This window comes from Collinsella sp. (genome assembly GCF_052346665.1).
Taxonomy (GTDB): domain Bacteria; phylum Actinomycetota; class Coriobacteriia; order Coriobacteriales; family Coriobacteriaceae; genus Collinsella.
The window spans coordinates 1-57,671 of the sequence record NZ_DAWDUX010000008.1; the positions used below are offsets into that span (position 1 = coordinate 1).

A 57,671-nucleotide genomic window follows, 5' to 3' on the forward strand; every position below is an offset into this window, starting at 1 on the left:
GAGGGCGTGGACTTCGAAGAGCGCCTGGACCGCCTCGAGGACGTCAGCTACCCCAAGCCGCTCGAGGACATGCTCGAGGTCGCGTTCGCGAAGTACTGCGCGCAGGTGCCCTGGGCGAACGACTACGAGCTCAGCCCCAAGTCCGTGCTGCGCGACATGCTCGAAACGGGCTGCGACTTCAAGAGCTACATCGCCCAGTACAAGATCGCTCGCTGCGAGGGCATTCTTCTACGCTACCTCACCGAGGCCTACCGCTCGCTCGACCGCACCGTGCCGGTCGAGCGCGGGACGGAAGAGCTCGACGATATCGTCTCGTGGCTGGGCCTCGTCGTGCGTTCGGTCGACTCCAGCCTGGTGGACGAATGGGAGAACGCCGGAGCGGCGCCCGGAGCGGCACCGCTCAAGCGAACCGACGAGGTGGTAGCCGACCGCCGCGGCATGACGCTCATGGTCCGCAACGCTTTGTTCCAGCGCGTGCGCCTCGCCGCTCTCGATAAGGCCGCCGAACTCGGAGCCCTCGACGAGGACTGGGGCTTCGGCGAGTTCCGCTGGGGCCGCGTGCTCGATGCGTTCTACGGGGCCCACGAGGACCTGCTCACCGATGCCGATGCGCGATCGGCCGCGTTCCTCGAGATCGATGATTCTGACGAACTCAGCGAGCACGTCTGGCATGTGCACCAGATCTTCCACGACTCGGACGGCGACCACGACTTCGGCATCATGGCCGACGTCGATCTGGACGCCACGCAGGACGGCGATGGCATCGTTTTCAAGAATTACCGCGCAGGGTCCTTCGAAGACCTCGCCGACTGACCCGAGTAGGACGGCATACGATTGGCCGTGCACCGGACGGCACGCGTCAGCCCGGCGGCGACGGGACCCGAGCGCGGGGGGCACGGCTGCCTCCCGTCCCCGCCGGGAGGTTCACACTGTGTTAAGAAAGGTTTAACCCCTCCTTTAGCACTGTGACCGTTCCGTCACGGTAGCGTCATCATCGAGTTAGAAGTGCAGGTCACCATGGGTGTTGTACACATACCGACCATGGAGGACCGCCATGCACACCCAAAGACGCCAGCCCGCATACCGCCCCACGCGTGTCTTCGACGGACCCATCGACAGCGGGCGCTTCAGACGCGGGAACGGGCAGGGCCCGACGGCGGGCGCGGAACAGACGGCAGGCGCAAGGCGCAAGGCGAGCGGCGGGTGCTTCAGGCCCGATAGCGGATTTGATTCCGGTGACGGGCGACGCGAACGCAAGAGGCAACGAGGGCGCGGTCGGGGCAAGCTCATCCTCGTGGCAGCCCTTGCGCTCGCCGCCCTATTCGTCGCGCAGTCGCTCATCAGAGGACGCATAGAAACGCTCACGAGTCCCGTCGCCGGCAAGGGCGAACCGGCGAGCTCCACGCCCGTGGGGGGGTGGCGGCAGGGCGAAGTTCCATACCTGTACCAAACCGATCCTCAATGGTCCGAGGAGCCCTACGCCGGTGGAAACATGCGCGAAAATGGCTGCGGGCCCACGTGCCTGTCCATGGCATACGTCGCGCTAACGGGAAACACGAATCTCGATCCCACCGCGATGGCTCGCCTCAGTGAGGAACAGGGCCACACCGTTGACGGCATGACCGCATGGACCCTCATGAGCGACGGAGCGGCTTCAATCGGCCTGAACTCCCGGGAAATCTCAGCATCCGCCGATGCCGTCCGCGCCGAGTTAGAGGCGGGCCACCCCGTCATCTGCAGCGTACGGCCCGGCGACTTCACGACCACGGGGCATTTCATCGTACTCGCGGGCCTCGCCGAGAACGGACAGGTTACGGTGCGAGACCCCAACAGCGAGCAGAACAGCACGCACCCCTGGGACCTCGAGCGCATTCTCGCGCAATGCGCCAACCTGTGGGCTTTCAGCCTCTAGACAGACGAGGCGGGACGCATCTGCCCACGGCCGCAGAGCGGACGCACCGGCCCCGCCGCCGAACGCGCGACACTTTGGACACGGTGCGATTTCAGCTCCACAGCCACGTCGTTGTGAGTTTACGATCACTCAACCAGAACCATGATGAGCGCACCCCCAAAGAGGATGGCGACGATCACGATGAGGCCGTAGACGGTTTCGCGCAAAACGCCCCATCGCGCCAAGGCGGGACACCTCTCGCGGATCCTGCGGCGATCGAGCATCAGGTAGGACCCGATGATCAATATGGGATCGATGCAGACGATGTTCTGAACGAACAGGAGCCCCACAGACTTCCCCGCATCCTGCGGCAAAGGGTTGAAGATCGTGTCGACGCTCATCCACAGCATCGCGACGAGCATCAGCAGGACCCAGACGTTCCAGGCCCGCCCCATCCACGTGGGAACACGGACCGATTGCCTCCGGCTATTTGCAGACTCTCGCAAGACCCTCGTGGACTCTCGCAAGGCGGGAGCTGCGCCGGCCCCTCGCTTTGACACGCCGGCGGGCACACGCCCGGCCGCGGCGGTGACCGCTGCGCCGAAATCCGCAACCGAGCCATACCGGGCAGCGGGATCGAACGCGCACGCAGTTCCTATGGCCTGCGCCCATGCGCCTCCGATGCCCCTTTGGGTGCATTCCTCGGCCCCGCAGATATTCGGGGGCTGCTCACCCGTCAGACAGAAATAGAGGATCTTGCCGAGCGCGTAGACATCGGTGCGTTCGTCGGTCTGCCCGAACCCGAACTGCTCGGGCGGGGCGTAGCATCGCGTGAGGAAATGCGTGGTGTCGGTCGACGCATCGGGATTCCACGTGCGCGCACTCCCGAAGTCGATGATGACCGCCTCGCCGCCACGCATAATCACATTCGTCGGCTTGAGGTCTCGATGGATGATCGGGCGGTCGAACGCCGTGTGCAGTTCCGTCACCGACCGGCACAAAGCGGGCAGCACCGAGGTGGCGAGCACCTCGCCCGCGCCGAGAGCCCGCTCCAGCTCTTCGACCGTACAGCCGTCGACGTGCTCCATCACGACGGTCATCGTGCCGCCGTTGCGCGAGCACTCAATCAGCCTTGGGACGCAGGCAAGGCTCATTCCCTGCTCCTGGGCGCGCCACAGCTCCTCATACGCCCCGCCGACGCCTGAAGAGGCGTCGATGGTCTTGCGGATGTACCTGCCGGCCCTGCCAGCACCCGGGCACCCGCGGACCAACTCGGTCGTCTCAAAGTCGGACTGCTTGATCACCCGCTCGACATGCCACGTCGTGGCCTCGGACGCGCGGGACAGGAACACCTCGAGCTCGTGGCGGAACGCGCCGTCCCCCCGGTTCGAGGCATTGAATGTGGATATGTCTTCGGAATTCCCCATGACCTGCATCATACCAGCGCACGGAGACATTTAGCAGACGGTCTCCTCGCCCAGGCGATACAGTTCCTCGTTCACCTTCTGGAGGCTGCACCCCTGGCCGATGCAAAAGATGATGATTGCATCGCGGCGGCATTTGGGGTTGAGGGAGCTCGTCCCGGCGGCTCTGAGCGCCCGGTTCGTCTCGCGCAGGGTGAGTGCCATGGCGAAGGCAATCTGCAGGACCTTGTCGCGCGAGGGGTTGCGGGCGCCCGTGAAGATCTGGTAGCCGAACGTCTCGTTGAGGTCTGCCATGCGCACCACGCGCGAGCGCTTGAGGTGCTTTTTCTCGAGCATGCGCCCCAAGAATCCCACCAGCGTCTCAGCAGGGAATTCGCGCCCGTCGACGAACGCGTCGAGGCTCGGAGCATCCAACAGCTCCTGCAGCACTTCTTCAGTTAACCGCTCCGTCATGACCGGCCTCCACTTTCTCCATTCCCATTGTAATCACGTTCTACGCAAAGGGGCGCATGCCCGATGCGCCCCTTTGGCCCAAATCACCGCCACGTTCCGATCGATGCGATTATGCCGGGACTTTCGCCAAGCACCTCACATGTGCCGAGATTCCCCACGCCCGCGCGAAATCTCAGCGGCACCCCGTTCAAACCGCTTAGGCTATCGCCCAAGTCGCAGCGGGCTTGTCGGCAAATGGCGAAGAATAATACAGGATGCTCGAGACATCGCCCTCGAAGTACACATAGCCGCTCACCGTGCCTCCCGCCGACAGGTCACCAAAGGAAAGCTCTTCGGTCGCCTCGGAATAATACGTATTATCGCCCTGGACGCCGTTCGCGCTCTCCCCCTTCCAGTCGTACGAGTTGAACGATAGCTTTTCATCGCTGTTGTTCGTGTAGGTGACGCGCACACCGGTCATGGCGGTGCCATCGTAATTGGTGAGGCCCGGCGTGACCTCGTCCACCGAAACCGTCATGCCGTTGGACAGCTCGACCGAAGCTCCCACGGCGAGCTTCTCATCAGCAGACGACGTAGGCTCATCATCGCTGGAATCATCGTCCTCAGAGGCATCGTCCTTTGAAGACTGCACGGCCTTCGGGCCGTTCACGGCGTCGTCGATTGCAGCGCTATACATGCTCTGGCTACCCAAAACAGCTGCAACGGAAACGATGTTCACCACAATCGCGGCGATGGCGAGGCCCTTGCCCGCGCGCTTTCCACGCAGGCAAGACACAAGCCCGGCAATGGCGAGCACGGCGCCGACGAGCGCCATGAAGAACGACACGTTGTTGATGATCGGCAGCAAGGACGTGAGGAGCGCGATGATTCCGAGCACCAACCCGGCAATGGCGATCCCGGAACGCGGCTGTTTTACCTGATTATTTTCCACGTTTTCCCTCCCATGACAGCGACCTATCCCTCAAGTCGCCTCGACACCCCCCATTATTTACACCTCTGCCGGGGATTTCATTAGCTGCGAGCTAAGGCCTCGACATGCGGAGCGAGCGGAAACGCGTTACCATGGGTGTCGGTTTATCTTCACCGCGCGTCAATGGACACGCCCGGAAAGGCGGTTTTGCACATGAAGCTCGCAGTTCCCTCCATTGGCAAAGGCGGCTTTGACGCCCAGCGTTCCGCGCATTTTGGCCACGCCGACTGCTTCACCATCCTGAACATCGAGGACGGCAAGGTCTCCGTCGAGGGTACCATCGCCAATCCCCCTCACGAAGAGGGCGGCTGCATGCGGCCCGTGCGTATCCTCTCCGAGGCCGGTATCGACGCCATCGTGGCCGTAGGCATGGGCATGCGCCCCATGCAAGGCTTTGCCGCCGCGGGCATCACCGTCCTGCACGATGCTGAGTCCGCGACCGTGGGAGCCGCCGCCGAGCGCATCGCCACTGGGCAGCTCGACGCCATGGGTCCCGAGCACGCCTGTCACCACTAGAAGACCGAGGGTAATTCCGCCCACAGTCGTTCAGGTCTCGTGCCGTTCGCACAAACAGCGATTCAATCAGGGACGAGCGCAGCAATCTGCGATACCCGCCCCGATTCCTTTATCGATGGGAGTTTCCATGGCGAGCAACAAGCGCTCAGCGCGCGCCAAGCAACGAGCGGCATTCGAGGCCGACCTTGAGGACGGCTTGAGCGCTGGCGGCATGGACGACCTCTTTGCTCGCGAACATGCACGCGAAGAACGAATCGACGCTGAACATGACGCAGCCCTCCGCCACAAGGCTTGCGAGTCGAAGAACCGCTACGCAAGCCGCCCCGAGGCAGAAGCGGCCCTGATTTCCTGCGAGGAACACGGGAGACGTGGGCTCTCGATCTACCGCTGCCCATATTGCAACGGCTGGCACCTCACAAGCCACGCGCAAAAACGATAGGTCGCCTGCGTTCCACATGCTGGCATCACGATCCCGTGTTAGACTCTGACTCGCCCGCCCGATAGATTCGGGCCCATGCGAGGGCGTCACCGCGAAGAGACAAGGCGACCATGCGCTTTTAGACATCCCCATCAACCGACCCGTTGACCTCCGATAGAACAAGGAGGGGATGTCTTCATGCAGCTCGCACTCACGCGCGTGACCTACACGCACCCAGCGGCGCAAGACCCCATTCTAAATAACGTGACCATCGCCTTCCCGCAGGGCTGGACTGGCCTTTTGGGTGACAACGGCTGCGGCAAGTCAACGCTCGCCAAAATCGCCTGCGGCTTGATCGCGCCCGACTCCGGCACCGTATCGAACGGGCTGTTCGCCGTCTATTGTCCGCAAGAAGCTGATGAGGCACCCCATGCGCTCGCGGACTTCGCACTCGACTTCGGTCGCGAGGCACGCGGCCTTTGCACGCAGTTGAATCTCACCGACGACATGCCATGGCGCTGGGACGAGCTGAGCATCGGCGAGCGCAAAAAGCTGCAGATCGCCTGCTCCCTCTGGCAACGACCCGATGCGCTCGTTGTGGATGAACCGACCAATCACCTCGATCGCGAGGCCCGTGCCCAACTGACAGGACTGCTGGCCAGCTTCACCGGCGTCGGCATCCTCGTGAGTCACGACCGCGAGCTGCTGGATGCGCTCGTATCGCGCTGCGCGTCGTTCGAGGCAAGCGGGCCCCGTGGGGAGACTCACATCGTCATCCGCCCCGGCGGATACTCGCAAGCAAGCAGCCAGGCGGAACGAGAGCGAATGACCGCGATAGACGAACGAAAGAGGGCGAAGGATTATCTCGCGCGCCTTTCCGCCGAGCGCGAGCAGCGCGCTCAGGAGGCTGCACGGGCGGATGCCAGGCGCTCGAAACGAGGGCTCGACCCCAAGGACAAAAGCGCACGCGCCAAAATCGACCTCGCCATCTTTACGGGTCAGGACGGCGCCCGCGGCAAACTGCTGCGCCAAATGGATGGGCGCATGGCCGCGGCGCAAGACAGGGCTGCCGCGACGTTCGTGCCCAAGCGCTACGATGGCAGCCTGTTTCTGAACGCCGAGCCCAGCTCCCGCAAGACCGTGCTCCACATTCCCGCGGGCCGTATCCCGTGCGGCGAGAGCGAACTCGAGCTGCCGGAGCTCTTTGTGGGAAATACAGAACGCATCGGGATCGTTGGGCCAAATGGTGCCGGAAAGACCACCCTGCTCGACCATCTTCGCGCGCTCTTGCATCTGCAGGCAGAACACCGAGATGCGCACGCCCTCACAATCCTCGACATACCCCAAGAGCCGAGTCGGGAGCAACGGTCGCAGATACTCGAAGAGGTCCGCTCCCTCTCCCCTACCGACCGCGGACATGTATTCAGCTGCGTGGCGCAGCTGAACTCAGAACCCGACCGCATCATGGAAGGCGCTGCAACCAGCCCCGGTGAGCTGCGAAAACTGATGATTGCCCGCGGCCTGCTGGACGCCCCCGCTCTCATCATCATGGACGAGCCCACCAACCACCTCGACCTGCATTCGGTTGAGGCATTGGAGCAAGCGCTCACGCAATTCGGAGGAGCGCTGCTCCTCGTGAGCCACGACCATGCGTTCCTGCGCGCGTGTACAAGCATCACCTGGGAAATCGAAGCGGGCGCGCTGACGGTGACGCAGCACTAAGCGTTTTGTTGCAGTAAACGGGCGACAGATCGAGTACCAATAAGATTCTCAAGAAGAAAACCGCAGTTAGCAACTTCGTGAATCCCCGCGTCTACTTAGCAATCCCTTGGTCCACTGCAACAAAACAAGAAAGGCCGACCCATGTGGGCCGGCCTTTCCCCCGTCGACGCGCGTTACGCGCGAAATCCGACGAAGTGTCAGTTCAAACTACTCGAACTCGATGGTCCCGCAGGGCTTCGGGGTGAGGTCGTACAGGACGCGGCAGATGCCGTCGACCTCAGAGGCGATGCGGTCGCCGATCTTCTTGAGGAGCGCCCAGTCGAGCTCGGGCACCTCGGCGGTCATGGCATCGACGGTGTTGACGGCGCGGATGAACGCCGGCCACTCGTAGAGGCGCTTGCCCTCCTTCACGCCGGTGACGCGGAAGTCGGGCACGGAGACGAAGTACTGCCAGACCTTGCCCTCAAGGCCTGCCGCGGCGAACTCCTCACGCAGGATGGCGTCGGCCTCGCGCAGGGCCTCCAGGCGATCACGGGTGATGGCGCCGAGGCAGCGCACGCCCAGGCCAGGGCCCGGGAAGGGCTGACGCTCAACCATGTTCTCGGGCAGGCCGAGCTCGCGACCGACTACGCGGACCTCGTCCTTGTACAGCAGGCGGACGGGCTCGCAGAGCTCGAACTGCAGGTCGTCGGGCAGGCCGCCCACGTTGTGGTGGGCCTTCACGCCGTCGGACTCGAGGATGTCGGGGTAGATGGTGCCCTGGGCGAGGAAGGAAACCTCGTCGCCCACCTTGCGGGCCTCCTCTTCGAACACGCGGATGAACTCGGCGCCGATGATCTTGCGCTTGGCCTCGGGCTCGGCCACGCCGTCGAGCAGGGACAGGAAGCGATCCGTGGCGTCAACGTAAACGAGGTTGGCGTCGAGCTGGTTGCGGAACACATCGATGACCTGCTCGGACTCGCCCTTGCGCATGAGGCCGTGGTTCACGTGCACGCAGATGAGCTGCTTGCCGATGGCCTTGATGAGCAGCGCGGCGACCACGGAGGAATCGACGCCGCCGGACAGGGCCAGGAGGGCCTTCTTATCGCCGATCTGCTCGCGGCAGGCGGCGACCTGCTCCTCGATGAAAGCCTGAGCGAGCTCAGGGGTGGTGATGCGGACCATGTCGTCGGGGCGCTTGTTCAGATCCATGGGTCTCCTTTCAAGGGCGCGCGCGATGGGCGCGATGGGACGTCTTGTAGGCGGGACGTCATATATCACACAGCATTATGCCTTTTCCGCGTGATAGATGCGGGAGAATCGTGCGGTGATGATACGATTTCCACCGTAGGAACCTGTCTAAGGAGGACCGATGGTCACCCTGTCCGACGCCCGCATCGACGAGCTCATCGCCGAGGACGTGCCTTATATCGACCTGACCAGCCATATTCTGGGCGTCGACACCCAACCGGGGGAAATGGAGTACTTCACCCGCGAGGCGTGCGTGCTCGCCGGAAGCGAGGTGGCCTCCCGCATCGCAACCAAGCTTGGGTGCACCGTTGCATGCATCCTGCCCGACGGCACGGAGCTCGAGGCGGGCCAGGCCTTCATGACCCTCGGCGGGACGGCCGCCCAGCTCCATCAGGCCTGGAAGGTCTGCCTCAACGTGTTCGACCATCTCTCCGCCGTTGCGACCAAGACCCGCGCGATGGTCGACGCCGCGCACGCCGCCAACCCGTCCTGCGAGATCCTCACCACGCGCAAGAGCATGCCGGGCGTGAAGGACCTCCTCGTGGAGGCTACCATCGCCGGCGGCGCGTTCCCCCACCGCCTGGGCCTGTCCGAGACCGTCCTCGTGTTCGACCATCACCTCTCGTTCATGGGAGGGATCGACGCGTTCATTGAGCAACTGCCCCAGATCCGTTCACGCTGCATCGAGAAGAAGCTGTTCGTCGAGGTGAACGCCGAACAGGCGCTCGCGCTCGCATGGCACAACGCCACCTGCACGCGTGCCTGCGCCGCCTCGCGCGGGGCCGTTGCCTGGGCCGGCGTCGACGGCGTCCAGCTCGACAAGGTCGCGGTCGACGAGCTCGCCGAGCTGGTGGGCAACCTGCGCGCGCTCGACCCGCGCCTCACCATCATCGCCGCCGGAGGCGTCGACCCCGAAAACGCGGGGGAATACGCCGCCACCGGCGTGGACGGACTCGCCACCACCGCGCCCTTCACCGCCAAGCCCATCGACATGAGCGTCCGCATGCGACGCCTAGGATAGGAAACCATGACATCTTCCTCCAAGTCCGCCACCGAAGGCGGCGCTACCAACGCCGATGCCGCCCCGGTGAAGCGCTACTCGCTGTTCACCGCGATCTGTCTGATTGTGGGTATCTGCATCGGCTCCGGTATCTTCTTCAAGTCCGACAACATCCTCATCGCCACCGGCGGCAACGTCGCGCTCGGCGTCGCCATGATGCTGCTCGCCGCCACGACCATCGTCTTCGGCGGCCTCACCCTGACCCGCTTTGCCGCGCGCACCACCGGCCACGGGGGCCTGATCGCCTACGCGGAGGAATTCCTGGGCCCGCGCCGTGCCGCGTTCATCGGCTGGAACTTCACCTTTCTGTACATGCCCGTCGTCTGCTCCGTGCTCAGCTGGGTTGTGGGCGTGTACGCGTGCATGACCTTCAACCTGCCCGGGACGTTTGCCTGGCAGATGAGCATCGGCCTGGTCTTCCTGTTGGCTTGCACTGCGTGGAACATCCTGTGGCCCACCTTGAGCGGCTACTTCCAAAACCTCACCACGCTGGCCAAGGCCCTGCCGCTGGTGCTCGTAGGCGTGATCGGCCTCATGGTGAACGACCCGGTCGCTCAGCTGAGTTCCGGCATCGCCGCCGCCCCTGCAGCCGGCACCGCCTGGATCGCCGCCGCCGCGCCCATCGCCTTTGCCTTCGACGGATGGAGCTCCGCGGTGAGCATCGCCCCCGAGCTCAAGGACGCACGGCGCAACCTGCCCCGCGCCCTCGTCGCCGCGCCCATCATCATCCTCGTGCTCTATCTGGGGTACTTCGTGGGCATCTCGTGCTTCCTCGGCCCGCAGACCGTCATCGAGGCGGGCGACACCAGCCTCTCGCTCATGTTCGTCAAGCTCTTTGGCGAGCAAGCCGGTGCGCTGCCCAACGTCATCGCCTTCATCGCCGTACTCGGAGGTGCCAACGGCATGGTGCTCGCAACCTTGCGCATGCCCCAGTCCCTGGCGCTTCACCACATGATGCCGTTCGAGCACATCGTGAGCCGCATGAACCCGACCCTGCGCTTCCCGGTGGTGAGCGCCATGATCGCGCTCGTCACCACGTTGTTCTGGGTAGGGGTGCACACGGTGGTGAGCACTCTTGGGCTGCTTCCCAACGGCGACATCTCCGAGGTCATGGTGGCAATGACTATGCTGATCCTGCCGCTGTACTACATCGAGGCCCTCTGTGGGGCGCTGCGCGAGGATGCCCCCGCGCTCACGCGCGCCCGCCGTGCCGCAGCGCCGGCCATCGCACTCGCCAGCTCGCTCGCCATCGGCCTGTCGAGCATCTCAGATTCCACACGCTGGCCGTTCGTCGTCGCCTTCACGGCGTTGCTCCTCGTGATGACCTTTGCGCTCACGCCCAAGCGGGACGTGTAGACGTCCGAGGGCGCACACTCCTCTCGTGCCTCGGCAAACGCGGCCTTCATGGTGGGGTTATTCCGCGTGAGCTTGCGGATGCTGAGCCCCGGGCTTTGTCGTTCGCCAGACGCAGGTTGTTCTCGCTCGAGATCAGATAGCTTCTTCTATCGCGATGAGCGGATGCGCCGTCGCTCGCGCTGCGACTCAATCATATGGCGTATCGCCATCACGGGATGATGGAAGAGCATGCGCGGACCCGCGTACCGCATCACCGTGCGGATGCGCTCGAGCATCTCGGGTCGGTAGCAGTGCACCGTGCAATTCGAGCAGAACGTCTTTTCTTCCATGAACGGGCAGTGCTCGCTGCGCGCGTGGGCATACGCCTCGAGCTCGGCGCATTCGGGACAGAGGTCCCGCCGCTCCCCGGAGTCCTGCTCCCGAAGGGCCGCCCCCTCCCGCATCTGCTGCATCTCGCCGCCCCGCTCTCGCAGCGGCGCCGAACGATGCGCGGAATGATTGCCCTTGCAATACAAGGCGATCATCTGGCTTACGATTTCCTGCTCGCGTTCGCGCTTGCGCTTCAGCGCATCGGCCGTCAGGCGCGCCTCGCTCTTCACCATCGTCCGCTACACCTCGTAACTATCCGTAAAATCGGGATCGACGCCCGGCGCCTCCTCGACGGCGACGCCCTCGCGGGCAGCGCGCTCCGCCTCCTCGCGGGCCTCGTCGAACTTCGCCTTCATGGTTTTGTTACCCCAGGTAAGCTTGCGGATGCTGAGCCCCTGGGCTTTGTCGTTCGCCAGACGCAGGTTGTTCTCGCTCGAGATCAGATTGTCCTTGACCTTCTGCAGGTGCTTGATGGTGGCGTCGATCTCATCGATGGCCGTCTGGAACTTGCGGCTCGCCAGGTCGTAGTTGCGGTTGAAGCCCTCCTGGAATCCCAGCAGCTTTTCCTCGAACTCTGTGACGTCGATGTTCTGTTGGCGTACGAGCTCGAGCTCCTGCTTGTAGGCGAGCGCGTTCATGGCGGCGTTACGCAGCAGCGTGATCATGGGGATGAAGAACTGCGGGCGGATCACGTACATCTTCTCGTAGCGGTAGCTCACGTCCACGATGCCCGTGTTGTACAGCTCGCTCTCCGGCTCGAGCAGAGTGACCAGCACCGCGTACTCGCAGCCCTTCTTCTTGCGGTCCGAATCGAGCTTCTTGAAGAAGTCCTCGTTCTTGTGCTTGGTGGCCGTGGTGTCATTCTCGTTCTTCATCTCGAACATGATCGAGACGATCTCGTTACCGGCCTCATCGCACTCGCGGAAGATGAAGTCACCCTTGGTGCCGTCGGAGGCGTCGTTGTCCTTCTCGAAGTAGGCACGAGGGAACGCCGTGGCGCGCAGCTGATTGAACTGGGTCTCGCAGTGCTGCTCGAGGGTCTCGCCCACCATCTTGGTGGAGAGGCGCGCCTTCATATCGCGCAGGCGCTCGATCTCCTCGTCCTTGTAGCGGATAAGGTCCTGAGCGCTCTTGCGGGCCTGCTCGATCTCGAGCGCGTGGGCGGTCTCGATCTGCCGCTTCTCCGCCTCGCGCGTCTCGTGGTCGGCGGCGCGGCCGTCCTTTTCGCGCGCGAGGTCAAAGCGAGCCGCATCCAGGTCGTGAGCGAGCTTGGCGCGCTCCTCCTCGAAGGCGGTGCGCGCCTCATTCACAGCTTGCGTCACCGCGAGATCTCGCTGGGTGGCGCCGGCGTCCAGCTGCGCCTTGAGCGAGGCGATCTGCGCATCGCGCGCGGCGACCATCTGGCGCAGCTCCTCTTTTTTGTCGGCGGCGTCCTGCTGCACGACCATGCGCTCGCGCTGGGCGGCGACCTTCACCGCAGACTCGCGCTCCTCAACGGCGGACTCGAGCTTGGCGGAGAGCTCGGCGATGCGGGCATCCGCCTCGGCACGGACACGCATGAGCTCGGCGGCGCGCTCAGCCTGCTCGCTCGCCAGCTTTGCGGAGCTCGCCGCGTTCGCCTCCTGCAGGGCCGCGGCGCCCTGCGCTCGCGCCTCCTGCAGCTCGGCGGCACTGCGGGCCTTGGCCTCCTGTAGCTCTGCCGCGCCGCGTGCGAGCGCCTCCTGCAGCTCGGCCTTCTGGGCCGCCATCGTGCGGTCGAGCTCTGCCTTGGCCTGAGAGCGGGCGAGCTCGAGCGCCTGCTCGTGCTCGCGACGCAGCGAGGCGGCGCGCTCCTCCACCTCATGGGCGAACTGATCGTCACGCACCTGGCGAACGATACCCTCGTAATCGCTCTCATCGAGATTGATGACCGTCCCGCACTTGGGGCACGTGATCTGGTTCATATGCCTGCTCCTCGTCTGGCCGCCACCCGAAGGCTCATCCGAGCCCATTCCATATGCTTCGAACTATACCCGCCCGTCCGGACAAAACTCGTACGCGGCACCGCGCGGAGCGAGATCGCCCGACGCGTCCACTCGGCGCGCTCATCGGACAGACGCCACCATCCTGCGGATACTCGGCAAACTCGAGGCTTCCTCCAGTATGGCGATCAGTTCGTCAGCCTGGAAGAACACACCACGACGCCTGTTTCCAATCGGCCGTAAGATCTCATATTCACATGCCCTGGACACAACGTTTTGTGCCGCGCGTGGAGTGATATCCAATTCGCTCGCGACGTACGCAACGTTGACCACCGGCTGCTCCGCCAATATGGACGGCAGCTTATAGATGCTGGAATTTTCGCGCTCGGTCATTATCTCGCGCCAGCCCTCGAACACGTCATCGAGGCTCCTCGCCACGAGCCTGCCCACCACAAGAGACAACTCAAGCGCCTCCACGAGCTGCCTGACCACGGCGATGGGATCACCTTGCTGATACGCATCGAGAGACTCCATGTAGGCATCTACGTTGTGAAGCAGGCCCGCGGACACGGGCAGTGTGACATGGGACATCACCCCGGATTTGCGCAGCATCTTGTGCAGCAACACACGGCCCGTCCGCCCGTTCCCATCAATGAACGGGTGAACCGTTTCGAACTGTGCATGCAAAACCGCGGCCTGAACGACGGGGTCGACATCATCGCGTGAGGCAAAGCGAACCATGTCGTCAAGATACTCGGGAACGCGCTCCCATGCCGGCGGCACATACTGAGCGCCGTGGGGACTGTACGGGGTCCCTCCCACCCAAACCTGCTCTTCCCGTAACTCTCCTCCAAATGTCTCACCGCTCCAATTGATCAGAGCCCAATGAATATCGAGGATTGATTCGACGGTCAGTTCGTCACGAGCGGACAGCGCCTCTCGCATCGCAGCGATGTTTCCCGCGATGAGGCGGGCGTTCTGAGGCGTCTCATCGGTCAGCTCCGCCAACGCGACGTTTCGAACACTTGAGGTGAGCCGTTCAATCTGAGAGCTTGCGGAGGATTCGCTTCTCAACAGGAGGGCGGGCAGGTCATACCCGCGCTCAGCCTGTTCGCCATCAAAACGGGCGATCGATATGAGCAGGTCGGACATGCGCGCCGAAAGAACCGAATCAAGGAAGACGTCCTTGTGCGTAATCATGTGCGGAACCGCGGCATCGTACTCGGGCAATATTCTTCTACGGGCGCTTTTGGGAAAAAACTCGAGCTCGTCTGGGTCGCGCTGCCACGCTCGCTGTTCATACGAGATTGGCTGCCATTGATTAAGCCGTCTGCCCGCTGCCACCATTTTTACTTCCTTTACATAGCTGCTAACGGAAGTGAACTGGATTTCACTTCCGTTATTGTAGCTTAAGAGAAGTGAACTATATTTCACTTCCGATAGCATATGGCTAACGGAAGTGAAACTCGATTCACTTCCGTTAGGTGCCCTCTTTTGGAAGCGAGCTGCTCGCGGCGCCGTCTTCCCTTGAGGGAAGGGCGCGACGCAGATACACCATGTCCCTGAGCTGAACTCCCGCCTCGATAATCGGATGGTCGTAGTTGTCGACGAAGAAATTGGGCAGCACATGTGAACGCGCGAAGCCGCACGTCTCGTAAAACGGCACGGTAAGCGGGCTATCCCCCGTGCCCACCTGCAGCACGCCGTGCGTGGGCGCGTACCGGGTGGCCGCAAAGTCCAGAAGGGCGCGACCCACGCCGCGGCGCTGGAACTCGGGAGCGACCGCCAGGTTCTTCACCTCGGCAATGCGCGCACCGGAGGCGTCAACGCCCTCGTCAGTCACGATCATGCAACCGAGGACGGGCGCGGGCCGGACCGAAAGCTCAGATTCGGCTCCACTCATAGGGGTGAGTCCGGAGCTCTCAGCTGAAGCGCATCCCAAATCTCCCCATCCGAACGCCGCGTACATATCGCCTCGGCGCAAATAGCGCTCGACCATATCCCACTGCTCATCGGCAAGCAGGAGCAGGTCGCGGTATCGCTCACGGTCGCGATCGACGGATGCGATGTGAAGGGACAACGTCACGAGTGAACTCCCAAAGCCATCGAAGGGTGATTGCGGCGTCATTGTAGCGTGCCTTTTCACCCTCGTCTCTGGGTCGAAAGCCACAAATCGAGTGATTTTGTAACGAATAATCGGAAGGGGCAAGTAGACGGGCAAAACCGACGGCATAACCGCTGATAAACTCCTTTACTTTTTCCCTCTATCCGGCCATGCAATTTCTTCGTTACAAAAACGCTCGATTTGCGGCAATCCGCTTTGGACACGACAACGAGAACGACCTTCACGCCATCTGGCATCCTCTGGGAAGTCTGCCAGCGGGGACCGGAGCGGCGGCGGACTGCGCACCGGGAACCGCAACGTCAGGCTGTACGCTGGGTTAACTTACCGCGAGTCGGTCACGAACACGGCGGCGCGGACCTGATGCCACGGACTGCGTTCGGGCGCGACCTGGAGCACGCGGCACTCGAAGACGTCCTCGTGACCGTAGAAGAACATGGTCGAGAGCGGCCCCACCAAATCAGCTGGGATGTAACCGAGCATGGTGCCGTGGAACTTGACGGCGATGGCGTCAGCGTCGTGCGGGTTATCGCGCTCCGGCTCGAGGTCGAGCGTGTCGCCCGCTTTGAGCTCGTTGAGGACAAGCGCACCGTCGTGGTGCTGGAATCCGGCGATATTGAACGTGAACAGATTGCGTGACGGCTCGTACATGGTGGACTCCCTTCAAGCCCTGCACCGCGCTCCGTTTACGCGGCTTTTTCTACGGCTTAAAGGTACGACCCCGTGCAGACAAAATGACGATCTACCCAACTTGACGCCGAGCAGCGCATTGATAGATCATGCAGCCAGTCGAAGGAGGCATCCCATGCACACCGTCCAATACGAAATCATCAACATTCCCGCCATCGATCTGGAACGAATTAAGTTGCCAAGATTCCAGCGTAAGCTCGTGTGGCCAAGAAGCAAAAAAGAGCAGTTTATCAATACTCTTCATGAGGGACTGCCCTTCGGGTCGGTGTTGGTCTATCCCGAAAGCCAAGAGCCGGATGCCAACCTCCTCATCATAGACGGCCAGCAGAGACTATCAACCATCATCGAATTCAACCGCGACCGTCTTAAGTTTTGGAAACCACTGAACCCAGAGATTTATGGAAGTGCACTTCTCTCAATCAACAGCTCCCTTCCGGACGGTGCCCAACTCAGCGAGTCAGAATTTGATAACCTCCTTCATCAAGACAGGCGTTCTCTCGATGATTGGCTTGACGATATCGATGACAAGGCGAGCCGGAAAACCGTGCGTGCGGAATTTGGAAGAATCGAGCAGGAGCTATCCAATTATGTCGATTTCTCCAGCCTCCTCATACCCGCAATCAAGTTCATCGGTGACAAGAGCCTTATCGCAGAGGTCTTCTCTCGTCTGAATCAAGGTGGCGTTAAATTATCGAAATACCAGGTATTCAGTGCCGCTTGGATACACACGCAAATCAAACTCTCTACATCCGAACTTCAAAACGACATTTTGGAAAATGTAAAGAAGTACTACACATCCATGGGAAAGGGAGCAGCTTTTGAACTCGATGACTTTTCTGAAGATGCATTGACCGCGACTAGAATAATCACCCTCTCCGACCTCGCCATCGCTCTTGGAATGTACATGCAGGAGCACCTGAATTCACTCGCCCCTCAAACCGACAATAAGATTGCTGAACTCGGATTCGGCCTTCTGGGCGTCGCCGTCGATCTCGATAATCGAAAATTGGGAAAGCTACTCGACTACTCCGACTTTATCCAATCCAATCTCCAGATCATCCTGGAAAAGACCGAGCGCATCTGCAGCAATCTGCAAGACGTGTTTTCAAAAATGTTGAAGGTCGTCAAGGCCAACAAAAGTGACGAATACGCCCGGGCACTTTCGACCAATTTCAAAACCCTGTCTTATTTTGCCGCGCTTTGGTACCTGGATCCTGACTCACCTGAGTATCGTCACACCCTTAGGAACATTAAGGGCCATTACCTGCTCGACGCCCTTACGGGAGTCTGGAGCTCCGCCGGCGACCAGCGCCTCCTCGAGTATCAGCCAAGCTATAAAAAACGCGACTACCTTACCCCCGTTGACCAACGCGAACTCGAATCCGCTTTCGACCAATGGCTTTCATCCAACACGGCGGGAATTCGGTTCAATGGGGAGACCAAGGCGATCATCACTATTCATGCCAATTTAACCTACTTGGCGAAAACAGTTCCAAATGGAGAGAGCTTCGAGCTCGAGCACATCATTGCGAAAAAATACTTCGAAGCGGCGGACGAGAAAACTAGGCAGGCGCTATTTGGCAATTCCATAGGTAACTGCATGTTCCTGCCCAAAGGGCTCAACAACCGAAAGAAAGCCAAAACCCTTTATGAGGTCAATACCGATGAGCGCTACACAAAGCTCATCACGGAGTCTTTCTATTTCTCTGAGCAAGACTTAGAGGATGCAATCGGGGCTATTGCATCTGGCAATCGCGAGCTCGCCAACAGCATCATTAAAAGACGCGCAAAGCTTATCGCAGATGACACAGTCAGAATCCTGCTCATATAAAGCTGGGCACAACGCGCTGGCATGGCGTCAATTATTCATCCTGTTGACAATCGCCTTGCCGATTAAATGCGGTATGCCCACGATGAGGGCGTTTCCCATGCAGAACGCACGGTTGACATCAGTCATGCCGGTGTCCGTCCAGCCTCTCGGGAAGCCCTGAAGCTGATCGAGCTCATCTGGGACCAAACGGCGATACCTGCCGTCCGCCGTCGCGACAATATGTTTGCTTCGAGAAGCCGACCCCCCCCCTCACTGGTAAGGATGGTTCGGGCAGGCGCGTCAACGGGGTCGGGAAAAGCCATGGCGCCCTCAGAATACCGATACGTAAAGCCCGTCTTTTTGTTGACGCGTGGCTCGTTCTTCCCACCCTTGAAATAGCGCCATTTGGCAAGCTTCGCCTCGTCGACGAAAAATTCTTCCGGCACCTCAGAATCGGAAACGAGAACGTCGCCCAGCGTCTTGCTCGGCCCTTCATACGCTGCCTCGACTTTTGCGGTCATAACTGTACAGCCCTGCATGACTCCCGCATTTTGAAACGGGGATGTCTTAAGCCCCACGCCGAAGCGCTCCGTGTTCTCAAAAGGATCGTCATAAATCGGAATCGTCGCTTCCGTCGCAACGCATCGCGCCGGAAGCGCATCCGCCATAACACCCGCGCGGAGTCGTTCCTTCAGATCCCAAGCGTCTTCCGTCCGCTCTGCGTAGATATACACTCTGCGGCGCTTCTGCGGGAACCCGTAATCCGCTCCATTCACCACACGCCATTCCGCGGAATATCCAAGCGAAGCCAAGCAAGACAGAATAATTGCGAAGTCGCGACCGCGTTGCGACGCGGGACTCTTGAGCAGGCGATCAACATTTTCGAACAGACAGTACTTGGGCTGCTTCAAACGCAGGAACCGATAGATGTCCCACCATAGAACACCCTTCTTGCCCTCAATACCGTTTGCCTGTGACAGGGGCTTTGCCACGGAGTAATCTTGACAGGGGAATCCGCCGACAACCATATCCACATCGGGAATATCGATCTCTCCCACTTCATAAGCGCCCAAAACCGCATGTATGTCTTCGTTGACCACGGAACCGTAGCCGAATCGCTCTTCATAACAACGCGCAGCAAACTGCCTGGCAGGAGAGCCCTGGGGCTCCCACTGATTCGCCCAAACCGTCACGAACGGCCCGGCAGCGGGCATCTCAAACTCCGGATGATCCTCATTGCTATAGCCCTCAAGACCCAGGCGAAAACCGCCAACCCCCGCGAACAATTCCGCAACTCGTATCACGTTTCCAGTCATTCCGCTGTGTCCTAGCCTCTCTTCAAGCGCTTCATCAGTCGGAGCGCGCAAATCCCGCCTTACTCTATCGATCTCGGATGCGATATAACGCGCGTTCAGCCAAAAGCACTTCTTCGTCTCGAACGATCCATAAGGCGTCGGAAGCACATCTGCTTTGTTTCTGCCATGCGGCCTTACATGGCAACACCGATTTTCCGTTGATTTGACCGACTGGTCCGCATGACCGGATCTCACCCGCCGCTGCATTTCCTCATAACAGCGACGCGCTTCCAGCAGGTCCATGTCGGGCATCTGCCAAAAGAGCAGCTCAGCCAATCTAAACGTACCTTTATCGGCCGCGTCCTCCCGATATACAACGAAGAGATACTTCTGAGCCAAGTAACGCCTAAAGTCACTGGAATTGAACTCACATATCGCAAGGTCGCAGTAATCGAACGTCGGAAATGAAATCGACTCCTTGGGCATTCCGTTGCACTTGATCCTCATCGTCTTTGGCTTCACGCCCGCTTTCTCAAACTCCGCGATGCGAGAATCCTCGTCGACACCCAGGATGTGCTTCGTTATAAGCGCGCAAAGGTTCTTGGGCTTCCTATTTCCCTGCCACCCATATCCACACACGCTCGCCAATTCGTTTTCCGACAAGCCTATATATGGCTCGAATCTACGCCTCACCAACGCAAGCAAATCGAGCCCCGAACTTCCACTGTCCCTGCGAATTGCCTGTGCTTCTAGCATGCCGTTGAGCGCGACTGTCATATACGAAGGCTTTATTGCCCAAGCCCTCGGCTTGGCGGGGACATCCGAATACGGTTGCTCCGTTCGCTTCGCGGCATTCGCCGCTTTGGTCGCTGCCTCCAGATACAAGGTGTCCGAACCGGACAGCTCATGAGCCCTGCCTCGGCGAATCTTCCGCACGACGATATCCCAATCCCTTTTGAACGTCGGGATATCTTCATCCGGAATCCCCCAGAGCTCCACAAGCTTGACGAGATAATCAACGGGATTGAGCTCTTTGTCATATTGGTACGCAATGAGCAAGATCTGGTGTAGCTTCTTCTGAAGCGAGCTCGTCTCCCAAGTCTCATCAACAACGCTCATATAATTGATCATGCTAATTACCAGACGCTCTTTAGCCGAAAGTCGCCCGTCTTTCAATTGTTTGAGCGGAGTCGTTTTCAACTCAGTTCCAACTTCGGCAAAATCCGCATCAGGGTCGCTATTGATTTCATAATGGAAGTAGTACTTTTCAACCGCGTTGCCGAACGACCCCCTTCTTTTATGTGGGTCCTCGACTCGCTCCAGTCCCGGGCATTCCTCCCTGAGCGTATGGCCTTCAAGACGCTTGGCATACGCAAGGATTGACTCAATTGAAGAGCTGTCATATTCCAGGGTTGCGTCCACGATTTCCACCTTATTAGGAACGCCTGTTCGATCTCTGTATTGTACCGATCGAACAGACGTTCCTCAAAGTAGGTGCAGTCGGATTGGCGGGAACCAATGCTTGCCCGTATTCCCTTCGCATCGCCTATACAATATTGATCAACGCAATTCCCACACCAAAGGAGCCCTCGCCATGTCCAACTCCTACCTTGTCGTCATCGACATGCAAAATGACTTCATCGACGGCGCCCTGGGCACGCGCGAGGCGCAGGCCATCGTCGAGGCGGTCGCCCAACGCGCCAGCAGCTTCAGCGGCACGGTCGTTTTCACCAAAGACACCCACGGCAGCGACTACGCAACCACACAAGAGGGTCGCAACCTGCCCATTCCCCACTGCATCGCCGGCACGACCGGCTGGGAGCTCGCACCCGCCCTCGAGACGGTTCGCACCCACCGCAGCGCTCCCGTGTTCGAAAAGCCCTCGTTCGGATCGCTCGACCTTGCCCGCTGGCTCGTCGCGCAAAACGACGCCGAGCCCATCGACTCCATCGAACTCTGCGGCCTGTGCACCGACATCTGCGTGGTCAGCAACGCCCTCACCATCAAGGCGCACCTGCCCGAGGTCCCGCTCAGCGTGAACCCCGCCCTGAGCGCCGGCGTCACCCCCGCCGCGCACGACGCCGCGATCACCACCATGGCGAGCTGTCAGGTGCAAATCCTGTAACCGGGCTCGGGCCTCGTTTTGCGGCGGCCTTTCGCCCCGATGACCCGCCTGAGACAGACCCCATACCCACGCACGGGACTCACCCCGCGCCGTCTCTCGCGACCTTGCGATTGGCGGCGTTCTTGTTTTTTGGCCAGCTACCGTGCCAACGCTGCAGCGTACCATTTGAATGCTGGGATGAGCTGCATGCGCAGCACGTTGCGACGCGCATCGAAACCGCTGCTGCGGATTCTCAGCCGAATGCCCATCGCACGTGCAACGTCCACGACGAGCTGGTTGTACAGATGCTCTTCGACAATGTCCTCGTACCAGACGTTCAATATGGTCCAGCCCGAGCCAACCAGCTTGTTCTGCCTGCGGTCGTCGCGCTCGACCTGCTCGATCGTGTGGAACTTGCGGCCCTTGTACTCGAGACCGACCTTATGACCGGGGAATGCAACGTCCACATAGCGGTCCCCGTCGGCGGTTGAGACGCGATGGTTGAGCGAGACAGGCCCGAGGGCATAACCACCGAGTCGCCGCGGCCAGGTAAGCAATGCGCAAAGAACGGATTCCATGGGCGAGTTGGAGCCGTCACCGACCAGCTCAAGCGCCTCGCGGGCCCGGACGATCCCCGGCGCTCCGGGCATCGCATCCAGCACACGGGCGATCTGTTCGACGGAAGTCAGGGGCTTCGCCGTGTTGGTAAGACCATCCCATGAATCATCGAGGAGGTAGGTTCCGCACAGCTCGAGGCCGATCATCGCCAGCTCCTCGACGGTGCGCTGCCGCTTCTTGTGCAGGTCCACTGTTGCAAGATGCAGAAATGTCAGAGCCGGGCTCGTCACTAAAACATCCCTATTCACGTAAATAAGCGAACGAGGTGGCAACTCCGCCGCGCTGCGGTGGCACACGATGTCGTCGCGGCTGCGGGCGCCCGACTCTTTGGACACCAGGATGTGCACGGGACGCGTTTTCACACCCAAACGCCCCATGTCGTCCGCAAACATAGCTTTTGGCGATATGCCGCAGCCATCCAGTTTTTGCGTGCGTGGTCTATCCAAAAACTCCGGCGCCAATCGTCCGCTCGATCGCATAAATTCGAGCGCTGACTCTCCAAAAATGCATACGCTCATGACCGTCGCCCCCTCGGCCCGATACGTTTTGCTCAGTGTGGTCAAAATACCCTGATTGTGCGCTGAGCAATCAGTGACGCAGTTGCGTTTGCCCAGGATTGGGCAAACTGATTCCGCCGACCACGCGCCCTGGCACCCATTGCCTCCAGCCGCCATCGACAAAACCCCAGGATTGTCCCGCGCCAGAAAATATGCACGAGCGTTTTGGCCCCGCTTTCAGCGCACAATCAGGGTATTTTGACCACTTTTCCGAAAACGGATATATTGTGACCCCCTTTTGAGGGCTTGAGCGCTTTTTCGCGTGCCACGTTGCCGCCGCAGAACCACCCGCCGCCACCCCTCCCTGAGCGTCCAGACAAAAGCAGGGGTCCAATCAGCTCTTGGCCTGTTCGGACGGACACTTGAACGCCCCATCTGCCCCGTTAACACGCCGATCGCCATTACATGACCATCTCCCTAAGGCCTTGAACTGCACGTTCGCTCATTTGTGAACTATTTAAGAATGAATCCTAATATGTTTCCGTTTTAGGCCCATATGATTCTGGAACTGTGCCATAATGCAGTTGTCCGAGCGCGAGCCACCCACCGGTTCGCCCGCGCAATCGCCTGTGTTCAAAGGAGAACAAACATGAAGTTCGTTTGCCCCGTTTGCGGTTACGTTGAGGAGTTCGACGGCGAGGAGCTGCCCGCCGATTTCAAGTGCCCCCAGTGCGGCGTCTCCGGCGACCGCTTCACCAAGGTCGAGGAGGGCAAGATGACCTGGGCCGCCGAGCACATCGTGGGCGTTGCTCACGAGGAGGGCGTCTCCGAGGACATCATCGCCGACCTGCGCGCCAACTTCGAGGGCGAGTGCTCTGAGGTCGGTATGTACCTGGCCATGGCCCGCGTTGCCCACCGCGAGGGCTACCCGGAGATCGGCCTGTACTGGGAGAAGGCCGCTTACGAGGAGGCCGAGCACGCTTCCAAGTTCGCCGAGCTCCTGGGCGAGGTCGTGACCACCTCCACCAAGAAGAACCTCGAGATGCGCGTTGAGGCCGAGAACGGCGCCACCGCCGGCAAGTTCGATCTGGCCAAGCGCGCCAAGGCCGCCGGCCTGGACGCCATCCACGACACCGTGCACGAGATGGCTCGCGACGAGGCCCGTCACGGCAAGGCCTTCGCCGGCCTGCTCCAGCGCTACTTCGGCTAAGTCTTAGTCGCAAGTCCCCTAGCTTACACAAACGAAAAAACGCCGGCCTCCTGAGGTCGGCGTTTTTTCAACCAACATGACACCACATGTCGCCGTCTATATGAAACGTTTGAACGCTGGCGCTGTCACGGCGCAGCATATAGGGCGTACCCGAATATGGACGCCATCTATCACAGCCCGGTTTTTTACTCCACGCCCGCGAAGGTAGCCTCGCTCCGCTTGCGAGCGGCGCGCATCAGAAGCAAGCTACTTGTGATAGGGCTCGCCGCGCATGATCTTGAAGGCACGGTACACCTGCTCAAGCAACACCACACGCGCGAGGTTATGCGGCAACGTGATACGCCCGAACGAGAGCCGCTCGTCGGCGCGGGCGCGCACCTCGGGCGAGACCCCGCACGACCCGCCAATCACGAACGTGATCGAGCTTTCCCCGCGCAGCATGAGGTCGTCCAGATGCGCCGCGATCTCCTCGCTCGAATGCTCCTTGCCCCCGATATCGAGCAGCACCACATGTGAGCGCTCGGGGATCGCTGCCAGGATGCCCTTGCCCTCGAGCTCTCGGCCCGCCTCCTCGCCGCCGGACTTCGCCGGGTCGCGATCCGCGACCTCGACCATCTTGACGGTCGCATACGCACCCAGGCGCTTTACGTACTCCGCGCAGGCGTCCGCCCAGAATCGCTCCTTGAGCTTGCCCACTGCGACCACGGTGATCTTCACTGAATCCTCCTCGATAAACGCCATGGCGCGACTCGCGCCACTGGGGCCACACGAATCGGCGCGCACCCTGTGGCTGGCGCCCCTACGCTTGACGATAGGTCTCGAAGAACTCAGCCAGATCTTCCATCGCCTCGCGCAGCACACCCATGCGCGGCAGATACACGATACGGAAGTGGTCAGGCTCGGGCCAGTTGAAGCCGCCGCCGCGGGTGATGAGAATGCCCTTCTGGTGCAGCAGGTCGAGGGCGAACTGCTCGTCGTCGTGAATGTTGAACTTCTTCACGTCCATCTTCGGGAAGATGTAGAACGCCGCCTTGGGCTTGACCGCCGTAATGCCGTCGATCGCGTTCAGCGCCTCGTACACGTAGTTGCGCTGCTCGTACACGCGGCCGCCGGGCGCCACGTAAACCTTGACAGACTGGTGCCCGCCCAGCGCGGTTTGCACGATGGACTGCGCCGGCACATTGGAACACAGGCGCATGTTAGAGAGCATGTTCACGCCGAGCATGAAGTCGCTGCCCAGGCGCTTGTTGCCCGACACGATCATCCAGCCGATGCGGTAGCCCGCGATCATATGGCTCTTGGAAAGACCGGAGAAGGTGACGCAGAACAGGTCGGGCGCCAGGCTCGCAATGGAGATGTGCTCGGCCTCGTCCATGCACAGGCGGTCGTAGATCTCGTCCGCAAAGATCATGAGCTGGTGCCTGCGTGCAATCTCGACGATCCCCTCGAGGACGTCCTTGGAATAGACCGCACCCGTGGGGTTGTTGGGGTTGATGATGACGAGCGCCTTGGTACGCGGCGTGATCTTGGACTCCATGTCGGCGAGGTCGGGGTTCCAGTCTGCCTGCTCGTCGCAGAGATAATGGACCGGCGTGCCGCCCGCGAGCGTGGCGCAGGCGGTCCACAGCGGATAGTCGGGCGCGGGGATGAGGATCTCGTCGCCGGTGTCGAGCAGGGCCTGCATGCACAGGTTGATGAGCTCGGACACGCCATTGCCCGTGTAAATGCCGTCCATGCTCACGTTCGGCAGGCCCTTGAGCTGCGCGTACTGCATAATCGCCTTGCGTGCGGAGAACAAACCGCGACTGTCGGAGTAGCCCTCGCAGTCGGGAAGCTGTTCGCGCATATCCTGGATGACCTCGACAGGAGTGCGAAAGCCAAACGGTGCAGGGTTGCCAATGTTGAGTTTGAGAATGTGAGCGCCCTCGGATTCGAGGCGCGCGGCCTCGTCGACCACGGGGCCGCGGACATCATAGAGAACGTTGTCGAGCTTGGAAGACTTGCTGAAGGTGCGGATGGCGTCGGACATGATAATCCCTTCGGGGTGCGAGCTGGCCGAGTCGACGGAGTCGGTGTTCTTGTCGAGGCGGCTCATGTGGATGCGGGGCTCGGGGGCGGCGGCAGGCCGCGCCTCGGCTCGCCCGGGGGGATCGGAGGTCGTGCACGCGGAGGGTGCACTCTCCCCCATCAGGAAACTAGGTTCAATTTCCAAGATATCGGATAGCAGCTGCACAACCGCGCGGCGCGGCAAGGTTTTGCCGCTCGCGTACTGGCTCACTTGGCTTTTTCCGAGCTTGGCCCCTCGCTGGCTCGCCATCCGAATCAAGTCGGCCTGCTTGAGCCCTCGACGGTCCATGCCCTCACGCAAGTGCTGCGCGAACGATTCCGCCGTGGCAGGCGAATCGACAGGCATGCGCTTCTTCTCAACCATCGGCACTCCCAACAAGTCAATGGAACCAATAGTTCAATTTCTGGGAGTTTACCATATGAGTTCAATTTTAAGTTCAATTAGTTCAATTTAAACGAAAGCAACGCCCCGCACGGCATCGGTGCCACGCGGGGCGCAAGGCGCGGCGCCCGCGCAGCCCGACAATCCAACAGGGCGCGCACCCACTCCGGATGAAGCGCTGCCCTATGCGCGGCGCTCCTTCACGCCGAGCGTGAAATAGGCGAGGTGGAACACCCAAACGCACACGAGAATGATGCGCCCGACGGGCACCTGATGCATCAGGGCAAAGCCAATCGACATCAGCACCGTCACCACCGCCATGATGCGCACCTTTGCCGCGCGCGTCATGCCTTGATCCGACACGTAGCCCTCAAGATTCTCCTTGTACAGCTTGGTCCCCAAAAACCACTGGTTGAGGCATTCCGAAGCCCGAGCGAAGCAAAACGCCGCCAACAGTAGAAATGGAAACACCGGCAACAGGGGAATCACAGCGCCGACGGCGCCCAGAGCCAGAGCAGGGCACCCACACGTCGCATACGCGCATCGTCTCAAGTTCATTGGGCATCCTCCCCGGCATTGGGCAGATGGTGGTGCCAGCCCGCCTTGTTCTCCAGAAACGTGTCGCCCAGCTCGGTGTACTGGCCCCAATACCTGCTCAACAGTTTTTTCGCCCACGTCTGCACCGCGGCAATCGACACGGGGATAAGCGGCACGCACACGAGTAGGACAAGTGCCGCGCGCAGGCTCACGGTGGAAAGGACCGCGAAAAGCGTGGGTGGAGCGAGCATCGCGTAGAACAGCTGGAGTAGGTACGCCGCGAAATAAGTCTCGAGCTGCTCCACGCCTTCAACGGCGACTTGCACGACCTCGAAGGTCGCCGCGGTCTGCCGGTACGTCGCCCCAAGGCGCAGGAGCTTCTCGTAGAGTTGGGTGCGCAGCGTGCGCTTGACGGCGCGCGAGGAACACACGGCGAGCAGTGATGCTCCGAGCGAACAATGCGTCGCGCTTATACCTCTGCACGGCACCCGGGGGCCCTGTCGATATGAAAAACGCTCCGACCCGAAGAATCGGATCGGAGCGTCTTCATGCAAGCATCTCACGCTGTGCCCACTCTGCCGTCAAACGTGCGGCAATACGGGCCGGGACGATTAGTAGCGGCTACCACCGCGACGGTCGCCGTAGTTGCCACGGCCACCACGGTCGTCACGAGAGCCGTAGCCGCCGCGGCCACCGCGGTCGCCATACCCGCCGCGCGTGTTGCGATCGCTGAACTTGCGGTCACGGTCGCCGAAGCCGCCGCGACCACCACGGTCGCCGCGGTCGCCGAAATCGCGACGAGGACCGCGATCGCCAAAGTCCTTGCGAGGACCGCGATCGCCGCCACGGCCGCCGAAGCCACCGCGACCGCCACGGTCACCGCCGCGGCCGCCGAAGTCCTTGCGCGGACCACGGTCGCCACCGCGAGCACCAAAACCGCCACGGGAGTTGCGGTCGTCGTTATCCAGGCCCATCTCGGTGAGCGGGTCAATGAGCTTGTCCATGAGGGCCACGATATCCTCAGCGTCAAGCTGAGAAAGCTGGGGGATGAGCTTCTTGCGCTTGCCGCCCAGAGAAGCGGCGATTTCCTCGGCGTTCTCGTTAGCGGAGACGAGGATGGCGCGCATGTCCTCTTCCTCGGGCATGACGCGGGTCACAGCACCGGCCTCCTCGGCCTCGCGCAGGATGCCGTCGAGCTCACGCAGACGCATGCCCAGCAGGTCGGACATCTCCTTCTGCTCCATCCGGGGCTTGAGCTCAAGGAGCTTGAGGGCGCGCATCAGTTCGCTGGCGCGGGCGGCGTCGGCCTCAGCCTCACGGCCCATGGCGAACTTACGGTTGCGCAGCAGGCGAGCAGCCTTCTGCACCTTGTCGAACAGCTGGTCGTCGAGGGAGAGCTCCTCGGCGGCCTCCTCGGCGTCGGCGTCCTCGGACTCGGCAGCGGTCTCGGCCACGTCGTCGGCGGCCTCCTCGACCTCGGCAGCCTCGGTGGCCTCGACGGCCACAGTGGCTTCGTCCATGATCTCGTTCTCGTTCTCGATGTTCTCGGACATGTCGTCCTCCTTCTGCGCCCGCAGGCGCGCTATCGGGGGCTGATCGCCCCGGCGCCACTCACGTCTTTCAAAAATGTCTGGCACCATCTCCACGCCTTCCGGCGTCTCATGCGGCACGCTCCATCTGAGCCTCGAATGCCGCCGTAAACCAGTGTACGCGCCGCAGCCTTGATTCCCGCGTGCACATTTCGTGACACACAGGTTCCGCATTCGCTCCGTTTGTGAACAAGCACTGCCCCCCTCCGCGATGGCGCCGACGCTCCGAAACGGCACCGCGCGTGTAATGTCGAGAAAATCACGATAGTAGCGCTTCAATTTCGACATCACACGCGCGGAACTTCAGCGTTCGGGTTCACCGTCGCAGGCCATGCATGCCCTGCGGCAACGCCAGGTGTTCGGGCTCGCCATCTCGCCCGTGCACGCCTCATGCCAGCGTCGGCACTCGGGGTCGTCATCACGCCCGCGCACACCTCACGCCAGATAGCGCTCGACATCCGCAACCCGCGCCTCTCCGTCGCGCCTACCCACCTGGTAGACGCGCTCAAGAACCTCGGGGTCTTTGACCGAGATGGGCGCCTTTACCGACTCACTCGGGCGGATGACGAGCAGACGCCCCTCCGCTTCAAGACGAGCAACGTCATCGAGTTGTGCATTGTAGCGTTCGTGCCGGTTGGCCAGCAGCTCAATGAGCCTAGGGTACTTGCGCAAGGTCAGGCGCAGGATGGGCATGAGGCCGTTGGGCTCCTTGCGAAAACCTGCCGGCTGCGTGAGGATCGCCACGTTGCGGTCGTATCCGTGGCGAACCATCCACATCGCGGGGATGGAGTTCGCGATGCCACCGTCGAGCAGGATGTGCCCGTCGAGGCGGACGGGATTTGCCAGCATGGGCACGGACGCGGAGGCGCGGATCCAATCAAGATCCTCCTCGTCACCGCGCTCGATGTCATGGTAGATGGCCTTCCCCGTCACGATATCGGTGCACACCACCGTGAAGCGCATCGGGTTCGCCTGCAGTGCCTCGACATCGAACGGATCCAGCTCGAGAGGAACCGTGCGATACGCGAAATCGACGCTGTACAGGTCACCCGTGCGCAGCAGGTTGCGTATGCTGGCGTAACGCGGATCGGCACAGAAGCGCTTGTTGTAGCGAATGGCGCGGCCGGCCTGACGCGACTTGATGTTCACGCCGAACGCGGCACCGGCTGACACGCCCACCGCATGGTCGAACTCGATCCCATGCTCCATGAACACATCGAGGACGCCCGCCGTGTACAGGTCACGCATGCCGCCGCCCTCAAGTACCAATCCCGCCGTCATCTGCGCCTCGCCCCTCCTCGTATCACGCCTCTTTCGACAGGCAATTCTACGCCCATCGCGAAAAAGGGGGCGAGCGCGTTTGAACTGCGCCCGCCCCTCCGACTGGGCCCGCTTTCCCAGCAGGAAACCCTACAGGTCGCGATAATCGATGAGCTCGAGATCGCCCCGGCCCTCCAGCCAAGCGCGCAGGTCGGGGTCGAGCAGGGCATCGACCTCCTTGGTACGGTCCTCGGTGAGCGACGAATGCGTGAGGATGTAGTGGTCGAGGTAGCCTGGGTGGCACACGAACACGACCGTCTCGCCGTCGCGCATCTCCTCGACCGTCTCGCGGATCGCGGCGGCAGGGTCGTAGCCCGGAGCTTGCGAGCGCATGACCATCCGCACCGGAGTGCCCCCGCACTGCACCACGGCGGACGGGTCAAACGAGGGCACCTGGTACGTATAGCCGTGCTCGCGCGCCACGTGCCCGATGGCCTCGTTGAGGTTCTTGGAGAGCACGGCGTGCGCCTCGAAGTACTCCGGCTCGCGGCCGACGATCTGGACAAACCGCGCGAGCTGCGCCTCGATCTCGATGACCGCCTCGTCGAAGTCGACGAAATCGACGCCCTCCTTGTAGCAGGCGCGGTACTCGCGACTGCTCTTGAACTCGCCGTTGCCCTGCAAAAGGCTCGGGATGAGCGCGGGGTCGGCGCATGGCGCGCCCAGGCACACGTTGGTGTGCTGCCCGACGGCGATATCGCAGTCGGCGATGAGCGACCACCCGTGCGCGGCCTCGGGCATGTTCGGCATCACGCCGACCGAGCGCACCAGGCCCTCGCGGACGCTGCGCTCGATGCCCAGGTCGACGGCGCGCGAATACCCCACGTCATCGGCGCGAATCAAAAGCTGCTTCACTGCATACTCCTTTCCATAACACGCGGAAGGCCGCCGTTCATAACGACCTTCCAGCGCAAATCTTCATGCGGCGATGCGGGCGAATGGGCTCGCAAAGCATCGGTCCGCCTACCTTACAGCTTGGCTGCTGCGGCCGCCTCGGCATCCTCGGCGAGCTGCTCCTTGGTGAAGCCGAAGAAGTAGGTGACCGCTGCGGCGACCGCGAACGCCACCAGGGAAGAGACGACGCCCATCGTGAAGTTGCCGGTGCCGCCCGCAACGAACCCGACGACCCCCAGAATGTTCGTCGCCCCGAGAACGTAGGTCGTCACGTTGAAGAACGCAGCGAGGGCACCGCCCACGGCGCCGCCGACCACCATGCCCGCCAAAGCGCGCATGTACTTGAATCCGCATCCATACAAAGCGGGTTCAGTGACGCCGCCCACGACGCCGGAAAGGGCGTAGCCGAGACAGGCGCCCTTCTCGTCCTTCTCCTTCAGCCTCATGAATGCACCGAATGCCATGCCCCAAGTCGCGAACTGGGCGATTCCGCCCGCGACCATCACGCAAGAATCCGAGCCCGCGGTAAGCAGCTGCGTGATGCCGAGCGTCAGCAGAACCTGATGCATGCCCGTCATCACGAGGAACTCCCAGAAGGCGGCGATGACCACGAGCGACAGCATGGTGACCACGCCGCCGGTGTTCCCAAGCCCAAACATGACGGTGCCCAGCGCCCCGCCGAGTACGAAACCGATGGGCGCAAGCGCGCAAAGCGAAACGGGAATCATGACCGCCATGGTGAGGAAGGGCACGAATACGGTCGCGAGCATGTCGGGGACGATCTTCTTGAAGAACTTCTCAACCTGCCACATGACCGGGACGCACAAGATGACCGGCAGAACCGTGCTCGAGTAGTTGTTGAGAGCGGCGGGTATGCCGTACACCGACGTGGTGGTCGCCCCGGTCTCGGCGGCAGATGCCACGAGATCCATGAGCTCGGGCGCGATCAAAACGCCGCCCAGCATCATTCCCAGCTGAGGGGAGGCGCCCAGCTGCTTGGCGGCGGACCAACCGAGGAATATGGGCATGAAATAGAAGCCCGCGTTATAGAGCCAGTTGTTGAACAGGAGGTACTCCTGGCTGTCAGCGGCCCACATGTTCAGCATCCCGGGACCCATCAGCACGGCGATCGTGCGGAACATCGCGGCGCTGAGCATGATCGGGATGAGAGAGATCATGGACTTGGACAGGTAATTGAGCACCGCCCCGCCCGCCCCCTTGAGCGTAAAGGGCCGCTTCTCCCCGTCGAGGCTCTCGTCGACGCTGCCGCCGCCATCGACCCCGAGCTTGATGGCCTCGGCGTATACCTTCGGCACGTTCTGGCCGATGATCACCTGATACTGACCGCCGGACCACTGCGCGCCCAGCACGCCCTTGATGCCCTTGATCCGGGCGTCGTTGGGGACCGACTGGTCCTTGAGGTTGAGGCGCAAACGCGTCATGCAGTGCGTGGCGCTCGTGACGTTCTCGGCTCCGCCGACGGCCGCAAGGACCTCCTCGGCGATTTTCCTGTTATCGACTGCCATCGTCTTTCCTTCCCACAGATATGGCGTACAGCGTAGCGTGTGCGACCTCCCGGGGCCACGTGCGCATCATGGCGTCCCGCATTCGCGTTCCGAAGCGTTGATCGTGTTGTGGGAAAAGCGGTGCACTCGATCCCTCGGCATGAAAAAACGCCCCGAAGCATTACGCGACAGCACGCTTATCCAAGCGCGCCATCTTGGTAATGCCCTGCGGAGCGAGCCGTAGGTAGCACCCAATACGCGACAAACTATATCGAAGACAGGGACCGGGGTCTCGAAAATCGCGCCAAGAAGCCGCGAACGGTAGCTAACGGGCGGTGAGCGGTACCGACGCACCGCCGAATGGACGCCGCCGCGGACGGCCGCCTCAAGGCGTTACGCCACCCCCGACGTCACGCCGATAATCCGGTTGACGTGGAGGATGAGGTAGATGAGCTCCTCGCGCGTCAGCTCCGCATCGAATGAGCGGGAAATGAGCCCCGCTATGCGCCGGGCGCACGCCACGACTTCGGGATACTGCTCCTCGAGCACCTCGTACAGGCCGAGGTTCTCAGACTCGACGGGCTTGCCCTTCGCGATGCGGTCCAGCAGGTAGCGCAGATGCGTGGTGAAGCGCGTGTAGGCGAACGAGCTTTGGTCGACCTTGACGCCCATGTCGGCCTCGACGATCTGGACGATGCCTGCGAGCAGGCGGTCCGTGCGCTCGCTCAGCTCCGCGGTGCGGGCACTGCTCCCCACGGCGGAGCTCACGATGGACAGGGCGATGCCCGCCGCCTCGCCTTTTGGCATGCGGACGCCAAAGGTGCGCTGAATGCCCTTGAGCGCGATCTCGGCCAGGCGATACTCGACGGGATGCGCCTGCTCGACATCAACCGCGAGCGGCATGGAGACGACCATGTGCTCGCGGGCGCGCTTGATGGCGAACTGGATGTGGTCCGCGAGCGTGATGGGCAGGTTGGAGCTGAGCTCATAGGAGAGCTGCTGCGTCACGATGTCGGCGAACTGGGCGGAAAACTCCAGGATATCCGGATCGACCTCGTCGATGAACGAGAGGTACTTGGGGTCCACGCCGTAAAACGTGCGTTTCACGTCCTTGAGCGAGACCTCGCGCGGCATGTCGCCGAACCCCACGCCGCGGCCCAGGGCGATCAGCTGGCGCCCGCTGCCGTCCACGCAGATGGCGGCGTTGTTGTTGATGCGCTTGATGGCTCGCATTGACCGGACTCCCCCTCGGGCATCGTCATCGACTCAGATACGCTGATTATACGAGGTGCGTCAGCGCGGAGGGACGATGCAGTCGTAACGCACCGCCTTGCCCGCGATGCTGTGGCTGGGCTTGACGCCCGCGAGGTGCGGGCCCTTGACGGGGCGCTTGACCACGATCTTGCGCGGGCGCGCGGCAAGGGCGGCCCGCAGGAGGGCGTCCTCGTCCAACGGATCCGCGGGGCGCTCGAGCCCGTGAATGAGCTGGAACTTCTTCTTGACCGCAGCGCTCTTGGTGCGCCCGGGGAACATCGGATCGAGGTACACCACATCGGGCCGGGCACCGGGGTCCTGTGCCCCCTCGGCGGCGAGCGCCGCCAGCGTATCGCGGCTGTCACCCTCCACCAGGCGCATGCGGGCGACGATCGGGGCCAGCGACGGGTCCCGCGCGGCGCGCGCGAGCGCATCGGCCAGCAAGGCGGCGATCACGGGGTCCGCCTCGCAAAGCGTCACCTCGAAACCGGCGGCAGAGAGCAAAAACGAGTCCTCACCCAACCCGGCGGTCGCGTCCACGGCGCGCGGGTGCTCGACGCCCTTGATGCGCGCGGCCTTGACCAGCATCTCGCGCTGGAGGGCGCCGGGCTTGATGCGGGGCAGCATCTCGGCGAAATCCGGCATGAGCTCCATGCCGTCGCGCGCAAGGGCGAGGCCCGCGCGCGAGACCTTGAGGCATAGCCGGCCGGCCGGCGACGCGGGACCGGCCGAGCACCCCGTCAGCGGTGCGCCCAGGTGCGCCGCGAGGGTCTCGGCCTCGGAACGGAGCGCGTCGTCCCCGCACACGACCGTGATCGCCGATGCGTCCACGCGGGGCACGCCGTCGGCCTGACCGGCCGCCGCCAGCGCGTCCACGCGGGGCGCATCATCGATCCGGCTTGCCGCCGTCAGCCCCATGCGGGCCGCGCCCTCCGTCGGCCGCTCGCCCGAAACCTCAATTCCATCCACGAAGAGCCGGTCCGTCATGCGCGGTCGCCGCCCTTGAACGCGCCGGACACGCGACGACGCACCTTGCGCGGGCTGAGCGCGGAGGCTGTCGCAGGAATGTCGATGTTCACGCCCAACAGAATCTTGGCGACCCAGAAGTAGAACAGCAGCACAAGAATTGGAATCAAGCACGAGGTCACGAGCATAACCGCCAGCGACTCGATGAACTGGTTGAGCGACTCCTGCGCACCTTCGACGGCACTCGAGATCCCGCCCGTCACCGTGTCGATAGCGTCTTGGAAGAAGCCGAGGATACCGCCCTCGTTTTGCTTCTCATCGCTCTTCTCCGCCTCGGCAGCGCCCTCGGCCAGCGTTTCCGCCGACTCGATGGACTCCTGCATGGAGGTCTGATACGTGGCGTCGATCCGGTTGGTCACCCATGAGCTCGTGGGGATCGCCAACAGCAGAACGGCACCGAGAACCGCCAGCTTGGCACCAATACCCAGGGGGATCTTCACCCAAGGGCTGCGCCCCCACTGCCACACCACGGCGATGCCGAACAGCGCCGCGATGGGAAATGCGAGCCCCAGCGCCGCAGCGCTGAAGATGGCGATGAGGTACTTCTCGAGGAAGAGCGCCGCGAGCACGATGAGAAAGCCCGTGCTGAGGTCCATGAGCTTGTCGGCGATGGGCGATCCCGCATCGCCAGGGATGGCGGAGATGAGAGCCGAAGCGCCCGCCGAACCCGCCGTGAGCGTGAGCACGTTGTCAATCTTTTCGTCGATCGTGGCAATCACATCAGCGTGTGCCGATGGCGACGAGAAATGCGGCAGGAGAATGAACCAGCACACGAGCGCAGCGACGATGAGGGCCGCCGTGATAATCCAACGTGTACGGTCGGGCATCGATGCACCGGGAAGTGCCGCGGCGCCCGATGGATCCCCGACATCCATGAATGCGGCGTCCCGAGACTCACCATCGGGGTACCCCTCGTCAAAACCCCGATCAACCTCGACATACCCATACTTGTCCAGCTCACGCGTGCGGTCGCGGTCCGTGCCGCGGCGATCGAGTCCGTTCATATGCGCCTCGCAATCGTGCGGCCAAGTCCGATTCGCGCCCGAGGGGGCGCGGACGCTCGGCCGGTACAGAGCCCGGCAACCAAACCATGCCGCGCTGCCAAATCTCTGCTGCCATTTTAGCAGTCGCCCCGCCTCCATCGGGAAGCGGGGCGACTCAGGCGGCGAAGATGCGACGCGGACGGCGTTACGCGCAGACCGGGACGCCGACCGTAGCCGCGATGCTACGCGCGGGCAGGAGCGTTACGTGCAGATGGATGGCATTACGCGCGCTCGGCGATGTCGAGCACGAACTGCTCGGTCTTCTCCCAACCGATGCACGGGTCGGTAATCGACTTGCCGTACACGCCGCCGTCGACGGGCTGGTTGCCGTCCTCCAGGTAGCTTTCCACCATAAAGCCGCGGACGATACCGTCGATGGCCTCGTTGCGGCGGCAGGAGTCGAGCACCTCCTTGGCGATGCGCAGCTGCTCGAGCGGGCGCTTGCCGGAGTTGTCGTGGTTGCAGTCCACCACCACACCGGGGTTGGCGTAGCCGGCCTCCTCGGTATAGCGCTCGGCCAGACGCTCGAGGTGCTCGTAATGGTAATTGGGGTAGGTGCGCCCGTCGAGGCCGATGTAGCCGCGCAGCACGGCGTGGGCCAGCGGGTTGCCGGGGGTATCGACCTCCCAGTTGCGGTAGATGAAGCCCTGCTCGGCCTGGGCGGCGTAGATGGAGTTGAGCATGACGCTCGTGGAGCCCGCGGTGGGGTTCTTCATGCCCACCGGCACCGAAATGCCGGACGCCACCAAACGGTGTTCCTGGTTCTCCACCGAGCGGGCACCCACGGCGACATAGGACAGCAGGTCGACCAAGTACTGATAGTTCGTGGGGTAGAGCATCTCATCGGCGGTGAAGAAGCCGGTCTCCTCGATCACGCGCAGGTGCATGCGGCGGATGGCCTTGACACCCTCGAGCAGGTCGTCGCCGGCCTCCGGGTCGGGATTGTGCAACAGGCCCTTGTAGCCGGTGCCCTTGGTGCGCGGCTTGTTGGTGTAGACGCGCGGGATGATGAGCAAGCGCTCGCGGACGCGCTCCTGCAACTCGGCCAAGCGGGTCATGTAGTCGAGCACGGAGTCCTCGCGATCGGCAGAACAGGGGCCGATGATGAGTACGCGGCGGCTGTCCTCGCCGCGAAAGATGGCGGCAACTTCGGCGTCGAATGCACGCTTGGCCTCGACGAGGTCGGCGCGCAGGGGCATCTCCTCGCGGATGTCCTTGGGTATGGGCAGTAGGCGCTTGAAGTGCATGGCCATAAGAGCTCCTTACGGGTTGAGCGGCGGTCGGGGTGCGTCGAGCGGGCGCATGGCAGGTCGGATGCTGCGCGATGCTTGGCGATCCGGGTCAACGCAAGCTCGACAAGACCGACAGGCCACGGACGCGACGCATTTTTTCGTAGGGGAGATTATCGCTCACGACGCACAGCGCCCAGGGCGTTGGTCAAACGATTTAACCTGCGCGTCATATGTGCCATACGCGCATCTCAAGGCACAAATGCCCGTGAAGCTCATGCGCGTTCATCTATGATGTGGTGTAGAGGATTGTTTTCCACATCTTCATTCGATCTCGAGCATCGGCGCGTTCGACATCGAATTACCGTCTATGATACCGAGATACAGCACCCAACCCAAGCTAGAGATGGGATCCGAGCATGGGAGACCGAGAAGACACTCAGCGCCGCACAATCGGACCGCTTGGCATTGGAGCCGCCCTGTTTGCAGCATGCGTCGTTTTAATCCCCCTTGTTTTCCTCAGGATTCCCGTAAACAGCAGCTCATCTCATCTGTCGAGCGCAACGGGCATAATTCGTTCTATCGACATCGAAAGATCCCGAGCTTCAATAGAATTGACCGACCATGATCCTGCCGAGTTTCCGTTCCGCGATGAACCCGTTTTATTCGAGGTGCCGGAAGGCCATCTTGGACAAGAAGGTTTTGAGGTCGGAGACCCCGTCGATGCGACCTTTTTCTACACAAGCCCGCCCAAAGAACCGCTTGAATGCGTTGCCATGGAAATAGCCACGGATCTCAATTCTGCGTCTGTCACCTAATTGAAGCTAGCGTCGATTCGCACGCCAGATGAGGTGCAGACCGCGCAGGGTGAGGGCCTCGTCGACGGTGGCCTCGTGGGCGATGAGGGCAGCGACGCGCGCCGCGCCGTCGCCCGTAATCACCACGGGGGCATCACAGCCGAGCTCGCCCATCACGGCGTCAAGGAGGCCGTCGATGCGCGCCGCCTCGCCCAGCACCACACCTGACTGCATGGCCGCACGCGTGCTGCGGCCGATAACCCGCTCGGGCGCACGCAACTCGATCATCGGCAGACGCGCGGCGGCAGACGTGAGCGACCGGGCGCCCAGGGCCACGCCGGGCGCGATGATGCCGCCCGCGAACGCGCCCGACTCGTCCACGACCTCGATGTTGGTCGTCGTGCCTAGATCGACCACCACAACGGGCGCCCCATAGGCCTCGCGTGCCGCCACGGCGTCCGCCACGCGATCGGAGCCCACCTCAGCTGGATCGTCATAACGCATGCGGATACCGGTTTTAATACCCGGACCGACGACATAGGGACGCGTGCCGCACAATTTGCCCAACGCGATGTCCCACACGTCGCTCAAACTGGGCACCACGCACGACAGAATCGCAAAGCCGGGCTCGGGCGCGTCGAGCATGTCGATCGCACGGGCAGCATGGGCCCACGCCTCGTCCGCCGTGCACGATGCGGGCGTGGTGATCTCCCACGTGCCCATCAGCCGGTCCTCGACGAATACGCCGAACTTGGTCACGGTGTTGCCCACGTCGACCGCGAGCAGACAACCCTCGGCAAACGCGGGGCGAACAGACGTCGACTCCTCGATAAAACCCTCGCTGGCACCCATGACGCCCTCCAAGTTCTCGAGCATTTTTTCCTCTTTCGAGCTTACACTATAGCGGTCCTAATGCCGTAACCCGACTCTCCAATGAGGGAGAGCGGATATACGAGGGAGATCAAATTGAATCGAACGAACGAGCGCGCGCCTCGGCGCGGGCAAATCAGCGTTGCCGGTGTCATCATCGGCTGCATCGGCTGCGTCATCATCACGGCTTCGTCGGTCTACACCGCACTGAAGATGGGAGCGCTGCCGTGGCCCACCATCTTCACCTCCATTACCGCCCTGGTGCTCCTGCGAGCCCTCGGCCGCACGAGCCTCAGCGAGGCGAACGTCACCCAAATCATCATGTCGGCAGGCTCCATGGTCGCTGGTGGCCTGGCCTTCACCATCCCCGGCATCTGGATGCTCGGCATGGGCGATAAGGCCGGCTGGGTCGAGATGCTCGCCGTGGCTCTGGCGGGCACACTGCTCGGCCTGGTGTGCACGGCACTGATTAGGCAGAGGTTCGTCGAGGAATCCGACCTCGAGTACCCCATCGGCACCGCCGCCGCCGAGACCCTCATGGCGAGCCGTGCAGGCGGTGCCACGGGCAGGAAACTGTTCGGATCCATGGCGGCAGCGGGACTGTGGTGCGCGCTGCGCGACCTGGCGGGCGTGATTCCCTCCATGCTGCTCGCCCTGCCCATTCCCGGCGTGTCGTTCGGCATCTACAACTCCCCCATGCTGCTCTCCGTGGGCTTTCTGGTGGGAGGTGCCGCCGTGGCGTTCTGGTTCGCCGGTGGACTTATCGCGAACTTCGGCATCATCGTGGGCGGCAGCACCGCGGGGCTCTGGGACGTGGCAAGCGCGCAGGGCATCGTGTCGAGCCTTGGCATGGGTCTCATGATGGGTTCGGGCCTCGGCGTCGTCGTGCACGACATCCTGCCCAAGGCCGCGCGTGCCTGGAGAGGAACGCGTGGGCATCGGGGTGCGGCCGAGACGGATGCCGGTGCGACGTCCGGGGCAGGCGGCGTCACGCCGCGCGACCGCGGTGTCCTCGCCCTGTTCGTCGCGGCGGCGGCGCTTCTTATCTGCTTTGGCCTCGGCCTCTCCCCAATCGTCTGCATCGCGGTCGTGGCGCTCGCATTCGTGACCACCATCATGAGTGCCCAGTCGGTCGGACAGACCGGAATCGACCCCATGGAGATCTTCGGCCTCATCGTGCTACTCGCCGTCGCCGCCCTGGGCGAGACCAACCAGGTCAAGCTGCTCTTCGTCGCCGGCGTGGTAGCCGTTGCGTGCGGCCTTGCGGGCGACGTCATGAGCGACTTCAAGACCGGGCACATCCTGGGCACCAGTCCGCGCGCCATGTGGATCGGCCAGGCCATCGGGGCCCTGCTCGGCACGGTGATAGCCGTAGCGGTGATGGTGGCGCTGCTGTCCGCATACGGCCCTGAGTCCTTCGGGCCGGGCAAGCTGTTCGTTTCCGCTCAGGCAAGCGTGGTCGCCACCATGGTTTCGGGCATCCCCAGCGTGGGCGCGTTCGTCATCGGACTTGTAGGCGGCGTGGCCCTGCACTGCCTGGGCATCCCCGCCATGATGCTCGGCCTCGGTGTGTACCTGCCGTTCTATATGACCATATCCGCCGCACTCGGCGCATGCGTCAAGTGGGCATACGACCGCCTCTCCGCGCGGAGCGCCGGTAAGACAGGCACTGGTACGGTCGATAACGCGAAGGAAACCACACACGACGAATCTGGCATCATCGTCGCCTCCGGTGTGCTTGGCGGCGAGTCGATTGTGGGCGTGATCATTGCACTCATGTCCGTCGCGGGGGGACTCTTCGGGTAAATCCGCGAACGAAGATGCAGGGGCGGCGCGGATTGCGGGCGCGGGCTTTATGCGCACGCATCCGTACCAAGTCCCCAAGCGCACAGTCGCTCCGCTCTTCGCACTGGGCGTCATTCTCTTCATAGGTCATGCCATCATGGGACGACTCTAGGTATTGGACAAAGAGAACGCGGTAAAGAAAACGCGGCGGCATCTCTCTTCTGCAATGTGAGAAACCATAGGTTTGAAAAACCGCACCGGATTTCAAACCCATGATAAATCACATTACCAACCCCATTTATGTGAGAAATCATGGGTTTGAAACGTTAAGCCAGTTACAATCCCATGGTTTCTCACATTTTTCAACCAGCCGCTCGGATTCAACAGCGGATACACGCATCCTGCCGCAATCGGCTGCGAGCCCCCGTCTGCGAGGTGCCCACTTCCGCAGCAGCTGAACCGCCTACCGAGCCACTCGCCTGCAAATGCCCGCCACGCGGTATGCTGAGACCTGCGCCCTCTTGGCACCTCCGTCGGCGCAACACTCGACCACGCTTTCCGAGGGGCCTTGTCATGTGGGTTTTCGACACAACGCTCTACCAGATGTATCCGCTGGGCATGCTTGACTGCCCATTCGACGCGCCCGCCGTCGACGACGCCGAGGGCCAAGAGCGCGAACGCTCCCTGCACCGCGTGCGCTCGCTCATCGAATGGGCCCCGTACCTGGGAAAGCTCGGCGTGGGCGCCATTCTGCTCAACCCCGTCTTTGCCAGCGACACGCACGGCTATAACACGCGTGACCTGCGCGAAATCGACTACCGGCTGGGCACGAACGAGGACTTCGCCCGCGTGGTCGACGCTCTACACGCATGCGGCGTCCGCGTGATACTCGACGCCGTGTTCAACCACGTAGGGCGCAACTTCTGGGCGTTCCGGGATGTGCGCGAGCGCCGCTGGGACTCGCCGTACAAGGACTGGTTCAACATCAGCTTCGACGGCGACACGCACTTCGGTGACGGATTTTGGTATGAGGGCTGGGAGGGCAACCAGGACCTCGTCAAGCTCAACCTACGCAACCCCGAGGTCGTCGACTACCTCCTCGATGCGGTGCGCATGTGGAAGCGCGAGCTGGGCGTGGACGGACTGCGACTGGACGTGGCCTATAGCCTCGACCACGATTTCGTGAAGCAACTACGCGGGCTCGCGGACGAACTGGGCGCCGAACCGCGCTTTGACGGCGCCCCGGGCGACGGGTTTCCGCTCATCGGCGAGGTACTGCACGGTGACTACAACCTCATCGTGAACGATGAGATGCTCAACTCCTGCACGAACTACGAGTGCTACAAGGGGCTGTATTCGAGCTTCAACTCCATGAACATGTTCGAGATCGCCCACTCTCTGCACCGCCAGTTCGGCGGCGACCCGTGGTGCATCTACCGCGGCAAGCACCTGGTGAATTTCGCCGACAACCACGACGTCTCGCGCCTTGCGAGCATCCTCACCGAGAAGCGCCACCTCGCTCCGGCATACGGTGTCTTGTTCGGCATGCCGGGTATCCCGTGCCTGTATTACGGTAGCGAGTGGGGGCAGCTGGGAACCAAGGGCATCGGGTACCTAGCAGACGTGGAGCTGAGGCCCGCCATCGGCGCGCCCGCGGCCGAGGCGCTCGACGCCCCGGTCGCCGGATGGGACGGCGGCACGGGCCCCAACGAGCTCACCGCGTTCATCAACCGTCTCAACCACGTGCGCCGCGAGTCGCGGGCGCTCTGCCACGGAGGCTACCGCAACGTGATCATCACCAACAAGCAGCTGCTGTTCGAGCGTTGCGTCGGTGCGGCGGACGGGGCGGCGGCCGAGCATGTGCTCGTGGCCGTGAATGCGGATGACGCGCCGTTCACTTTCAACGATGGCTGCCTACAAGGATCATTCGATGTCCTCGTCTCGTGCGAGGCGAGCTCCCCAACTGCGAGCGCCGCACCGTCCGCGACCTCACCCGACACACGTCCTGAGCACGATGGCGAACAACCCGCAACCGGGGCAGACGTGCGCCCCGAGCCCGATACCGGGCAACACGCAGCCGCGGCCGAGGACGATGCGCACCCCGAGCCTAGCGCTAACGCCAGGCTCGACCTTCACGGGACGCTGGAAATCCCGCCCTTCGGCATTTTGTACCTCCGTCAAGCGTAAAGAGCGGCGCGTCGAGCAACGAAGCGACCCTTGGAAAAACGAAGTTGAGCTTTTTCGTATCGATTCAAGCGAAGCCGAAGTATACCGTTCCCTTTGACTCATAAAAGCGCAGGTCAAAGTCGATCGAAAATGCCTTGTACTCGCGAATTCCGATTTCCGATACGAAAAAGCTCGAGAACCCATCTGCGAGGCCCGGAATTGCGGCGGAACGCGAGCATCTAGCGTGCGGCAACGCACGCAACGCGCAGCCAGGGAGGGCGCACCCGCGTCAGGCACGCAAAATGCGCCCGCCCCCAACGCGCCACGCGTTTCCAATGTGCAAAAATGCGCGTGCCCCCCAAATGCCACATGTCGCTAAACCCTACCGATCCATACGCCCCTCGACCATGGTGAGGGAGATCTTCTTGCGAGCGCGGTCCACGCCGGTGACCCACACGGTCACGGTGTCGCCCACGGCGACGACCTCGCTCGGGTGCTTCACGAAGCGGCTCGCCAACTTGGAGATGTGCACCAGACCGTCCTGGTGCACACCGATGTCCACGAAGGCGCCGAAGTCCACCACGTTGCGCACGGTGCCCTTGAGCTCCATGCCCACCTCGAGATCCTCGATGCTGCGCGCCGCCTGGGAGAACACGACCTCCGGGGCGTCGTCGCGCGGGTCGCGGCCGGGCTTCTCGAGCTCAGCCACGATGTCGCGCAGGGTGGGCACGCCGCAGCCGAGCTCGGCCGCGACCGCACCCAGGTTGCCGATCTTGACCCCGATGCCGGGCACGCCGCCAGCGGCGAGCGCACTCGGCGCCACCCCCGCACGGCGCAGCAGCTCGCCCGCGACCTCGTAGCTCTCGGGATGCACGCTCGTGGCGTCGAGCGGGTTCTTACCGCCGGTGATGCGCATGAAGCCCGCCGCGTTGAGATACGCCTTGGGTCCGAGCTTGGGGACCTTCTTGAGCTGGCGACGATCGGTGAACGCGCCGTTCTCCTCGCGATAGGCGACGATGTTCTTGGCGACCGCCGGCGTGATGCCCGAGACGTACCCCAGTAGGCTCGCGCTCGCAGTGTTCACGTCGACACCCACGCGGTTGACCACATTCTCGACCACGTTGCCCAAAGCGCGTCCGAGCTCACCCTGGTCGAGGTCGTGCTGGTACTGGCCAACGCCGATGGACTGCGGCGGGATCTTGACCAGTTCCGCCAACGGGTCCTGCAGGCGGCGGCCCAGGCTCATCGCGCCGCGCGTGGTCACGTCGAGGTCGGGGCACTCCTCGCTCGCCAGCTTGGAGGCCGAGTACACCGACGCGCCCGCCTCGTTCACGATGGTGTAGCGCAGCTCGGGCGCGGACTCGGCGATGAACGCCGCCACGACCTCCTCGGTCTCGCGGCTCGCCGTGCCGTTGCCCACCACGATGGTGTTGACGCGGTGCTTGCGCGTGAGGCGCAGCAGCTCGCGCTTGGTGCCCGCGACATCGCGTCGCGGCGGCGTGGGGTACAAGATCGTGTGGTCGAGGAGCTTGCCGTACTCGTCCAGCACGGCGACCTTGCAGCCCGCCCGGTAACCGGGGTCGAGCGCGATCACGCGGGCACCGCGGACGGGACGCTGCTGCAGCAAGCCCTCGGTGTTCTTGGCAAAGACCTTGATGGCGTCCTCCTGCGCGCGCATGGTGAGGTCAACGCGTAGCTCGCGATCGAGTGAGGGGGCCATGAGACGCTTGTATCCGTCGGCGATGGCGGCGTTGAGCTCCCCCGCGAACGGCCCGCGACGACGCGGATACCGGCGCTGCAGGCGCTCGGCGGCCGCCTCGCCGTCCACGCGCACGCGTACGCGCAGCTTGCCCTCGCGTTCACCGCGGTTGATGGCGAGGATGCGGTGGTTGGGGATGGACCGGGCCGCCTCGGAGAACTCGTAATAGGGCTCGTACGGAGTCTTCTCGTCCGCATCGACGGCCTCCGACTCGATGGCGGCCGTCTTGTGCGTGTACTCGCGCAGGTCCGCCGTGTTCTCGGGGTCCTCCGCCACGAGCTCCGCCACGATGTCGCGCGCACCGGCGAGCGCGGCCTCCGCCGTGGCGAAGCCTCCCTCGGCGTTGACGTAGCCCGCGGCCGCCGCGAGCGGCTCGGCCCCTTGCGCGGGCTGCATGAGGATGAGGTTCGCAAGCGGCTCGAGGCCTGCGTCGCGCGCCTTGGACGCGCGGGTGGCACGCTTCTTGCGGAAGGGTTTGTAGAGATCCTCAACGCGCTGGAGGGTGGGCGCCTCTTCGATGCTCTCGCGAAGCTCCTCGGTGAGCTTGCCCTGGCCGTCGATCACCGCGATGACGTCGGACTTGCGCTGCTCGAGGTTGCGCAGGTAGGACAGGCGGTCGTCGAGCGCGCGGAGCGCGACGTCGTCCATGCCGCCCGTGGCCTCCTTGCGGTAGCGGGCGATGAACGGAATCGTGGCGCCCTCGTCGATGAGGGCGATGACGGACTCGACGCGCGCGGCGGGCTGGCCCAACTCGGCGGCGAGCGCAGCCACGATGCGCTTGTGGCGCGCGGCGAGCTCCTCGGCGGAGGGCTCGACGCGACGCGAGGCCGCGGGGGCGTCCGCCACGTCGTCCGCCGTGAGCGAGCCCGCGGAGCCCAACGGCGTCGAGGGGACGGGGCGCACCGCCGAGGAGGTCGCGGCCGCATACTCGGCCTTGGCCCTTTCCAGCTCTGCCGAGACCCCGGACTCGGCGGGCACGTCCTTGCGCACGCCGCTGCCCTCCGGGCTCAGCGCAGCGACCATATTCATGATGGCGGCAACGTCGACGTTGTTCGTTTCAGCCATGCAGGCACTCTCCCATCAAAATCGGTTAGGCATTACATCCTACCCGACCGGCCGGACGCCACATGCAATCACTACGCATCGCCCAGACAACGGCGAGGTCGGTGCTCTCCCCTCCCGCACATCGCAGGATGGCAGATTGCATGTCAACGCGTGCCATGCTCCCCAACCCCACTCTGCTATGCTGTGCCGGGATATCACTCGCTCGAAAGGTCTGTGCGGAATGCATCGCATCCTGTTGTCTGCCACGGGAGCATCTGCCGTTCCACCATGGCACAATTCGCGTTCGAGGAGCTCGTGCGGCGCGCGGGGCTCCAGGATGACTTCACCGTCGACTCCGCCGCCACCTCGCGCGAGGAGATCGGCAACCCGCCACATCGCGGCACCGTGGGAAAGCTGCGGGAAGTCGGGGTCCCCGTGGGATCTCACCGCGCGCGCCAGGTGCGCCGTGCGGAGTATGGCGAGTGGGACCACATCATCTATATGGACGCCGAGAACGCACGCGGACTGCATCGCATCTTTGGCGAAGACCCCGACGGCAAGATCACGCGCCTGCTCGATTGGGCCGCGCGCCCCGGCGATGTGGCCGACCCGTGGTACACCGGCGACTTCGACGCCACGTACCGCGACGTCATCGAGGGCTGCACGGCCCTCTTCGAACGCCTGACCGGGATCCGCGCGCCGGAGCTGCCGGACGCGGACGCGCGCTAGGGGCGCCCCATGATCGGACTCGGCACCCTCATCTGGGGAAAGACGTTCCGCGTGGCGAACATGCTGCCGGCGGTACTTGCAGCCATGGCCGATGCCTACTTCGTATAGAGCCACGTCGCCCTCAACGTGCCCATTGCCAAAAAACGACGGGCCGCCGATCTCCCCCGGCAGCCCGTCTTGCCTAGAACTCCACGTTGCCGAACTCGGAAAGCTTGAGCTCCTTGTTGTGGTCGGTGGCCCAATCGATGTTCCACGGGCTCGTGAACAGCAGCAGCTTGCCGCCGCGCATGTCCTCGACGCGCAGCGTGTCACGCGTGAGGGAGAGCGCCGGGATGTCGATGGTGCCGGGCTCGTTCACGATCCAGCGGATGTCGGTGTAGGGCAGCGGCTGACGGCGCACCTCGACGTGGTACTCGCTCTTGAGGCGCTGCTCGAGCACCTCGAACTGCAGGGTGCCCACCACGCCCACGATGACCGACTCCATGCCGGCGCCGAGCTCGCGGAAAATCTGGATGGCGCCCTCCTGTGCGAGCTGCTCCATGCCCTTGACGAACTGCTTGCGCTTCAAGGTGTCCACCTGCGTGACGCGCGCGAAGAGCTCGGGCGCGAACGTGGGGATGCCAGCGAACTGCACCGGCTTCTTGCCCGTGCAGATGGTGTCGCCGATGGAGAAGATGCCGGGGTCGAACAGGCCGACGATGTCGCCCGCGTACGCCTCGTCCACGATGGCGCGGTCGTCGGCCATCATGGTCGTGCCCGTGGCCAGCTTGATCTTGCGGCCGCCCTGCACGTGCATGGCCTCCATGCCACGCTCGAACTTGCCCGAGCAGATGCGCACAAAGGCGATGCGGTCGCGATGGTTCTTGTCCATGTTCGCCTGAATCTTGAAGACGAAGCCGGAGAAGTCCTCCCGCGTGGGCTCCACGGGCTCGCCGGTGAGCGCGTCGGTGTGCGCACCGGGGCCGGGAGCCAGGCGCAGGAAGTCCTTGAGGAAGGGCTCCACGCCGAAGTTGGTGAGTGCCGAGCCGAAGAACACGGGCGAGAGCTTGCCGGTGAGCACCGCATCGAGATCGAACTCGGAGTCGGCGCCGTCGAGTAGCTCGATATCGTCCATCAGGTTGTTGTGGTTGTGCTCGCCGATGAGCTCGGTCAGCGCGGCGTCGCCGAGCGTGGCCTCGACCTCGTCCACCTTCTTAGTGCCGTTGGCGCGACCGTCGCCCTCGAAGGCAAGGACATGGCGGCTCGCGCGGTCGAACACGCCGCGGAAATCGCGGCCGTTGCCGATGGGCCAGTTCATGGGGTACGTGCGGATGCCGAGCACGTTCTCGACCTCCTCCATGAGGTCGAACGGGTCGCGCGTCTCGCGGTCCATCTTGTTCACGAACGTGAAGATCGGGATGCCGCGCATGGCGCAGACGCGGAAGAGCTTCTTGGTCTGGGCCTCGACGCCCTTGGCGCCGTCGATGACCATGACCGCGGCGTCGGCGGCCATGAGCGTACGATACGTGTCCTCGGAGAAGTCCTGGTGGCCGGGAGTGTCGAGGATGTTCACGCAGCAGCCGCCATAGGTGAACTGCAGCACCGAGGAGGTAACGGAGATGCCGCGCTGCTTCTCGATGTCCATCCAGTCGGAGACGGCATGACGGGAATTCTGCTTGCCCTTGACCGAGCCGGCACTCTGAACCTGGCCGGTGTAGAGCAGGAGCTTCTCGGTGAGGGTGGTCTTGCCGGCGTCGGGGTGCGAGATGATCGCGAACGTGCGACGGGAGGAAATCTGCGGGGCGTAAGATGCCATGGGCGCGTGCGTCCTTTTCTGACGTGGCGACGCGTTTGAGACGCGCCGTTCGATATGACGTGATTTGAACCGCTCGTATTGTAGCGGCATACGAGGGCGATCCGGGTCGTCGTGGGCGTCATGGAGCATTATGCAGCGGATTTCCACTGCGAGGCGTTCGCCTAGGCCCCCATGGTACATTTTATGGTGGATTTTGCACCCGTCCCCAATTGCACCAATTTGCATGTTAAGAGTTGGGTGCAGCGCTCTCTCGCGCACTCCATCATGCTAAAGTGTCCGCACGAAGACAACAGACACCCATATGATGAGAGAGGGACGGTATGGCAACGACACCGCGCGGATTCAGAGATATCCTGCCCGACGAGGCGGAGATGCGCGAGCATATCTTCGCGACGGTGAAGGCCCGCCTCGTGCACCATGGCTACCGCCCCATCGAAACGCCCCTCATCGAATCGGCGAGCGTCGGCGAAGCCAACGCCTGGAGTTCCGATGCACCGTTCAATCTCTTCGACGACAACGGCGCCCTACTCGCCGTGCGACCGGACAACACGACCTCGGTGGTCCGCGCCATCGCCGCGCGCATGAGCGAGCGTGACCTGCCGCTGCGCCTGCGCTACGAGGCCCCCGTCGTGCGTCAGCAGCCCCGCGGCACCGCACGGGCGCGCCAATTCACCCAACTCGGGTATGAACTCGTAGGCGAGGGCGGGGACGCCGCGGACGCCGAGATGACCCTCATCGCCGCCGAAGCACTCGATGACCTGGGGCTCAATTCTTGGCAGCTCGTCTGCGGCAGCGTCGTTCCCTATCAGGCCCTCCTCGAGCTCGGCGTCGATGAGGCACTCGCCAACGAGGCGCTCGCGCTCGTCCACGCCAACAACTACATCGACCTTGACGAGCTCGCCGCCACGAGCGACCTACCCGTCGCGCTCCAGTGCGCCATGCGCGAGCTGCCCCGCATCACGGGTGGCCCCGAGGCGCTCGACCGTGTTGACGCCCTATTGCGCGCCGCCGGCTCCACCACCTCCACGACGACGGAGCTGCGATCGCTCGTCCAGCGCCTGACCTCGCGCAACGCCGAGCTGGCGAGCCACCTCTCCTTCGATTTCTCCCTCATGAGCTCGTTTGGCTACTACACCGGGCTGGTGCTCAAAGCCTACGCAGGCGACCTCGCCGATCCCGTGGGGTCGGGTGGCCGTTACGACGCGGTGCTCGACGCCGCCCTTGAGCAGGGTGCGGCAGCCGCGGGTTTCGCGTTCTCACTCGAACGCCTCACCGAGGTGTTGGAGGCACAAGCCGAGCAGGCGCCGTGCAGCGATATCCGCGTGGGTGGATCGGCAGACGCCGCGCGCCCCGACTCTGCCGCCACCACGGGTCCCAACGCATCCGAGACGGACGACGAGCAGGCGCCCCTGCGCATCGCCGTGCCCAAGGGCTCGTTGAAGGACGACACCATCGCCGCACTCGAAGCCGTCGGCATCGACGCGAGCGGGCTGCGCAACCCCGGACGTCACCTGATCATACGCACGCGCGATACGCGCGAGGGCGAGGGCGCGATCGGCCCGGTCGAGCTCGTCATCGTGCGTGCCACGGACGCCCCCGCCTTCGTCGCGCTCGGAGGGACCGACTGCGGCATCTGCGGACGCGACTCGCTCATCGAGGCGGACCTCGACCTGCTGCAACTCGTCGATTTGGCGTATGGAGCCTGCCGATTCATCGAAGCCGAACCAGCGGGACGCGCCGAAGCGACCAAGCGCTCCTATGCCCGGCGCGGATGCCTACGCGTGGCAACCAAGTACCCGCGCATCGCGAGCGCCTGGTACGAGGAACGCGGCGTGAATGCCGAGGTGGTGGCCTTGCACGGTAATATCGAACTCGGTCCCATCGTGGGACTCGCCGATCGCATCGTCGACATCACCGCCACCGGTACGACCCTGCGCGAGAACGACCTCGTGATCACCGGCGAACTCATGACCTGCACCGCACGCTTCTTCGCGAATCCCGGCCGCGCACGACTCGACCCGCGTGTGCGTGAGCTCGCCCGGCGTCTCGCTGCCTGGCGCGACGAGAGCGCCTGCGACGACGCGCATTAAGGCCGTCAACACGCTCGATACGCACGCTGAGTTCCCACCCCTCCCCCATCGACTCGGAGCATCGGCCCATCGGACCCCTCCGCGCTCCAGCCCCAGAAAGGCCCGCATATGAACACCGTCATCCTGCTCCCCGGCGAGCGTCTCACCGTATCCAACCTTGGGCGCGAGGGCGCCGTCTCGGCAAAGATCACCCAAGCTGCCGCGAACATCATCGACACTGTGCGTGCGGAGGGCGACGCCGCCCTGCGTCGGTACGCCGCCGAGTTCGATGGTGTCGACCTCACCGACTTCCGCGTGCCGCAGGAGCGCATCGACGCCGCCCTCGAGCAGGTGGATGCGTCCCTCATCGCTGCCCTCGAGAAGGCCGCCGCGCAGATCCGCGACTTCCACCAGCGCCAGGTCCGCCAGTCATGGTTCACCACGCGCGCGGACGGCACGCTGCTCGGCGTGCAGGTGACGCCCGTGCGCGCCGCCGGCATCTACGTCCCCGGCGGACGCGCCCAGTACCCCTCGACCGTGCTGATGAACGCCATTCCCGCCAAGGTCGCCGGCGTGGAACGCGTCGTGATGGCCACGCCTCCCCAGCGCGACGGAGGGATCTCGCCCGCCACGCTCGCCGCGGCCAAAGTCGCCGGCGTCGACGAGATTTACCTGGTGGGCGGAGCCCAGGCCGTCGCCGCGCTCGCCTACGGCACCGAGAGCATCCCGCGCGTGGAGAAGATCACGGGGCCGGGCAACGCCTACGTGGCAGCCGCGAAACGCCTTGTCTCGGGCGATGTGGGCATCGACATGATCGCGGGCCCCTCCGAGGTCTGCGTGCTCGCCGATGCGAGCGCCGAGGCAGCCGTGGTCGCCGCCGATCTCATGGCCCAGGCCGAGCACGATCCGCTGGCGGCGTGCTACCTCGTAACTGAGAGCCCCGAGCTCGCGCGCGGTGTCGAGGCGGCGCTCGAGGTCCTTCTCGCCCAAAGCCCGCGCGCCGAAATCACCCGCACCTCCCTCACCGACCAGGGGACCATCGTAATCGCGCCCGATCTCGCGACTGCGATTGACGCCGTGAATACCATCGCCCCCGAGCACCTCGAGCTCCACTGCGCCGATGCCCTCGGGCTCGTCGGCTCCATCCGCAACGCGGGTGCGATCTTCGTGGGCGCTTGGAGTTCCGAGCCGCTGGGCGATTACGTGGCGGGACCCAACCACACCCTGCCCACCGGTGGCACCGCGCAGTTCTCCAGCCCGCTGTCCGTCGACGACTTCGTTACGAGCTCGTCAGTCATCTGCTACACGCCGCAGGGCCTACTCGCCGACGCCCCCGCCACCCAGACCATGGCGCAGGCCGAGGGCCTGTGGGCGCACGCGCTCTCCGCGGGGCTGCGCCGCCGCCTTATCGACGAGGGCGCCCCTGCCGTGGCGACCAAGGTCCTCGCCGAAGCGGACCTCACCGCCATCGCCTGGCCCGCCGACGATGCCGCAACGGTGGCGTCCGGCGTCGGACGCCCCACCGCTCAAGGGGAGGTGAGGTAACCGTGGCAGAGCTCTCCACCCGCGTCCAACGCCTCATGCAGCCGCACCTGCGCTCCATCGAACCGTACGATCCGAACTTCACGGCCACACGCATCAACCTCTCCGCAAACGAGAACACCCACCCCCTGCCGGCGAGCGTCCGCGAGGCCGTGGATGAGGTACTCGCCGCGACCCCGCTCAATCGCTACCCCGACCCCATGTCGGATGCGCTACGTGACGAGATTGCCGCCGTGAACGACGTCTCGCGCGCCCAGGTCTGCGTGGGCAACGGCGGCGACGAGCTTCTCTATAACTTCCTGCTCGCTTTCGGCGGCCGGAATCGCTCCGTCCTCATCTGCCCGCCATGCTTCTCGGAGTACGCGTTCTTCGCCCAGCTCACCGAGACGAATGTCCGCACTGCGGGCCGCGATCCACGCACGCTCACCTTGGACGAGGAGGCGCTGCTCGCCTGCGCGCGCACCTGTGACCTCGTGATTGTCACCTCGCCCAACAACCCAACCGGCGACCTGGCCGACCTCGGCCTCATCGAGCGCGTCTGCCACGCGTGCCACGGTCTGGTGATGGTGGATGAGGCGTATATCGAGTTCGCCGGTGAGGATGCCTCGGCCCTGCCCCTCCTCGCGCACCTCGACAACCTCGTCATCCTGCGCACGCTCTCCAAGGCCTACGGTGCGGCCGGGACGCGCTGCGGCTACGTAATGGCCGCCACGGACATCATCGACGCGCTCTCCGCCGTGCGCCAGATCTACTCCGTCAACGTCCTCACACAGGCAGCCGCACTCGCCCTTGTGCGGAAGCGCGGCGCCCTCGAGCCGCTCACCGCCTCCATCGTCACCGAACGCGCACGGCTGCAGCGTGCCCTCGAGGAACTCCCCGGCATCACCGTATGGCCGAGCAGCGCGAACTTCCTTTTGGTGCGCATGGCAGGCGCCACCGTCATCCGCAACCGCCTACGCGACGAGTACTCAATCCTCGTGCGCGACTTCAGCTCCGCGGCCGGTCTTGAGGACTGCCTGCGCATCACCGTGGGAACGCCCGAGGAAAACGACGCCGTCATCGCGGCGCTGACCGAACTTCTACCTTAAGGAGGACCGATCGCCATGACCGATTCCGCCAACCGCCGCGCCGTCGTCACGCGCGTCACCGGGGAAACCGACATCACCGTCGAGCTTGACCTTGACGGCACCGGCACCTGCTCAATCGATACCGGGGTACCGTTCTTCGACCACATGCTCAACGCCTTCGGGCGCCATGGCCTATTCGATCTCACCGTCCGTGCCACAGGAGACATCGAGGTCGACGCACATCACACCGTCGAGGACACCGGCATCGTGCTCGGCCAGGCATTCACCCAGGCGCTCGGAGACAAAGCGAGCATCACGCGCTTTTCCGACGTGTGCATACCCATGGACGAGACGCTCGTCCAGGCGGCCGTTGATATTTCGGGGCGCGGGCAGGCGTACTGCGACCTTCCCATTCCCACCGAGCGCGTGGGCTCCTTTGACACCGAGCTCGCCGTCGAGTTCTTCTACGCCTTCGCCCGCGACGCGCGCGTGACGCTGCACGTACGCGAGCTCGCCGGAGCGAACTCGCACCACATCATCGAGGCAGCCTTCAAGGCGGCTGGCCGCGCGATGCGCTACGCCTGCGAACTCGACCCCCGCGTGAACGGCGTGCCCTCCACCAAGGGCTCGCTGTAAGGGAGGCATCCGTGAACGAACCGAGCATCGTGGTGGTCGACTACCACAAAGGCAATCTGTCGAGCGTCGTGCGCGGGCTCACGCGCGCGGGGGCGCATGCCTTCGCGTCCGATGACCCCGATGCGATCGCGAGCGCCGATGGCATCGTCCTGCCGGGCGTCGGCTCGTTTTACGACGCGATCTCGTACATGGCCGAACACGGTCAGGACCGCGCCGTGATCGAAGCCACACACGGCGGCAAGGGCACGCCGTTTTTAGGCATATGCCTGGGGCTGCAGTTACTTTTCGAACGCGGTGACGAGGGCGTTCCCGCAGACGCGCCAACCGTCCCCGCACCCGACCCCCGCGGCACGGGCCTCGACGCCGGTTCGATTTTCGAGGCCGACGGGACGCGCTGGGTGCGCGGGCTCGCCGTGCTTCCCGGCAGTTGCACGCGGCTCGAATCGGCGCGTCTCAAGGTTCCCCATGTGGGCTGGGATCAGGTGCACCTGACCGGGCACGGGCGCCCGTGCCCCTTGCTGGAGGGGTTCGCCGAGGGGTCGAATGTCTACTTTACCCACTCCTATGCCCTCGGGGCCGACGTCGATGAGGACGACGTGGCGGGCGTCACGCACTATGCACGCAACTTCGCCTCCGTTGCGGCGCGCGGCAGCGTCTTCGGCTGCCAGTTCCACCCCGAGAAGTCCTCCGCGCATGGGCACACGATTCTTCGCAACTTCGTGCGCCTGTGCTCCTAGGAGCTCACAGCGTGCCCCGGGAGTTACACCTCTTCGCATCGCCCGCACCGCATCCCCCTGCGTCGCACCCCACCACGCCCGCACCGCATCATCCACCCTCTACCGAGGAGGCCCCTCGTGATCCTCTTTCCCGCCATCGACCTGATTGACGGTAAGGTCGTACGTCTCGAACGAGGCGACCGCAGCCGCATGAAGGTCTATTCCGACGACCCCGTCGCCATCGCACGCGACTTCTCGCAAGCGGGCGCGCAGTGGATCCACGTCGTCGACCTCTCCGCGGCGTTCGGCGAAGACGACGGCGCATGCGCCGCGAATATGCGCGCGATTCGCTCGATTTGCTCCATAGAGGGGCTATCGATCGACGTCGGCGGCGGCGTCCGCTCCCTCGCACGCATCGACCAGCTCGCCGCGGCGGGTGCCAAGCGCATCGCCCTCGGCACCGTCTTGGTCACTGAACCCGGGTTTGCCGAGGTCGCAGCGCGTGGACTTGGAGAGTTGCTCGTTGCAGACGTCGCTGCCCGCGACGGGCAGGTCAAGGTCAACGGCTGGCGCGACGGTGTTGGGCGCAGTCGCGACGAAGTCGTGTCCGAACTCGCCTCGCTGGGATTCAAGCACCTCGTGTTCACCGATATTGCCCGCGATGGCATGCAGACGGGCATCGATGTCGATGCGTATCGCTCGGTCGCCAGGGTGGCCGGATTTCCCGTAGTCGCCTCGGGCGGCATCTCGACACTTGAGGACATACGGGCCCTTGCCGCCGCCGGACCGGAAGTCATCGAGGGAGCCATTACCGGACGCGCCCTGTACGAAGGCTCCTTCACGCTCGATCAGGCGCTCGATGCGGCGACTGGGAGGTAGATCATGCTCACCAAACGTGTTATCCCCTGTCTTGATGTGAGCGACGGGCGTGTGGTCAAGGGCGTGAACTTCGTCGACTTACGCAACGCCGGCGATCCCATCGAGCTCGCCGCCGCCTATGACCGTGAGGGTGCCGACGAGGTGGTTTTCCTCGACATCACCGCCACGAGCGACAACCGTGTCACGACTATCGACATGGCTGCCCACGCCGCCGCCGAACTCGCCATCCCCTACACCGTGGGCGGCGGATTCCGCGACCTTCCCGGCATGCGCACCATGGTTGCCGCCGGCGCCGACAAGGTCTCGGTTAATTCGGCTGCGGTGCGCGACCCCGATCTCATCACGCAAGCCGCGGCCGCATTCGGCAGCCAAGCCGTTATGGTGGCGATCGATGCCAAGCGCGTGGGCAAGCCCGGAGCGCCCGGTGCCGATCGGTGGGAGGTGTACCTTGCCGGTGGACGCACCCCCACTGGCATCGATGCCGTTGCCTGGGCAGAGGAAGCGGCTCGCCGCGGGGCTGGTGAGATCTTGCTCACCAGCATGGACCGCGACGGCACGAAAGCCGGGTTCGATCTAGCGCTCACCCGTACCGTGGCACGCGCGGTGTCCATTCCCGTCATCGCCTCAGGCGGCGTGGGCACGCTCGAGCACTTCGCCGAGGGCGTACTCGAGGGCGAGGCCGACGCCGTACTCGCCGCAAGCGTCTTCCACTTTGGCACCTATTCGATCCGCCAGGTGAAGGAATACATGGCCGCCCAGGGCATTCCCGTGAGATTGGACTTCTGATGAACATCGATGACCTGCGATTTGACGACCGTGGCCTCATCACCTGCGTGGTGCAGCAGCACGATACGGGCGAGGTGCTCATGGTCGCCTGGATGAGCCGAGAGTCGGTGCGCCTCACGCTCGAGACGGGCACCACCTGGTTTTGGAGCCGCAGCCGGCAGGAGCTCTGGAACAAGGGCGCTACCAGCGGCAACATGCAGCTTGTAATCGAGCTGCGAGCCGATTGCGACGCCGATACGCTGCTCGCGCTCGTCGACTCGCCCGGCCCCGCGTGCCATACCGGAAACCGAACCTGTTTCTTCAACGCGCTCGAGGCGGAATAACGTCATCCGTCGGCGCGGCGCAACGGCGAACCACCGTCCCACGTCATCGCATCATCGAACAGGAGACCAACATGGGAGTCAGAACCGCCAACGTACAACCCGGTAACATCGGCGAGACCCTCGAGGGGCTGGCCGCTACCATCCACGCGCGCCGCGATGTCTCTCCTCAGGAGAGCTATACGGCACGCCTGCTCACGGATGTCGAGGACGAGCTGCTTAAAAAGCTCGCCGAGGAGGCCAGCGAAATCATCATGGCCTGTAAGGATCGCGATCACGATCACATTCGCTATGAGGCGGGCGACCTGGTATATCACCTGCTCGTGACCCTCGAACGCTATGGCATCTCGCTCAACGAACTCGCCGGCGAGCTCAATGCCCGGATGAAGTAGTTCCCGTCATTCGCCCGCAGGCGTTCAGGCGTCGGGGCGGTTAAAAAGGGCCTCGGCGCGCAGCCGAGGCCCAGGGACAATGGAGCAACGATTACTTGCAGAGCGACAGGGCCGCGTCGTCGGCGATGACCACGCAGTTGGGGTGCAGCTGCAGGATAGACGCCGGGCAGGAAGGCTGAATGGGACCGAAGCACATATCGTGCACGGCCTGAGCCTTCTTCTCGCCATTGGCGATCACGAGCACCATGTAGGCGTTCATGATGGTCTGGATGCCCATGGTGTAGGCCTGGCGCGGCACGTCATCGATGTTGTCGAACAGGCGGCTGTTGGCCTCGATGGTGCTCTCGGTGAGGTCGACGCAGTGCGTGCCCTTGGAGAAGCAGGTGTCGGGCTCATTGAAACCAATGTGGCCATTGTTGCCAATGCCCAGGAGCTGCAGGTCGGGATAGCCGGCCTCCTCGACGATACGGTCGTACTCGGCGCACGTGGCCTCGGCATCGGGGTTGGAGCCGTCCGGCACATGGGTGTTGGCCTGATCGATGTTGATGTGATCGAACAGGTTCTCCTTCATGAAATAATGGTAGCTCTGGGGATCGTCGTGGGACAAACCGCGATACTCGTCCAGGTTGTAGGTGCTCACCTGGGAAAAGTCCAGATCGCCCGCCTCATAGGCCTTGATGAGGTTCTGATAGGTGCCGATGGGCGTGGAACCGGTGGCAAGACCCAAGACGCAGCAGGGATCCATGACAACCTGAGCGGCGATGAGATTTGCCGCCTTTCGGCTCATATCCTCATAGTCGGCGGCGTGAACGATACGCATGACGCGCTCCTTTCCTCCGGGACATCCAGTCCCGGCACATGCGGCCCCGTCGGCCGCAACCAACGTGAGACGCGCACCGTCCAGGGCGAGGGCGCGTATGTCAAAATCCCCACCGTGTCGAGGCCCCTGCCCGTCCACGGCGACTCGGACGCGTTCGCCCCAGCACTTCTATTGTGAAGGTTGCGCGAGGAAATGCAAGTATGGCCTCGCAAGCCCTCAAGCTAAGGGAAACCCGCCAAGAGAAACTCCTGGCGGGTTTGTCATTCCAATTGCCCCATCGGGCCCCGTTACCGCGAACGAACGGTGATGAGCTGGTCGAGCTCCTCGACATCCGCTCCTTCCGATCCCTTAATGCTGGCATATTCCGCAGAATTGCAGATAAGGATCGGCACCGTGACGTCATAGCCCTCGGCTGCGATGGCCTCTCCGTCAAACTCTATGAGCACGTCACCGCGATGCACTGCATCTCCCACGGACGCGTTCACCTTGAAATGCTTGCCATCGAGCCTAACCGTCTCCAGGCCAACGTGGATGAGCACGTCGAGGCCTTCGGCGGTATGAATCGCCACCGCATGCCCCGTGGGGAAGATCGCCTCGATCTTACCATCGGACGGGGCCACCACGCGATTGCCCGTGGGTTGAATGGCCACGCCCTGACCAAGCAAGCCCTTGGCGAACATCTGGTCAGAGACTTCCGAAAGCGGGATAACATGGCCCGCCAAGGGCGAGGTCAGTACGCTCGTGCGAGTGTTCACGTTAAGCGACTTGAGAAATCTGTCGAACATCTAACTCCTTTGAGGTCCCCCATGTCTCTCCATTCTACCGAACTGTGAGACCGAAAACCAATCCCGGAAACCAGGGCTCGCTTAGGGGAGCTCGCGCTGGACCACGGCAACGATCGAGTCGACGGCGGCCTGTGCCGCCTCCTGCGTCTCTG

53 protein-coding genes (1 of these 53 running past the window's edge) are annotated in these 57,671 nt (G+C 63.2%); 23 read left to right on the forward strand and 30 right to left on the reverse strand.

Annotated features, from left to right (window positions below; translation table 11 throughout):
- On the forward strand, positions 1-813 hold an 813-nt coding region (locus tag ACT8II_RS02305; RefSeq protein WP_443812915.1), incomplete at its 5' end, for a DUF3516 domain-containing protein.
- A gap of 241 nt (positions 814-1,054) precedes the next feature.
- Positions 1,055-1,912, forward strand: a complete 858-nt coding sequence (locus ACT8II_RS02310) for a C39 family peptidase (RefSeq protein WP_118654281.1) — start codon at positions 1,055-1,057, stop codon at positions 1,910-1,912.
- Positions 1,913-2,037: 125 nt separating this feature from the next.
- Here ACT8II_RS02310 and ACT8II_RS02315 read toward each other — a convergent pair whose 3' ends face one another.
- From ACT8II_RS02315 to ACT8II_RS02325, 3 genes are all read right to left on the reverse strand, one after another.
- A complete protein-coding gene (locus ACT8II_RS02315; RefSeq protein ID WP_294123207.1) occupies positions 2,038-3,348 on the reverse strand; it encodes a serine/threonine protein kinase in 1,311 nt (436 codons plus the stop codon).
- Positions 3,349-3,768: an XRE family transcriptional regulator gene (locus ACT8II_RS02320; protein ID WP_294123209.1), complete on the reverse strand. Its 420-nt coding sequence runs from the start codon at positions 3,766-3,768 to the stop codon at positions 3,349-3,351.
- A 196-nt stretch (positions 3,769-3,964) separates the two neighbouring features.
- On the reverse strand, positions 3,965-4,699 hold the full coding sequence (locus ACT8II_RS02325) for a DUF4190 domain-containing protein (protein WP_118654284.1): 735 nt from the start codon (positions 4,697-4,699) through the stop codon (positions 3,965-3,967).
- Between the two features lie 192 nt (positions 4,700-4,891).
- On the opposite strand from ACT8II_RS02325, the gene ACT8II_RS02330 reads away from it, so the two are divergent.
- The 3 genes from ACT8II_RS02330 to ACT8II_RS02340 all read left to right on the forward strand — a co-directional run bounded on the left by ACT8II_RS02330 (position 4,892) and on the right by ACT8II_RS02340 (position 7,394).
- Complete coding sequence (locus ACT8II_RS02330) at positions 4,892-5,254, forward strand: NifB/NifX family molybdenum-iron cluster-binding protein (protein ID WP_294158802.1); 363 nt, start codon at positions 4,892-4,894, stop codon at positions 5,252-5,254.
- A 127-nt stretch (positions 5,255-5,381) separates the two neighbouring features.
- Complete coding sequence (locus ACT8II_RS02335) at positions 5,382-5,693, forward strand: hypothetical protein (RefSeq protein ID WP_304291594.1); 312 nt, start codon at positions 5,382-5,384, stop codon at positions 5,691-5,693.
- Positions 5,694-5,870: 177 nt separating this feature from the next.
- Positions 5,871-7,394, forward strand: coding sequence for an ATP-binding cassette domain-containing protein (locus ACT8II_RS02340; protein WP_443812916.1), 1,524 nt, complete (start codon positions 5,871-5,873; stop codon positions 7,392-7,394).
- 207 nt (positions 7,395-7,601) lie between these two features.
- Here the strand turns inward: ACT8II_RS02340 and guaA are convergent, their stop codons facing one another.
- Positions 7,602-8,585, reverse strand: a complete 984-nt coding sequence (gene guaA / locus ACT8II_RS02345) for a glutamine-hydrolyzing GMP synthase (RefSeq protein ID WP_294123216.1) — start codon at positions 8,583-8,585, stop codon at positions 7,602-7,604.
- Between the two features lie 160 nt (positions 8,586-8,745).
- Between guaA and modD the strand changes: the two genes are divergently transcribed.
- Both modD and ACT8II_RS02355 read left to right on the forward strand, forming a co-directional pair.
- Positions 8,746-9,645: a ModD protein gene (gene modD, locus ACT8II_RS02350; protein WP_443812917.1), complete on the forward strand. Its 900-nt coding sequence runs from the start codon at positions 8,746-8,748 to the stop codon at positions 9,643-9,645.
- Positions 9,646-9,651: 6 nt separating this feature from the next.
- Positions 9,652-11,040, forward strand: a complete 1,389-nt coding sequence (locus tag ACT8II_RS02355; RefSeq protein ID WP_443812918.1) for an APC family permease — start codon at positions 9,652-9,654, stop codon at positions 11,038-11,040.
- A 146-nt stretch (positions 11,041-11,186) separates the two neighbouring features.
- Here ACT8II_RS02355 and ACT8II_RS02360 read toward each other — a convergent pair whose 3' ends face one another.
- From ACT8II_RS02360 to ACT8II_RS02380, 5 genes are all read right to left on the reverse strand, one after another.
- Complete coding sequence (locus ACT8II_RS02360; RefSeq protein WP_118654291.1) at positions 11,187-11,642, reverse strand: nitrous oxide-stimulated promoter family protein; 456 nt, start codon at positions 11,640-11,642, stop codon at positions 11,187-11,189.
- Between the two features lie 6 nt (positions 11,643-11,648).
- Positions 11,649-13,352, reverse strand: a complete 1,704-nt coding sequence (locus tag ACT8II_RS02365; RefSeq protein WP_443812919.1) for a DUF2130 domain-containing protein — start codon at positions 13,350-13,352, stop codon at positions 11,649-11,651.
- A 141-nt stretch (positions 13,353-13,493) separates the two neighbouring features.
- Entirely contained in the window at positions 13,494-14,816 is a 1,323-nt protein-coding gene (locus ACT8II_RS02370) for a Fic family protein (protein ID WP_443812920.1), read from the reverse strand.
- 34 nt (positions 14,817-14,850) lie between these two features.
- Entirely contained in the window at positions 14,851-15,498 is a 648-nt protein-coding gene (locus ACT8II_RS02375) for a GNAT family N-acetyltransferase (RefSeq protein WP_199588936.1), read from the reverse strand.
- A gap of 318 nt (positions 15,499-15,816) precedes the next feature.
- Positions 15,817-16,143 carry an HIRAN domain-containing protein gene (locus tag ACT8II_RS02380; protein ID WP_118654294.1) on the reverse strand — a complete coding sequence of 109 codons (327 nt, stop codon included), beginning with the start codon at positions 16,141-16,143 and terminating at the stop codon, positions 15,817-15,819.
- Positions 16,144-16,297: 154 nt separating this feature from the next.
- Here ACT8II_RS02380 and ACT8II_RS02385 point away from each other — a divergent pair, with 154 nt between their 5' ends.
- The gene (locus ACT8II_RS02385; RefSeq protein WP_158574852.1) at positions 16,298-18,013 is read left to right on the forward strand and encodes a DUF262 domain-containing protein; all 1,716 of its coding nucleotides are present in this window, start codon (positions 16,298-16,300) and stop codon (positions 18,011-18,013) included.
- A gap of 27 nt (positions 18,014-18,040) precedes the next feature.
- Here ACT8II_RS02385 and ACT8II_RS02390 read toward each other — a convergent pair whose 3' ends face one another.
- Positions 18,041-18,199, reverse strand: a complete 159-nt coding sequence (locus tag ACT8II_RS02390; protein ID WP_366921401.1) for a hypothetical protein — start codon at positions 18,197-18,199, stop codon at positions 18,041-18,043.
- A complete protein-coding gene (locus tag ACT8II_RS02395) occupies positions 18,136-20,709 on the reverse strand; it encodes a Sau3AI family type II restriction endonuclease (RefSeq protein ID WP_302741096.1) in 2,574 nt (857 codons plus the stop codon). The genes ACT8II_RS02390 and ACT8II_RS02395 overlap by 64 nt, the downstream gene beginning before the upstream one ends.
- A 172-nt stretch (positions 20,710-20,881) precedes the next feature.
- Between ACT8II_RS02395 and ACT8II_RS02400 the strand changes: the two genes are divergently transcribed.
- Positions 20,882-21,412, forward strand: a complete 531-nt coding sequence (locus ACT8II_RS02400) for a cysteine hydrolase family protein (protein WP_443812921.1) — start codon at positions 20,882-20,884, stop codon at positions 21,410-21,412.
- Between the two features lie 137 nt (positions 21,413-21,549).
- On the opposite strand, the gene ACT8II_RS02405 is transcribed toward ACT8II_RS02400, so the two are convergent.
- Positions 21,550-22,527: an endonuclease domain-containing protein gene (locus ACT8II_RS02405; RefSeq protein ID WP_233546235.1), complete on the reverse strand. Its 978-nt coding sequence runs from the start codon at positions 22,525-22,527 to the stop codon at positions 21,550-21,552.
- A gap of 628 nt (positions 22,528-23,155) precedes the next feature.
- Here ACT8II_RS02405 and ACT8II_RS02410 point away from each other — a divergent pair.
- Positions 23,156-23,716 carry a ferritin family protein gene (locus ACT8II_RS02410; RefSeq protein ID WP_040360524.1) on the forward strand — a complete coding sequence of 187 codons (561 nt, stop codon included), beginning with the start codon at positions 23,156-23,158 and terminating at the stop codon, positions 23,714-23,716.
- A gap of 246 nt (positions 23,717-23,962) precedes the next feature.
- On the opposite strand, the gene rlmH is transcribed toward ACT8II_RS02410, so the two are convergent.
- The 12 genes from rlmH to ACT8II_RS02470 all read right to left on the reverse strand — a co-directional run bounded on the left by rlmH (position 23,963) and on the right by ACT8II_RS02470 (position 36,586).
- Positions 23,963-24,433, reverse strand: coding sequence for a 23S rRNA (pseudouridine(1915)-N(3))-methyltransferase RlmH (gene rlmH / locus ACT8II_RS02415; RefSeq protein ID WP_443812922.1), 471 nt, complete (start codon positions 24,431-24,433; stop codon positions 23,963-23,965).
- An 82-nt stretch (positions 24,434-24,515) separates the two neighbouring features.
- Positions 24,516-26,072: an aminotransferase class I/II-fold pyridoxal phosphate-dependent enzyme gene (locus tag ACT8II_RS02420; RefSeq protein WP_443812939.1), complete on the reverse strand. Its 1,557-nt coding sequence runs from the start codon at positions 26,070-26,072 to the stop codon at positions 24,516-24,518.
- A 276-nt stretch (positions 26,073-26,348) separates the two neighbouring features.
- Positions 26,349-26,723: a YbaN family protein gene (locus ACT8II_RS02425; RefSeq protein WP_443812923.1), complete on the reverse strand. Its 375-nt coding sequence runs from the start codon at positions 26,721-26,723 to the stop codon at positions 26,349-26,351.
- Positions 26,720-27,265, reverse strand: coding sequence for an ABC transporter transmembrane domain-containing protein (locus ACT8II_RS02430; protein WP_366465288.1), 546 nt, complete (start codon positions 27,263-27,265; stop codon positions 26,720-26,722). Before ACT8II_RS02430 ends, ACT8II_RS02425 begins: the two co-directional genes overlap by 4 nt.
- 48 nt (positions 27,266-27,313) lie before the next feature.
- Positions 27,314-28,255 carry a hypothetical protein gene (locus ACT8II_RS02435; RefSeq protein WP_443812924.1) on the reverse strand — a complete coding sequence of 314 codons (942 nt, stop codon included), beginning with the start codon at positions 28,253-28,255 and terminating at the stop codon, positions 27,314-27,316.
- A gap of 471 nt (positions 28,256-28,726) precedes the next feature.
- Positions 28,727-29,572 (reverse strand): patatin-like phospholipase family protein, encoded by an 846-nt coding sequence (locus ACT8II_RS02440; protein ID WP_443812925.1) that lies wholly within the window; start codon positions 29,570-29,572, stop codon positions 28,727-28,729.
- Between the two features lie 129 nt (positions 29,573-29,701).
- The gene (locus tag ACT8II_RS02445) at positions 29,702-30,466 is read right to left on the reverse strand and encodes a ChbG/HpnK family deacetylase (protein WP_118654241.1); all 765 of its coding nucleotides are present in this window, start codon (positions 30,464-30,466) and stop codon (positions 29,702-29,704) included.
- A 113-nt stretch (positions 30,467-30,579) separates the two neighbouring features.
- A complete protein-coding gene (locus ACT8II_RS02450; RefSeq protein WP_443812926.1) occupies positions 30,580-32,031 on the reverse strand; it encodes a PTS transporter subunit EIIC in 1,452 nt (483 codons plus the stop codon).
- Positions 32,032-32,403: 372 nt separating this feature from the next.
- The gene (locus ACT8II_RS02455; RefSeq protein WP_118654239.1) at positions 32,404-33,243 is read right to left on the reverse strand and encodes a PRD domain-containing protein; all 840 of its coding nucleotides are present in this window, start codon (positions 33,241-33,243) and stop codon (positions 32,404-32,406) included.
- Positions 33,244-33,303: 60 nt separating this feature from the next.
- Positions 33,304-34,251: a class I SAM-dependent methyltransferase gene (locus tag ACT8II_RS02460; protein ID WP_443812927.1), complete on the reverse strand. Its 948-nt coding sequence runs from the start codon at positions 34,249-34,251 to the stop codon at positions 33,304-33,306.
- A complete protein-coding gene (locus tag ACT8II_RS02465; protein ID WP_118654238.1) occupies positions 34,248-35,294 on the reverse strand; it encodes a hypothetical protein in 1,047 nt (348 codons plus the stop codon). Before ACT8II_RS02465 ends, ACT8II_RS02460 begins: the two co-directional genes overlap by 4 nt.
- Before the next feature lie 260 nt (positions 35,295-35,554).
- On the reverse strand, positions 35,555-36,586 hold the full coding sequence (locus ACT8II_RS02470; protein ID WP_294123251.1) for a 3-deoxy-7-phosphoheptulonate synthase: 1,032 nt from the start codon (positions 36,584-36,586) through the stop codon (positions 35,555-35,557).
- Between the two features lie 395 nt (positions 36,587-36,981).
- Here ACT8II_RS02470 and ACT8II_RS02475 point away from each other — a divergent pair, with 395 nt between their 5' ends.
- Positions 36,982-37,380 (forward strand): hypothetical protein, encoded by a 399-nt coding sequence (locus ACT8II_RS02475; protein WP_118654236.1) that lies wholly within the window; start codon positions 36,982-36,984, stop codon positions 37,378-37,380.
- Positions 37,381-37,386: 6 nt separating this feature from the next.
- Here ACT8II_RS02475 and ACT8II_RS02480 read toward each other — a convergent pair whose 3' ends face one another.
- Positions 37,387-38,235: a type III pantothenate kinase gene (locus ACT8II_RS02480; protein ID WP_233546232.1), complete on the reverse strand. Its 849-nt coding sequence runs from the start codon at positions 38,233-38,235 to the stop codon at positions 37,387-37,389.
- Positions 38,236-38,325: 90 nt separating this feature from the next.
- On the opposite strand from ACT8II_RS02480, the gene ACT8II_RS02485 reads away from it, so the two are divergent.
- On the forward strand, positions 38,326-40,035 hold the full coding sequence (locus tag ACT8II_RS02485; protein WP_118654235.1) for an OPT/YSL family transporter: 1,710 nt from the start codon (positions 38,326-38,328) through the stop codon (positions 40,033-40,035).
- A gap of 552 nt (positions 40,036-40,587) precedes the next feature.
- Complete coding sequence (locus tag ACT8II_RS02490; RefSeq protein ID WP_443812928.1) at positions 40,588-42,201, forward strand: alpha-amylase family glycosyl hydrolase; 1,614 nt, start codon at positions 40,588-40,590, stop codon at positions 42,199-42,201.
- Positions 42,202-42,562: 361 nt separating this feature from the next.
- Here the strand turns inward: ACT8II_RS02490 and ACT8II_RS02495 are convergent, their stop codons facing one another.
- Entirely contained in the window at positions 42,563-45,004 is a 2,442-nt protein-coding gene (locus ACT8II_RS02495; protein WP_302741121.1) for a Tex family protein, read from the reverse strand.
- Positions 45,005-45,271: 267 nt separating this feature from the next.
- Here ACT8II_RS02495 and ACT8II_RS02500 point away from each other — a divergent pair, with 267 nt between their 5' ends.
- Entirely contained in the window at positions 45,272-45,712 is a 441-nt protein-coding gene (locus ACT8II_RS02500) for a low molecular weight protein-tyrosine-phosphatase (RefSeq protein ID WP_443812929.1), read from the forward strand.
- Positions 45,713-45,893: 181 nt separating this feature from the next.
- Here ACT8II_RS02500 and ACT8II_RS02505 read toward each other — a convergent pair whose 3' ends face one another.
- A complete protein-coding gene (locus ACT8II_RS02505) occupies positions 45,894-47,507 on the reverse strand; it encodes a peptide chain release factor 3 (RefSeq protein WP_443812930.1) in 1,614 nt (537 codons plus the stop codon).
- A 320-nt stretch (positions 47,508-47,827) separates the two neighbouring features.
- Between ACT8II_RS02505 and hisG the strand changes: the two genes are divergently transcribed.
- From hisG to hisE, 9 genes are all read left to right on the forward strand, one after another.
- Positions 47,828-49,597 (forward strand): ATP phosphoribosyltransferase, encoded by a 1,770-nt coding sequence (hisG, locus tag ACT8II_RS02510; protein WP_443812931.1) that lies wholly within the window; start codon positions 47,828-47,830, stop codon positions 49,595-49,597.
- Between the two features lie 108 nt (positions 49,598-49,705).
- A complete protein-coding gene (gene hisD / locus ACT8II_RS02515; RefSeq protein ID WP_443812932.1) occupies positions 49,706-51,121 on the forward strand; it encodes a histidinol dehydrogenase in 1,416 nt (471 codons plus the stop codon).
- Positions 51,122-51,123: 2 nt separating this feature from the next.
- Positions 51,124-52,206 (forward strand): histidinol-phosphate transaminase, encoded by a 1,083-nt coding sequence (gene hisC / locus ACT8II_RS02520; RefSeq protein WP_443812933.1) that lies wholly within the window; start codon positions 51,124-51,126, stop codon positions 52,204-52,206.
- 15 nt (positions 52,207-52,221) lie between these two features.
- Positions 52,222-52,821 carry an imidazoleglycerol-phosphate dehydratase HisB gene (gene hisB / locus ACT8II_RS02525; protein WP_419005335.1) on the forward strand — a complete coding sequence of 200 codons (600 nt, stop codon included), beginning with the start codon at positions 52,222-52,224 and terminating at the stop codon, positions 52,819-52,821.
- Between the two features lie 11 nt (positions 52,822-52,832).
- Positions 52,833-53,558: an imidazole glycerol phosphate synthase subunit HisH gene (locus ACT8II_RS02530; RefSeq protein ID WP_443812934.1), complete on the forward strand. Its 726-nt coding sequence runs from the start codon at positions 52,833-52,835 to the stop codon at positions 53,556-53,558.
- 117 nt (positions 53,559-53,675) lie between these two features.
- On the forward strand, positions 53,676-54,416 hold the full coding sequence (locus tag ACT8II_RS02535) for a HisA/HisF-related TIM barrel protein (protein WP_443812935.1): 741 nt from the start codon (positions 53,676-53,678) through the stop codon (positions 54,414-54,416).
- A gap of 3 nt (positions 54,417-54,419) precedes the next feature.
- Positions 54,420-55,202, forward strand: coding sequence for an imidazole glycerol phosphate synthase subunit HisF (hisF, locus tag ACT8II_RS02540; protein WP_443812936.1), 783 nt, complete (start codon positions 54,420-54,422; stop codon positions 55,200-55,202).
- A complete protein-coding gene (gene hisI, locus ACT8II_RS02545; protein WP_443812937.1) occupies positions 55,202-55,525 on the forward strand; it encodes a phosphoribosyl-AMP cyclohydrolase in 324 nt (107 codons plus the stop codon). Before hisF ends, hisI begins: the two co-directional genes overlap by 1 nt.
- 71 nt (positions 55,526-55,596) lie before the next feature.
- Positions 55,597-55,914, forward strand: coding sequence for a phosphoribosyl-ATP diphosphatase (gene hisE / locus ACT8II_RS02550; RefSeq protein WP_276675329.1), 318 nt, complete (start codon positions 55,597-55,599; stop codon positions 55,912-55,914).
- A gap of 91 nt (positions 55,915-56,005) precedes the next feature.
- Here the strand turns inward: hisE and nagB are convergent, their stop codons facing one another.
- From nagB to ACT8II_RS02565, 3 genes are all read right to left on the reverse strand, one after another.
- Positions 56,006-56,734, reverse strand: a complete 729-nt coding sequence (nagB, locus tag ACT8II_RS02555; protein WP_443812938.1) for a glucosamine-6-phosphate deaminase — start codon at positions 56,732-56,734, stop codon at positions 56,006-56,008.
- 287 nt (positions 56,735-57,021) lie between these two features.
- Positions 57,022-57,519 (reverse strand): PTS sugar transporter subunit IIA, encoded by a 498-nt coding sequence (locus tag ACT8II_RS02560; protein ID WP_294158881.1) that lies wholly within the window; start codon positions 57,517-57,519, stop codon positions 57,022-57,024.
- An 81-nt stretch (positions 57,520-57,600) separates the two neighbouring features.
- Positions 57,601-57,671 carry part of the coding region annotated (locus ACT8II_RS02565) for a hypothetical protein (protein WP_443812940.1) on the reverse strand (this coding region is incomplete at its 5' end). The annotated region continues 37 nt past the right edge of the window, so 71 of the 108 annotated nt are shown.

Excerpts from the sequence above, each read along its gene's own strand:
- ACT8II_RS02425 (WP_443812923.1), bottom strand. The coding sequence starts at position 26,723 with ATGAACTTGAGACGATGCGCGTATGCGACGTGTGGGTGCCCTGCTCTG.
- ACT8II_RS02455 (WP_118654239.1), bottom strand. The coding sequence starts at position 33,243 with ATGCGAGCCATCAAGCGCATCAACAACAACGCCGCCATCTGCGTGGAC.
- ACT8II_RS02495 (WP_302741121.1), bottom strand. The coding sequence starts at position 45,004 with ATGGCTGAAACGAACAACGTCGACGTTGCCGCCATCATGAATATGGTC.
- guaA (WP_294123216.1), bottom strand. The coding sequence starts at position 8,585 with ATGGATCTGAACAAGCGCCCCGACGACATGGTCCGCATCACCACCCCT.
- ACT8II_RS02465 (WP_118654238.1), bottom strand. The coding sequence starts at position 35,294 with ATGAACGGACTCGATCGCCGCGGCACGGACCGCGACCGCACGCGTGAG.
- ACT8II_RS02315 (WP_294123207.1), bottom strand. The coding sequence starts at position 3,348 with ATGTCTCCGTGCGCTGGTATGATGCAGGTCATGGGGAATTCCGAAGAC.
- hisF (WP_443812936.1), top strand. The coding sequence starts at position 54,420 with ATGCTCACCAAACGTGTTATCCCCTGTCTTGATGTGAGCGACGGGCGT.
- hisI (WP_443812937.1), top strand. The coding sequence starts at position 55,202 with ATGAACATCGATGACCTGCGATTTGACGACCGTGGCCTCATCACCTGC.
- ACT8II_RS02405 (WP_233546235.1), bottom strand. The coding sequence starts at position 22,527 with ATGAGCGTATGCATTTTTGGAGAGTCAGCGCTCGAATTTATGCGATCG.
- ACT8II_RS02460 (WP_443812927.1), bottom strand. The coding sequence starts at position 34,251 with ATGACGGACCGGCTCTTCGTGGATGGAATTGAGGTTTCGGGCGAGCGG.
- ACT8II_RS02450 (WP_443812926.1), bottom strand. The coding sequence starts at position 32,031 with ATGGCAGTCGATAACAGGAAAATCGCCGAGGAGGTCCTTGCGGCCGTC.
- ACT8II_RS02440 (WP_443812925.1), bottom strand. The coding sequence starts at position 29,572 with ATGACGGCGGGATTGGTACTTGAGGGCGGCGGCATGCGTGACCTGTAC.
- hisB (WP_419005335.1), top strand. The coding sequence starts at position 52,222 with ATGACCGATTCCGCCAACCGCCGCGCCGTCGTCACGCGCGTCACCGGG.
- hisG (WP_443812931.1), top strand. The coding sequence starts at position 47,828 with ATGGCAACGACACCGCGCGGATTCAGAGATATCCTGCCCGACGAGGCG.
- ACT8II_RS02360 (WP_118654291.1), bottom strand. The coding sequence starts at position 11,642 with ATGGTGAAGAGCGAGGCGCGCCTGACGGCCGATGCGCTGAAGCGCAAG.
- hisE (WP_276675329.1), top strand. The coding sequence starts at position 55,597 with ATGGGAGTCAGAACCGCCAACGTACAACCCGGTAACATCGGCGAGACC.
- ACT8II_RS02375 (WP_199588936.1), bottom strand. The coding sequence starts at position 15,498 with ATGACGCCGCAATCACCCTTCGATGGCTTTGGGAGTTCACTCGTGACG.
- ACT8II_RS02340 (WP_443812916.1), top strand. The coding sequence starts at position 5,871 with ATGCAGCTCGCACTCACGCGCGTGACCTACACGCACCCAGCGGCGCAA.
- ACT8II_RS02355 (WP_443812918.1), top strand. The coding sequence starts at position 9,652 with ATGACATCTTCCTCCAAGTCCGCCACCGAAGGCGGCGCTACCAACGCC.
- ACT8II_RS02480 (WP_233546232.1), bottom strand. The coding sequence starts at position 38,235 with ATGCTCGAGAACTTGGAGGGCGTCATGGGTGCCAGCGAGGGTTTTATC.
- ACT8II_RS02560 (WP_294158881.1), bottom strand. The coding sequence starts at position 57,519 with ATGTTCGACAGATTTCTCAAGTCGCTTAACGTGAACACTCGCACGAGC.
- nagB (WP_443812938.1), bottom strand. The coding sequence starts at position 56,734 with ATGCGTATCGTTCACGCCGCCGACTATGAGGATATGAGCCGAAAGGCG.
- ACT8II_RS02470 (WP_294123251.1), bottom strand. The coding sequence starts at position 36,586 with ATGGCCATGCACTTCAAGCGCCTACTGCCCATACCCAAGGACATCCGC.
- ACT8II_RS02400 (WP_443812921.1), top strand. The coding sequence starts at position 20,882 with ATGTCCAACTCCTACCTTGTCGTCATCGACATGCAAAATGACTTCATC.
- ACT8II_RS02475 (WP_118654236.1), top strand. The coding sequence starts at position 36,982 with ATGGGAGACCGAGAAGACACTCAGCGCCGCACAATCGGACCGCTTGGC.
- ACT8II_RS02490 (WP_443812928.1), top strand. The coding sequence starts at position 40,588 with ATGTGGGTTTTCGACACAACGCTCTACCAGATGTATCCGCTGGGCATG.
- ACT8II_RS02370 (WP_443812920.1), bottom strand. The coding sequence starts at position 14,816 with ATGCTATCGGAAGTGAAATATAGTTCACTTCTCTTAAGCTACAATAAC.
- ACT8II_RS02500 (WP_443812929.1), top strand. The coding sequence starts at position 45,272 with ATGGCACAATTCGCGTTCGAGGAGCTCGTGCGGCGCGCGGGGCTCCAG.
- ACT8II_RS02365 (WP_443812919.1), bottom strand. The coding sequence starts at position 13,352 with ATGAACCAGATCACGTGCCCCAAGTGCGGGACGGTCATCAATCTCGAT.
- ACT8II_RS02420 (WP_443812939.1), bottom strand. The coding sequence starts at position 26,072 with ATGGACCGTCGAGGGCTCAAGCAGGCCGACTTGATTCGGATGGCGAGC.
- hisD (WP_443812932.1), top strand. The coding sequence starts at position 49,706 with ATGAACACCGTCATCCTGCTCCCCGGCGAGCGTCTCACCGTATCCAAC.
- ACT8II_RS02410 (WP_040360524.1), top strand. The coding sequence starts at position 23,156 with ATGAAGTTCGTTTGCCCCGTTTGCGGTTACGTTGAGGAGTTCGACGGC.
- ACT8II_RS02330 (WP_294158802.1), top strand. The coding sequence starts at position 4,892 with ATGAAGCTCGCAGTTCCCTCCATTGGCAAAGGCGGCTTTGACGCCCAG.
- modD (WP_443812917.1), top strand. The coding sequence starts at position 8,746 with ATGGTCACCCTGTCCGACGCCCGCATCGACGAGCTCATCGCCGAGGAC.
- ACT8II_RS02435 (WP_443812924.1), bottom strand. The coding sequence starts at position 28,255 with ATGTCCGAGAACATCGAGAACGAGAACGAGATCATGGACGAAGCCACT.
- ACT8II_RS02335 (WP_304291594.1), top strand. The coding sequence starts at position 5,382 with ATGGCGAGCAACAAGCGCTCAGCGCGCGCCAAGCAACGAGCGGCATTC.
- ACT8II_RS02385 (WP_158574852.1), top strand. The coding sequence starts at position 16,298 with ATGCACACCGTCCAATACGAAATCATCAACATTCCCGCCATCGATCTG.
- ACT8II_RS02310 (WP_118654281.1), top strand. The coding sequence starts at position 1,055 with ATGCACACCCAAAGACGCCAGCCCGCATACCGCCCCACGCGTGTCTTC.
- ACT8II_RS02380 (WP_118654294.1), bottom strand. The coding sequence starts at position 16,143 with ATGTACGAGCCGTCACGCAATCTGTTCACGTTCAATATCGCCGGATTC.
- ACT8II_RS02505 (WP_443812930.1), bottom strand. The coding sequence starts at position 47,507 with ATGGCATCTTACGCCCCGCAGATTTCCTCCCGTCGCACGTTCGCGATC.
- ACT8II_RS02320 (WP_294123209.1), bottom strand. The coding sequence starts at position 3,768 with ATGACGGAGCGGTTAACTGAAGAAGTGCTGCAGGAGCTGTTGGATGCT.